This is a genomic window from Campylobacter sp. FU_497 (genome assembly GCF_025772425.1).
Classification (GTDB): Bacteria; Campylobacterota; Campylobacteria; order Campylobacterales; family Campylobacteraceae; genus Campylobacter_D; species Campylobacter_D lari_C.
Genome location: NZ_JAKMSC010000002.1, coordinates 1 through 57,671, shown reverse-complemented (window position 1 = coordinate 57,671; position 57,671 = coordinate 1). Strand labels below are relative to the sequence as shown.

The 57,671-nt window shown below is 29.8% G+C and carries 55 protein-coding genes (1 of these 55 running past the window's edge); 9 read left to right on the top strand and 46 right to left on the bottom strand.

From position 1 onward, the window contains the following. The 10 genes from L8W68_RS01675 to nspC all read right to left on the bottom strand — a co-directional run. Positions 1-622, bottom strand: partial view of a bifunctional proline dehydrogenase/L-glutamate gamma-semialdehyde dehydrogenase gene (locus L8W68_RS01675; RefSeq protein WP_263674772.1) — the start only. Its footprint begins 2,876 nt before the window's first position; 622 of the gene's 3,498 nt are visible here — the first part of the coding sequence; its start codon is at positions 620-622; the stop codon falls past the left edge of the window. Between the two features lie 139 nt (positions 623-761). Then, on the bottom strand, positions 762-1,793 hold the full coding sequence (gene selD / locus L8W68_RS01670; protein ID WP_263674771.1) for a selenide, water dikinase SelD: 1,032 nt from the start codon (positions 1,791-1,793) through the stop codon (positions 762-764). After that, positions 1,790-2,368: a sulfurtransferase-like selenium metabolism protein YedF gene (yedF, locus tag L8W68_RS01665; RefSeq protein WP_263674770.1), complete on the bottom strand. Its 579-nt coding sequence runs from the start codon at positions 2,366-2,368 to the stop codon at positions 1,790-1,792. The genes selD and yedF overlap by 4 nt, the downstream gene beginning before the upstream one ends. A 48-nt stretch (positions 2,369-2,416) precedes the next feature. Beyond that, positions 2,417-3,145, bottom strand: a complete 729-nt coding sequence (locus L8W68_RS01660) for a winged helix-turn-helix domain-containing protein (protein ID WP_263674769.1) — start codon at positions 3,143-3,145, stop codon at positions 2,417-2,419. Positions 3,146-3,199: 54 nt separating this feature from the next. Then, positions 3,200-3,769 (bottom strand): formate dehydrogenase FDH3 subunit beta, encoded by a 570-nt coding sequence (fdh3B, locus tag L8W68_RS01655; RefSeq protein ID WP_039662920.1) that lies wholly within the window; start codon positions 3,767-3,769, stop codon positions 3,200-3,202. Positions 3,770-3,779: 10 nt separating this feature from the next. After that, positions 3,780-6,602: a formate dehydrogenase subunit alpha gene (locus tag L8W68_RS01650; RefSeq protein WP_263674768.1), complete on the bottom strand. Its 2,823-nt coding sequence runs from the start codon at positions 6,600-6,602 to the stop codon at positions 3,780-3,782. Positions 6,603-6,618: 16 nt separating this feature from the next. After that, complete coding sequence (locus L8W68_RS01645; RefSeq protein ID WP_263674767.1) at positions 6,619-6,822, bottom strand: twin-arginine translocation signal domain-containing protein; 204 nt, start codon at positions 6,820-6,822, stop codon at positions 6,619-6,621. A 175-nt stretch (positions 6,823-6,997) separates the two neighbouring features. Further along, a complete protein-coding gene (locus L8W68_RS01640; RefSeq protein WP_263674766.1) occupies positions 6,998-7,678 on the bottom strand; it encodes a molecular chaperone in 681 nt (226 codons plus the stop codon). 63 nt (positions 7,679-7,741) lie between these two features. Then, a complete protein-coding gene (locus L8W68_RS01635; RefSeq protein ID WP_263674765.1) occupies positions 7,742-8,671 on the bottom strand; it encodes a formate dehydrogenase subunit gamma in 930 nt (309 codons plus the stop codon). A 136-nt stretch (positions 8,672-8,807) separates the two neighbouring features. Then, on the bottom strand, positions 8,808-9,971 hold the full coding sequence (gene nspC, locus L8W68_RS01630) for a carboxynorspermidine decarboxylase (protein WP_263674764.1): 1,164 nt from the start codon (positions 9,969-9,971) through the stop codon (positions 8,808-8,810). A gap of 144 nt (positions 9,972-10,115) precedes the next feature. Here nspC and L8W68_RS01625 point away from each other — a divergent pair, with 144 nt between their 5' ends. The 4 genes from L8W68_RS01625 to L8W68_RS01610 are packed head-to-tail and all read left to right on the top strand — an operon-like array spanning position 10,116 to position 13,524. Next, positions 10,116-11,660, top strand: a complete 1,545-nt coding sequence (locus L8W68_RS01625) for a multicopper oxidase family protein (RefSeq protein ID WP_263674763.1) — start codon at positions 10,116-10,118, stop codon at positions 11,658-11,660. A 9-nt stretch (positions 11,661-11,669) separates the two neighbouring features. Then, positions 11,670-11,891 carry a molybdopterin synthase, small subunit gene (locus L8W68_RS01620; RefSeq protein WP_039617593.1) on the top strand — a complete coding sequence of 74 codons (222 nt, stop codon included), beginning with the start codon at positions 11,670-11,672 and terminating at the stop codon, positions 11,889-11,891. A gap of 3 nt (positions 11,892-11,894) precedes the next feature. Further along, complete coding sequence (locus L8W68_RS01615; RefSeq protein ID WP_263674762.1) at positions 11,895-12,341, top strand: molybdopterin synthase catalytic subunit; 447 nt, start codon at positions 11,895-11,897, stop codon at positions 12,339-12,341. 1 nt (position 12,342) lies between these two features. After that, positions 12,343-13,524, top strand: a complete 1,182-nt coding sequence (locus tag L8W68_RS01610; protein WP_263674761.1) for a molybdopterin molybdotransferase MoeA — start codon at positions 12,343-12,345, stop codon at positions 13,522-13,524. 53 nt (positions 13,525-13,577) lie between these two features. Here the strand turns inward: L8W68_RS01610 and L8W68_RS01605 are convergent, their stop codons facing one another. From L8W68_RS01605 to L8W68_RS01585, 5 genes are all read right to left on the bottom strand, one after another. Beyond that, positions 13,578-14,042 (bottom strand): WG repeat-containing protein, encoded by a 465-nt coding sequence (locus L8W68_RS01605; RefSeq protein WP_115645104.1) that lies wholly within the window; start codon positions 14,040-14,042, stop codon positions 13,578-13,580. Positions 14,043-14,056: 14 nt separating this feature from the next. Continuing rightward, entirely contained in the window at positions 14,057-14,872 is an 816-nt protein-coding gene (locus tag L8W68_RS01600) for an HNH endonuclease (RefSeq protein WP_115645102.1), read from the bottom strand. Positions 14,873-14,874: 2 nt separating this feature from the next. Then, a complete protein-coding gene (locus L8W68_RS01595) occupies positions 14,875-15,582 on the bottom strand; it encodes a flagellar motor protein MotB (protein ID WP_115645100.1) in 708 nt (235 codons plus the stop codon). After that, complete coding sequence (locus L8W68_RS01590) at positions 15,579-16,877, bottom strand: hypothetical protein (protein ID WP_115645098.1); 1,299 nt, start codon at positions 16,875-16,877, stop codon at positions 15,579-15,581. Before L8W68_RS01590 ends, L8W68_RS01595 begins: the two co-directional genes overlap by 4 nt. Before the next feature lie 72 nt (positions 16,878-16,949). After that, a complete protein-coding gene (locus L8W68_RS01585; protein WP_263674760.1) occupies positions 16,950-18,020 on the bottom strand; it encodes a Fic family protein in 1,071 nt (356 codons plus the stop codon). 180 nt (positions 18,021-18,200) lie between these two features. Between L8W68_RS01585 and L8W68_RS01580 the strand changes: the two genes are divergently transcribed. Then, positions 18,201-19,283, top strand: coding sequence for an NAD(P)-dependent alcohol dehydrogenase (locus tag L8W68_RS01580; protein WP_263674759.1), 1,083 nt, complete (start codon positions 18,201-18,203; stop codon positions 19,281-19,283). On the opposite strand, the gene L8W68_RS01575 is transcribed toward L8W68_RS01580, so the two are convergent. The 4 genes from L8W68_RS01575 to L8W68_RS01560 form a co-directional block, all read right to left on the bottom strand. Continuing rightward, the gene (locus tag L8W68_RS01575; RefSeq protein WP_263661085.1) at positions 19,280-19,732 is read right to left on the bottom strand and encodes a lipocalin family protein; all 453 of its coding nucleotides are present in this window, start codon (positions 19,730-19,732) and stop codon (positions 19,280-19,282) included. The two genes, L8W68_RS01580 and L8W68_RS01575, sit on opposite strands and share 4 nt — an antisense overlap. After that, a complete protein-coding gene (gene rrpA, locus L8W68_RS01570; RefSeq protein ID WP_263674758.1) occupies positions 19,729-20,058 on the bottom strand; it encodes a MarR family transcription factor RrpA in 330 nt (109 codons plus the stop codon). The genes L8W68_RS01575 and rrpA overlap by 4 nt, the downstream gene beginning before the upstream one ends. A 227-nt stretch (positions 20,059-20,285) precedes the next feature. After that, the gene (locus tag L8W68_RS01565) at positions 20,286-22,007 is read right to left on the bottom strand and encodes a GMC family oxidoreductase (RefSeq protein ID WP_263660546.1); all 1,722 of its coding nucleotides are present in this window, start codon (positions 22,005-22,007) and stop codon (positions 20,286-20,288) included. Positions 22,008-22,010: 3 nt separating this feature from the next. Continuing rightward, the gene (locus L8W68_RS01560) at positions 22,011-22,739 is read right to left on the bottom strand and encodes a gluconate 2-dehydrogenase subunit 3 family protein (RefSeq protein ID WP_133319432.1); all 729 of its coding nucleotides are present in this window, start codon (positions 22,737-22,739) and stop codon (positions 22,011-22,013) included. Between the two features lie 234 nt (positions 22,740-22,973). Between L8W68_RS01560 and L8W68_RS01555 the strand changes: the two genes are divergently transcribed. Then, positions 22,974-23,558 carry an NAD(P)H-dependent oxidoreductase gene (locus L8W68_RS01555; RefSeq protein ID WP_133319433.1) on the top strand — a complete coding sequence of 195 codons (585 nt, stop codon included), beginning with the start codon at positions 22,974-22,976 and terminating at the stop codon, positions 23,556-23,558. On the opposite strand, the gene L8W68_RS01550 is transcribed toward L8W68_RS01555, so the two are convergent. From L8W68_RS01550 to lgt, 6 genes are all read right to left on the bottom strand, one after another. Further along, entirely contained in the window at positions 23,548-25,365 is a 1,818-nt protein-coding gene (locus L8W68_RS01550; RefSeq protein ID WP_263674757.1) for a dynamin family protein, read from the bottom strand. The genes L8W68_RS01555 and L8W68_RS01550 overlap by 11 nt on opposite strands. After that, the gene (locus L8W68_RS01545) at positions 25,355-27,580 is read right to left on the bottom strand and encodes a dynamin family protein (protein WP_263674756.1); all 2,226 of its coding nucleotides are present in this window, start codon (positions 27,578-27,580) and stop codon (positions 25,355-25,357) included. The genes L8W68_RS01550 and L8W68_RS01545 overlap by 11 nt, the downstream gene beginning before the upstream one ends. Continuing rightward, positions 27,558-28,283, bottom strand: a complete 726-nt coding sequence (locus tag L8W68_RS01540) for a fumarate reductase iron-sulfur subunit (protein WP_012661078.1) — start codon at positions 28,281-28,283, stop codon at positions 27,558-27,560. Before L8W68_RS01540 ends, L8W68_RS01545 begins: the two co-directional genes overlap by 23 nt. Then, positions 28,276-30,267, bottom strand: coding sequence for a fumarate reductase flavoprotein subunit (locus L8W68_RS01535; protein WP_263674755.1), 1,992 nt, complete (start codon positions 30,265-30,267; stop codon positions 28,276-28,278). Before L8W68_RS01535 ends, L8W68_RS01540 begins: the two co-directional genes overlap by 8 nt. Continuing rightward, positions 30,251-31,030, bottom strand: a complete 780-nt coding sequence (locus L8W68_RS01530) for a fumarate reductase cytochrome b subunit (protein ID WP_039617578.1) — start codon at positions 31,028-31,030, stop codon at positions 30,251-30,253. The genes L8W68_RS01535 and L8W68_RS01530 overlap by 17 nt, the downstream gene beginning before the upstream one ends. A gap of 77 nt (positions 31,031-31,107) precedes the next feature. Continuing rightward, positions 31,108-31,923, bottom strand: a complete 816-nt coding sequence (gene lgt, locus L8W68_RS01525) for a prolipoprotein diacylglyceryl transferase (protein ID WP_263674754.1) — start codon at positions 31,921-31,923, stop codon at positions 31,108-31,110. A 72-nt stretch (positions 31,924-31,995) separates the two neighbouring features. On the opposite strand from lgt, the gene L8W68_RS01520 reads away from it, so the two are divergent. Beyond that, positions 31,996-32,793: a membrane lipoprotein lipid attachment site-containing protein gene (locus tag L8W68_RS01520; RefSeq protein WP_263674753.1), complete on the top strand. Its 798-nt coding sequence runs from the start codon at positions 31,996-31,998 to the stop codon at positions 32,791-32,793. Here the strand turns inward: L8W68_RS01520 and L8W68_RS01515 are convergent. From L8W68_RS01515 to L8W68_RS01490, 6 genes are read right to left on the bottom strand one after another with little or no spacing between them, the layout of a single operon-like run. Beyond that, positions 32,780-33,319, bottom strand: coding sequence for a hypothetical protein (locus L8W68_RS01515; RefSeq protein ID WP_263674752.1), 540 nt, complete (start codon positions 33,317-33,319; stop codon positions 32,780-32,782). The genes L8W68_RS01520 and L8W68_RS01515 overlap by 14 nt on opposite strands. Beyond that, the gene (locus tag L8W68_RS01510; protein ID WP_039627963.1) at positions 33,303-33,857 is read right to left on the bottom strand and encodes a hypothetical protein; all 555 of its coding nucleotides are present in this window, start codon (positions 33,855-33,857) and stop codon (positions 33,303-33,305) included. The genes L8W68_RS01515 and L8W68_RS01510 overlap by 17 nt, the downstream gene beginning before the upstream one ends. Further along, positions 33,854-34,819, bottom strand: a complete 966-nt coding sequence (locus L8W68_RS01505) for a hypothetical protein (protein ID WP_263674751.1) — start codon at positions 34,817-34,819, stop codon at positions 33,854-33,856. The genes L8W68_RS01510 and L8W68_RS01505 overlap by 4 nt, the downstream gene beginning before the upstream one ends. Before the next feature lie 5 nt (positions 34,820-34,824). Further along, positions 34,825-35,448, bottom strand: coding sequence for a lysophospholipid acyltransferase family protein (locus L8W68_RS01500; RefSeq protein ID WP_039617569.1), 624 nt, complete (start codon positions 35,446-35,448; stop codon positions 34,825-34,827). Beyond that, positions 35,432-36,730, bottom strand: a complete 1,299-nt coding sequence (miaB, locus tag L8W68_RS01495) for a tRNA (N6-isopentenyl adenosine(37)-C2)-methylthiotransferase MiaB (RefSeq protein ID WP_263674750.1) — start codon at positions 36,728-36,730, stop codon at positions 35,432-35,434. Before miaB ends, L8W68_RS01500 begins: the two co-directional genes overlap by 17 nt. Beyond that, positions 36,727-36,969, bottom strand: coding sequence for an HP0268 family nuclease (locus tag L8W68_RS01490; protein WP_039617566.1), 243 nt, complete (start codon positions 36,967-36,969; stop codon positions 36,727-36,729). The genes miaB and L8W68_RS01490 overlap by 4 nt, the downstream gene beginning before the upstream one ends. A 123-nt stretch (positions 36,970-37,092) precedes the next feature. On the opposite strand from L8W68_RS01490, the gene nusA reads away from it, so the two are divergent. Continuing rightward, entirely contained in the window at positions 37,093-38,184 is a 1,092-nt protein-coding gene (gene nusA, locus L8W68_RS01485; RefSeq protein WP_039617565.1) for a transcription termination factor NusA, read from the top strand. On the opposite strand, the gene L8W68_RS01480 is transcribed toward nusA, so the two are convergent. From L8W68_RS01480 to L8W68_RS01470, 3 genes are read right to left on the bottom strand one after another with little or no spacing between them, the layout of a single operon-like run. After that, positions 38,181-38,534 carry a membrane protein gene (locus L8W68_RS01480; RefSeq protein ID WP_039627957.1) on the bottom strand — a complete coding sequence of 118 codons (354 nt, stop codon included), beginning with the start codon at positions 38,532-38,534 and terminating at the stop codon, positions 38,181-38,183. The two genes, nusA and L8W68_RS01480, sit on opposite strands and share 4 nt — an antisense overlap. Beyond that, positions 38,531-39,904: a cytochrome P450 gene (locus L8W68_RS01475; RefSeq protein ID WP_263674749.1), complete on the bottom strand. Its 1,374-nt coding sequence runs from the start codon at positions 39,902-39,904 to the stop codon at positions 38,531-38,533. The genes L8W68_RS01480 and L8W68_RS01475 overlap by 4 nt, the downstream gene beginning before the upstream one ends. Before the next feature lie 9 nt (positions 39,905-39,913). Further along, the gene (locus L8W68_RS01470; RefSeq protein WP_263674748.1) at positions 39,914-41,044 is read right to left on the bottom strand and encodes a DUF829 domain-containing protein; all 1,131 of its coding nucleotides are present in this window, start codon (positions 41,042-41,044) and stop codon (positions 39,914-39,916) included. A 162-nt stretch (positions 41,045-41,206) separates the two neighbouring features. On the opposite strand from L8W68_RS01470, the gene L8W68_RS01465 reads away from it, so the two are divergent. Beyond that, the gene (locus L8W68_RS01465) at positions 41,207-42,715 is read left to right on the top strand and encodes a hypothetical protein (protein WP_263674747.1); all 1,509 of its coding nucleotides are present in this window, start codon (positions 41,207-41,209) and stop codon (positions 42,713-42,715) included. Here L8W68_RS01465 and L8W68_RS01460 read toward each other — a convergent pair. The 12 genes from L8W68_RS01460 to L8W68_RS01405 form a co-directional block, all read right to left on the bottom strand. Further along, a complete protein-coding gene (locus tag L8W68_RS01460; RefSeq protein WP_263674746.1) occupies positions 42,712-43,890 on the bottom strand; it encodes a capsule biosynthesis protein in 1,179 nt (392 codons plus the stop codon). The genes L8W68_RS01465 and L8W68_RS01460 overlap by 4 nt on opposite strands. Then, entirely contained in the window at positions 43,887-45,914 is a 2,028-nt protein-coding gene (locus tag L8W68_RS01455) for a capsular polysaccharide biosynthesis protein (protein WP_263674745.1), read from the bottom strand. The genes L8W68_RS01460 and L8W68_RS01455 overlap by 4 nt, the downstream gene beginning before the upstream one ends. Positions 45,915-45,923: 9 nt before the next feature. Continuing rightward, complete coding sequence (locus tag L8W68_RS01450; RefSeq protein ID WP_263674744.1) at positions 45,924-47,303, bottom strand: sulfotransferase family 2 domain-containing protein; 1,380 nt, start codon at positions 47,301-47,303, stop codon at positions 45,924-45,926. Continuing rightward, on the bottom strand, positions 47,303-47,884 hold the full coding sequence (gene cysC / locus L8W68_RS01445; RefSeq protein WP_263674743.1) for an adenylyl-sulfate kinase: 582 nt from the start codon (positions 47,882-47,884) through the stop codon (positions 47,303-47,305). The genes L8W68_RS01450 and cysC overlap by 1 nt, the downstream gene beginning before the upstream one ends. An 8-nt stretch (positions 47,885-47,892) precedes the next feature. Next, positions 47,893-49,608, bottom strand: a complete 1,716-nt coding sequence (locus L8W68_RS01440; RefSeq protein ID WP_263674742.1) for an SLC13 family permease — start codon at positions 49,606-49,608, stop codon at positions 47,893-47,895. Beyond that, positions 49,605-51,029, bottom strand: a complete 1,425-nt coding sequence (gene cysN / locus L8W68_RS01435) for a sulfate adenylyltransferase subunit CysN (protein WP_263674741.1) — start codon at positions 51,027-51,029, stop codon at positions 49,605-49,607. The genes L8W68_RS01440 and cysN overlap by 4 nt, the downstream gene beginning before the upstream one ends. After that, positions 51,029-51,931 (bottom strand): sulfate adenylyltransferase subunit CysD, encoded by a 903-nt coding sequence (gene cysD / locus L8W68_RS01430; protein WP_412175549.1) that lies wholly within the window; start codon positions 51,929-51,931, stop codon positions 51,029-51,031. The genes cysN and cysD overlap by 1 nt, the downstream gene beginning before the upstream one ends. 34 nt (positions 51,932-51,965) lie before the next feature. After that, positions 51,966-52,883: a class I SAM-dependent methyltransferase gene (locus tag L8W68_RS01425; RefSeq protein ID WP_263674740.1), complete on the bottom strand. Its 918-nt coding sequence runs from the start codon at positions 52,881-52,883 to the stop codon at positions 51,966-51,968. Positions 52,884-52,989: 106 nt separating this feature from the next. Then, entirely contained in the window at positions 52,990-53,613 is a 624-nt protein-coding gene (locus L8W68_RS01420; RefSeq protein WP_263674739.1) for an HAD family hydrolase, read from the bottom strand. Then, positions 53,597-55,225: an aldolase catalytic domain-containing protein gene (locus L8W68_RS01415; RefSeq protein ID WP_263674738.1), complete on the bottom strand. Its 1,629-nt coding sequence runs from the start codon at positions 55,223-55,225 to the stop codon at positions 53,597-53,599. Before L8W68_RS01415 ends, L8W68_RS01420 begins: the two co-directional genes overlap by 17 nt. Beyond that, complete coding sequence (locus L8W68_RS01410; protein WP_263674737.1) at positions 55,225-55,884, bottom strand: cytidylyltransferase domain-containing protein; 660 nt, start codon at positions 55,882-55,884, stop codon at positions 55,225-55,227. Before L8W68_RS01410 ends, L8W68_RS01415 begins: the two co-directional genes overlap by 1 nt. After that, positions 55,881-57,611, bottom strand: coding sequence for a hypothetical protein (locus L8W68_RS01405; RefSeq protein ID WP_412175550.1), 1,731 nt, complete (start codon positions 57,609-57,611; stop codon positions 55,881-55,883). Before L8W68_RS01405 ends, L8W68_RS01410 begins: the two co-directional genes overlap by 4 nt. Positions 57,612-57,671: the final 60 nt, after the last annotated feature.

The window sequence follows — 57,671 nt, the reverse complement described above, 5'->3', positions numbered from 1 at the left end:
CTAAGGCAAGTGCATATAATTTATCTAATCTTTTTACCACCTCATCTTTAGAGTATTCAAAATCAATAATATTGATTTGGGAAAAAATGGTAGTAATTTTAATAGAAATATAAGTAATATAGCTTGTTTTTAATGCTTCTTCGTATTTTTTCATCCTATAAGCACTTTCAGCCTCGCCCAAGACCTCTTCGCCGATTAAATTTACATTTAAAGTGATTTTATCTTCATCTTTTCTTTTACGCATATGAGGCTCTAAAACACTAGGATTTGCATCTAAAACCATAGCTTTAGTATCTTCTCTTAAATGCTTAATGAAAAATGGCACACTAAGAGTTGGCGCAAATTTTCCAAAATTTAAAAATGAAAAAAGTAAAAATTTTTCAAAAGCACTAAAAAAATCAGCTATACCATATTTGTTTAAAGTATGTTCTATAAGCTCAAAACTTGCACTTTTATCTTTGCATCTAAAAGAGCGATCTAAAAGCTCAATTAACATTACTTTATTTTTAGGATTGTTTAAAAGTTTTTGCATTTTGGCATGAAATTCTTTTTCGCTTTGAGAGATATTACTTTCTATCTTTCTTTGTAATTCTTCAGCTAATTGCAAAGCTTTTTGTATCATTTTTTCCTCCATTTTATAGTTAATATCTTTCTATGATACAAAAATAGCCACAAAAATCAACATATATTTATTTGTAATTTATTTTTTTATGTAAAAAAGTAACAAATATAAACATATATTTTTGATTGTAAATAAAATATTAGCGTAATAATAAATAATTATGAGTATTTCTTACACATCTAGCAATAATCTTTGCCTCTATATTGTAATCTTTCAAAATTTTTAAAGCTTCAACTGCTTCATTTTCACTCATACTAGCTAAAAGTCCACCTGAAGTTTGAGGATCAAAATACACTATATCCTCATCTTTTTCATTTAAATTTTCAACCCAAATTTTTAAACTATCTTTATTTTTATAAGCTCCTGCAGGGATAATCCCCATATTAGCCATTGATAAAACTCCATCCATTAAAGGAATTTCATTTTTATACACTTCTATCATAAGCTCTTTATTTAACATTTCTTTTAAATGTCCCAAAAGACCAAAACCGGTAACATCACTTAAAGCACTAAGACTTTTAAACCTCTTTAAAATACGACTTGCATAAAGATTTAAAAAACCCATTTGTTCTACTGCTTTTAAAATCTTTGCTTTTTCTAGCAAACCAGCCTTGATAGCAGTACTAATAATACCACTACCTATAGGCTTAGTAAGTAAAATCACATCGCCATCTTTTGCGTTATTATTAGCTATAAATTTCTTAGGATGAACTACACCTGTTACACTAAGACCAAAAATAAATTCATCATTTTCTATAGTATGTCCACCTACTAGCACAGCACCAGCTTCTTCAACCTTAACTCTAGCACCTTCTAAAACTTCAAGTAAAATTTCATTATTAAAATGACAAGTATCAAAACCTACAATATTTAAAGCATTAATCGCCTCAGCACCCATAGCAAATACATCACTTAAAGCATTTGCAGCAGCTATAGCGCCAAAATGATACGCACTATCAACCACGGGTGTAATAAAATCAAGAGTTTGCACCAAAGCTAAATCTTCATTTAGCTTATAAACACTTGCATCTTCATTATTATTAATACCACTTAAAATGTTTTCATGCGGTTTTAAAATGCCAAGAATTTTGTCAAGACCCACCGAGTCTAATTTGGCAGCTCAACCCGCAGCTTTTACGTATTGAGTTAGTTTTTGATCTTTATATATCATAAAGAAATAATCTTTGCCTTTCCAAAAAGTTCATTTAAAATTTCATAAGCATTGCCTATTTTACCTATTTTAAGCTCTTTGCTTTTGCCAAAAAATTCCAAACATGCCCCACAACTATAAATTTCAACTCCTAAATTTTCAAGTTCTTTCATGGCTTCAAATGCCATATGAGAGCAATCAGTATTCATCAAAACACTATCATTAACACAAAGGATTTTTACAGGTTTATTAGGTAAATCTTTTAGGGTTTTTAAAAAACCTAGCATTAAATTTTTTCCAAGTTCTCCCTCGCCTACTTTATCACTTTTTAAAAATAACACATTGTATTCTTGTAAATTTTTTTCTTGAGTTTGAGCTATATTGCCATCTTTTACAATGCTAATAATACTTTCATCATCTAAATCTTTAACACTAAATTCCAAATTTAAAGATTTTAAAAATCTCATTACATTTTCTTTAGAAGCTTGAGAATTTAAAAGAATTTCTAAATTTTCATTTTCTTTTAACTCTTCTAAAGCTTTTTTTGTTTCTATAACTGGACGCGGGCAAGCTAAATCTCTACAATCAATTTTCATTTTTTACCTTTTTTACTTAATAATATATTGTTATAACTTGTATTCAAATTAAGTTTTGTCTTTTTCTTGATTTTTCTTGAAAAATAATTCTTTAAAGCGTTTATTAGTGTATTCTTCTACATCTTGTTGTAAAATTTTAAAATTTTGAATTAACTCATAAGCTCTTGGAGTAAGCTTACTACCAGCTTCACTTCCTCTTCCTTTTTTAGCAATGAGTAATTCTTCTTTCATATTTTTTTCTAAATCTTGTATATAAAGCCATGCTTTTTTATAATTAATTCCTAGTTGTTTAGCCGCTTGGGAAATACTTCCACATTCTCCTACTAATTCTAAAATATCTGTTTTACCTTTACCAAAAAGCAATTCTCCTTCAGGATTTTCTACCCAAATTTTGCTTTTGATATGAAATTTTTTACCCTTTTTTTCTTCAAAACAACCAAGTTCACAGTATTTAACATCAATTTTATAAGTTTTAAGTGTAGCTCTCATATCAGCCATATTGAAATCTTTAGCATATTCTAAAGTATCTTTGCATGATATGCGACGCTTAGAATCTAATTTTGTTTCTAATTTTTCCAAAATTTCACTTTTTGCTATATTTTTATTTAACTTGCCAAATTGACCTAGCTCACAATCTGAAATTTTTACACCTAATTCTTTTATAGCAGTTTGAAAGTCTTCTTTAGAATATTGTTTTAAAAGTTCTAATGCTTTTTTACAAGTAAGTTTATTATTTTCATCAAGATTTTCTTGAATTTGTAAAATTAGCTCTTCCATGAATTAACCTTGGATTATAAGTAGTAAAAAGGGTGCTTGTAAACACCCTTTGAATTATTTTGCATCAAGTCCTAAATTTTGACCCTTAAGCAAAACTCTTTTTCTATACATTGCACTAACTTCAGCTGCATCACCAACCAAAAGTGCATTTGTAGAACAAACCGCAGCACACATAGGTACTTTACCTTCTGCGATACGATTTTGCCCATAAAGTTCTCTTTCTTCATGAGAGTTAGTAGGCTCAGGACCACCTGCACACATAGTACATTTATCCATTTCACCCTTAATGCCAAAAGCACCATCTCTTGGAAATTGTGGAGCACCAAAAGGACATGCATAAAGACAATATCCACAACCTATACAAGTTTTTTTATCATGTAAAACAATACCATCAGCTCTAATATAAAAGCATTTTACAGGACAAACTTGCTCACATGGAGCGTCTGTACAGTGTTGGCAAGCAAGAGTTGTTGAAAACTCTTTGCCTTCTATACCTTCATTTAGAGTGATTACTTTTCTTCTATTAATTCCCACTGGTACTTCATGCGCACTTGAACAAGCTACTTGACAAGCAAAGCAAGAAATACAGCGATTATTATCTACATAAAATTTCATTCTAGCCATAACTTACCCCTTAAGCCTTTTCAAGTCTGCAAAGTCCTGCATTAAACTCAGAAATTTGCGTATTTATATCAAAACCATAGTTAGTAACCGTGTTAGAACTCTCCCCTATAGTATAAGGCTTAGTACCTTCAGGATAATTATAACTTAAATCCACTCCTTGCATAATACCTGCAAAGTTATAAGGCAAGCAAATTCTATCTGGTGTAACTGAATGATTATGCACACATTTTACTTTAATCTTAGTGCCTTGTGGTGAATGAATCCACATCATATCACCATCATTTATGCCATATTTTAAAGCAAGTTCAGGGTGCACATTAGCAAACATCTCAGGTGTGATTGCAGCAAGATATTTACTAGTTCTCTCAAGCATACCCGCGCCACTTAAATTTACTAAGCGCATACTTGAAATGATAGTTGGAAACTCTTTACTCCAATCTGTTTTTTGTTGTTCGCTAATAAATTTACTCTCAACTCTGAAGTTTTTCTCTTGATCACCCCAAGTAGGATACTTTTTAACCAAATCCCAACGTGGTGAATGCAAAGGCTCTCTATGTAGTGGAATAGGATCAGCAAATTCCCAAACTTTCATTCTAGCTCTTGCATTACCTAAACAACAAGCACTTTTTTCCCTACATTTTTCTAAGATAATACCTGAAATATCTGTGCTCCAGCTAGCACCCATTAATTCTTTTTCACTATCGCTTAGTTTAATATTAAACACTTTTTCGATATTTGCTTTAGTAATTTGTGGGTAACCACCTTTAACTTTACATCCTTTTGGGGTAAAAGCTTCATCTGCTAATTGAGAATGCCCTTCATGCTCTAAACCAAAACGGTTTCTAAAGCCCATACCACCTTCTTCATAAGGCACATCAGTATTCCATAATATAGAAGTACCAGGGTGCTGTTTATCCCAACAAGGCCAAGGTAGACCATAGTATTCACCTTTAACTTCACCACCAATACCTCTTTGAGTATCAGGATCAAAATGCTCCCAATTTTGTTGGTGTTTTCTTAGACGCTCAGCTGAAATACCTCTTAAACCTATACTTAAAAGACCATTACTCATTTCTCTTGTAGCATCATCAGGCCATACGAAATTATCATCACTATCATCTCTTGTTTGCACAAGTTTATGATCTTTTAATTCCATTTTCATACCGCGAGTGTATTCTTTGTAAAAACCAAATTTTTTAGCAAAAGCAAACATAATTTCATGGTCTTCTTTGCTTTCATAAATTGGTTTTACTACTTGAGAACGCCATTGCATAGCACGGTTAGTCGCAGTTACATAACCTTCTGTTTCAAATTGAGTACAAGCTGGGATGATATAAATACCATCAGGACGATCTGCTAAAACTGCTACTTCATTTACAAAAGGCTCAGCGATTACAATCATATCAAGTTTTTTAAGCGCTTCTTGAATTTTTACCGTATGTGCCATAGAAGTAATACCCGTTCCTTGTACCCAAAGTACGCGGATAGGTGAGTTCGAATAAGTTTTTTCTTCATGTAAAACACCTTGCCACCATTTTGCTAGCGAAAAGCCTTTTTCATGCATCCACTCTTTAGAATAAAATCTTGAATTTAAATATTCTCTATCTACATTCCAAAAATTAGCAAAATGATTCCATGCATCATCACCTAAACCATAATAAGCCGGTAAAGTATCAGCTAAACAACCCATATCAGTAGCACCTTGAACATTATCATGTCCTCTAATGATGTTTGTTCCTGCACCTGGCTTGCCTATATTACCAAGAACGAGTTGTAAGATAGCTAGAATTCTTGTGTTAGAGCTACCTACTGAGTGTTGAGTAATACCTAAAGCCCAAAATAGCGTAGCAGGTTTGATTGTAGCTAGCATTCTTGTGATTTTTTCAAGTTGAGCAGCTGGAACGCCTGTTACATCTTCTACAACTTCAGGAGTCCATTTAGCAGCTTCTGCTTTTATTTCTTCAACCCCATAAGTTCTAGTTTTGATTAACTCTTTATCTTCCCAACCATTTTTGAAGATTAAATGAAGCATACCATAAACTAAAGCTATATCTGTACCTGGACGAATTCTTACGTATTCATCAGCATGTACTGCAGTTTTTGTAAATACAGGATCTACAACTACTAATTTAGCATTATTACGATCTTTTGCTTGCAATAAGTGTTTAAATCCAATAGGATTTGCCACAGCAGTATTTGCACCAAAAATAATCATCATTTTTGAGTGTTTAGTCACATCACCAAAATGATTTGTCATAGCGCCATAACCCCATGTATTCGCCACACCGGCGACTGTTGCGCTGTGTCAAATTCTAGCAACGTGGTCTATATTATTAGTACCCCAAAATGCTGCAAATTTTCTAAAATAATAAGCTTGTTGGTTATTAAATTTAGCTGAACCTAAGAACATAACACTATCAGGTCCATTTTCCTTGCGGATTTCAAGCATTTTATCACCAATTTCGTTGATAGCTTGTTCCCAAGTTAAACGTACCCATTTACCGTTTTCTTTTTTCATAGGATATTTAATACGCTGTTTTGATTTGGTAAGATCGATTTGATCTATCCCTTTACAGCAGTGTGATCCTTGAGAAATAGGATGTTCTATAGCGTTTTCTTGACGCACCCAAACTCCATCTTGTACTTCTGCTTTAATTCCACAGCCTGCACTACAGATACTACAGATTGTTCTAACAATCTTAGAATCTGGATAAGGATTTGCTACTTCTTGTTCACTTGCAGCTCTAATAGCTTTGTTTTCACTACCAAAAGCCGCGCTTCCAAGACCAGCAATACCAGCAAGCTTAAGAAAATTTCTTCTTGCTAATGCCATCTTCTTCCTTTCTTAATTAATAAGCTATTTTGTAGTATTTTTCCCAATGCATAGTTTTTTTATAAAGCACTTCTTTTTTAGTACTTTTTCCTAAAACTACGGTATTTTGCTCTTGGTAGTCATCTTTAGCTAAAGCATTTGCACTTGCTCCAGCTACCACCCCTAAAGCACCAATTTTCAAAGATTTTTTTAAAAAATCCCTTCTTTGATTGGCCTCCATGTTCTCTCCTTTGAAATAAAAGTAAAGAATAACTATAAATACTTATTTTCAAAGTATTTACGCACTTAACAGAGTAAATTTTGCATATTTTCACTTAAGATTTTATTTAATTTCTATTTTCATAAAAAGATGATTTTGATAATATGTATTTTGGTAACAAAATACATATTAATTTTTATAATTTGCTAAGTTCTTCTATATTTGTTTTACTAAATTTAGTAGGAAGTCTTGGTTCGTAAGGAAGTCTTTGTAAAGCCTCATCTGCTACGCTTTTGCCTTCTTTTTTTATAGGTGCTTGCACTTCTAAATAAGCTCTTTCATTTACAAAAAAGACTTTCATAATATTAGCAATAGCAATGTAAAAATTTGAGTTTTTGTGAATTTGCAATTTTTCTATAAACTCATCTATTACAGGGTTTATCACAAAACGAAATAATTGCTGTGCAACTTTTAAATCATGCTCAATAATACTTGCCATAAAAGCAAATAAAAAGCCAAATTCATCTTCACTTTGTCTACAATCTTCTTTTTTTCTAAATTTGGTTTTTCTAATGATTTCACAGGCTTGAAGCTTCATTTTGCCATCATCTCTACCCTCATCATAAAAAGAAGCACTAATAGGCACATTCACATAAGAAAAATCAAAAAACACCGCATTTTGTTCTTCTTTAAAACTTGCAAAATCACATGCGCTAAGTTTTTCAAAATCAGACTTTAAACTATCATCTAAAGGACTTTGAGCTAAAACTAAAACTTGCTCATGCCAAATTTTAAATTCATTTTCATCGATAAAATTAAAAGCTTTTGAAAAAAATTCATAAAAATATTTACGCGAAAGATCAATATCTTGTATCATTAATTTTCCTTGTTATTTTTATTTGATTATAACAAGGAAAATTTAAAAAAATCAAGTGAGATTTTAAAATTTTGTTTTAGAATCGTAAGTAAATGATGGATTGATTTGTTTTTTATCGCTTAATTCTTTATACCAATAAGAATGTAAAATATAAACTTCCTCTTCTTCCTTATAACCACTAATCATAGAGTGGATACTTCCTTTAATAGCAAATACAGCCATATAAATATGAATAGCAAAAAATACTGCACATAAAATACCAAAAATATTATGGATGATAGCCGAAGCTCTTAAAATATCTATGTGAGAAATTCCAAAAATAGATTGTAAAGAAGTAGAATTAAAATCAAGGAAAAACATAAATGCACCGGTGATTATCATCAAAAAGCCACCAAAAACAGCTATATAATACCAAGATTTTTGACCAAAATTAAACTTACCCGCAGGCACAGGTTTTTTCTCTTTACTTAAATATCCACCTACTATCATCATCCATCTTAAATCATAACTTGCAGGAAGCATTCTTTTAATCCAACACAAAAGCATAGGAATGATAGAAATGATAAATAAAATAGTAGCAATACCATGTAAGTTTTTACACATTCTTACAAAGAATCCACCACCAAAATACGATCCAAAAATCATAATAAGTCCGGTTGGCACAAGGATAATCCAAGAGATTGCTGCTACAAAATGAAACAATCTTTCAAACACCGAAAAAGCATAAATTTTCTTACCATCATGAGAAAATTTCTTTGGACCTATGACCATATAATGCAATGCAAAAGCTGAAATTACCACTATAAGTATAATCAAAACAGCACTTGCAATATATTCACCTTGTAGTTTAGTCCACAAAGCACCAAAATTTTGATAACTTTCTATATTCATCACTCTTTGCACATCCCAAATTTGAGTATTTTTAACTTCAAAATTTTCTTGAGCAAATAGAAAGTTAAAACAGGCTAAAAGAGCTAGTATAACCCTATGCATAAATTACTCCTAAACATTACACGCTAGCCAAAGCTTAGCGTTGTAGTTTTGTTAATTTTCAGTTTCCATTTTTATTTTAAAAAAAGTTTTATTTAAAAAACATAAATTTGCAAAAAACTACAAAAAAACTCAATTTTTAGTTTCTTTTTGAATAATTTTCATAGCCAAATTCTCTTACCATAGATAAATTTTCATTTTTATCTAAGAACATTAAATTTGGAAGTCTTACTCCATTAAAAGTGGTGTTTTTAACTATAGAATAATGAATTTGATCTAAAAATACTATTTTTTGCCCTATTTTTAACTCTTGATTAAAAGCATACTCACCCATGATATCCCCTGCTAAGCAAGTATTACCACCAAGTAAATAAGCAAATTCATTTTCTTTTAACTCGCTATATTTTTCCCCATCACGACTTGATAAAATTCTAGCATTTAAAACCTCGCTTGTATAAGGCATGATAATAGTATCTGGCATATGAGCTTCGCTTGAAGTATCTAAAATAGCTATTTTTTTCTCATTTTCTACTATATCTATCACACTTGCAACTAAAGCTCCACACTGCCAACCCACAGCCTCACCTGGCTCAAGATATACTTGCACTCCGTATTTATCGCTAAATTTTTTACAAAGATCAATTAATTTTTGCGTGTCATAACCTTCTTTTGTGATATGATGACCCCCACCAAAATTAACCCATTTTATATTTTTAATAAATTTTGAAAATTTAGCTTCAAAAGCATTTAACACAAGCTCTAAAGAATGCGCACTTTCTTCACATAAAGCATGAAAATGAAGCCCGCTTAAAGCACTTAAATCTTCATTTTCAAAATCAATCGCACGAATTCCTAGTCTTGAAAATCTACCACAAGGATTATAAAGTTCTTTTGGAGCCACTGAAAGCTCTGGATTGCAACGCAAACCAAGAGACTTTTTACTTGCTTTGTCTTTAAATTTTTTAAACTGATTAAAAGAATTAAATACTATATGATGCGAAAGATCTATGATTTCATCTATTTCATCCTCTTTAAAAGCAGGTGAAAAAGTATGAATTTCTTTGTTCATATATTCTTTTGCAAATTTAGCTTCCCAAAGCCCACTGCAAGTACAACCTGATAGATACTCACCGACTATATCCATAGCACCTGAAAAAGCAAAACCCTTTAGCGCAAGCAAAACTTTTGCTCCACTTTGCTCACTTACTTTAGCCAAAAGTTCACAATTTTTTCTAAGTTTATCTTCTTCTAAAATATAAGCAGGGGTTTGAAAGTCTTTATCTAAATGATTTTTAATTAGCATTATTTATCCTTAATTTTTGATTTAAAACCACTTGTATAACAAATCATATTAAAATTATATCTTGTTTTTATAATTTACCATCATTAATCAAATAATAGTTATAATCAAAATCCAAATCAAAATTAATTTAGGAGTAAAAATTTAATGGACAGAAGGTTATTTTTAAAATTTAATGCTTTAGGTTTAGCAAGTATTAGCAGTGCTTATGCAATGGGAGATCATTCTCATCATAATATGCACTCAAAACATACACAAAAAGATACAAAAGAAATCGATACTTCTTTTATCAAACTAGAAAATCCAAACATTAAATTACTAGATGAAAAAAACTTTCCTAGCGGAGGAGCATTAGCAAATTTAAAACTTCTAAAAAATACAAGTGCAAAGAAAAATTTCTTTAGATCAAGTATAGAAATCAAAGAAAGTCAAATAGAGCTTGTTAAAGGTAAAAAAACAAAATGCTTTACTTACAATGGCTCTATACCTGGACCTAAAATAGAAGTTTATGAAGGTGATACTGTAGAAATTTTGGTAAAAAATAGCTTAAAAGAACCAACTACTATCCACTGGCATGGACTTGACATACCACCTGAGCAAGATGGCAACCCGCACGATCCTATCATGCCTGGTAGAGAAAGAATTTATCGCTTTAAACTTGGAGAAAATTCAGCAGGAACTTACTGGTATCATCCGCACCCACACTACACCACAGCAAAGCAAGTTTATAAAGGCTTAGCAGGGGTATTTGTAGTAAAAGCCAAAAAAGATGCGTTGTCACATTTAAAAGAGCAAGATTGGGTGATTAGCGATTTGCGTTTAGATGAAAATGCACAAATTCCTGATAATAATTTATTTGATTGGCTCAATGGTAGAGAAGGAAATTTAGTTCTTATCAATGGACAATTAAAGCCAAAAATAACACTTGACAAAGCTCAAAGAATTCGTATTTATAATTTTTGTGTGGCAAGATATTTAAATTTACGCATTAAAGGTGCTAAATTTATTTTAGTAGGAACCGATGGAGGGCTTATAGAAAAAGGTGTTGAATTAGATGAGTTATTTTTAAGTCCTGCTTCAAGAGTAGAAGTGCTAATCAAAGCAAATAAAGGTGATTTTAAACTTGAAAGTACTTATTATGACCGCGATAAAATGCTTGTTAAAGAAGAACCTTACACTCTTATGTTAGCTGATCTTAAAGTAGAAAAAACTGTAGAAAACATACCTGAAAAATTACGCGAATTTCCACCTTTAAAAGAAGCTACAAGCTTTAAAGAAGTGATTATGAGTGAAGATCACATGCAAATGCATGGTATTAGTAAAAAAAGTGAAGAAGAAATCAAAAAAAGCCTTGCTTCTATGTTTTTAATCAATGGTAAAACATTTGATATGAATAGAACGGATTTAACCTCAAAATTAAATGAAGTAGAAGAATGGGTAGTAAAAAACAAATCACATATGGATCATCCTTTCCATATACACGGAACACAATTTGAACTCATATCTTCTAAATTTAAGGGTAAAATAACAAAAGCAAAATTCAGAGCATTGCAAGATACGATTAATGTAAGACCTGGGGAAGAATTGAGACTTAGAATGAGTCAAAAATTTACCGGTATTAGAATGTTTCACTGCCATATTTTAGAGCATGAAGATCTTGGAATGATGGGAATTTTAGAAATAAAAGAATAAGGGTAAAAAATGGTAAAAGTCGAATTTCTAGGGCCAATTAACAAAGAAAGCTTGGAACTAAACGTAAGCAATCTTAAAGAATTAAAAGCAATTTTAGGGCAAGATGAAAGCTTAAAAGAATGGCTTGAGCTTTGTGCAGTTGCTTTAAATGATGAAATGGTTTTTGATGATGAAACCACCTTAAAAGATGGGGATAAAATATGCTTATTACCACCGGTTTGTGGAGGATGAGTTATGTTTGAATTACATCAAGGAGCCTTAGAAATTCCTAGCATTTATGCTAGATGGTATGAATATGCTAAAGATAAAAACTGCGGAGCTTTGATCACATTTTGCGGTATAGTAAGGGCTGAAGATGAGATTGAGGCTTTAAGTTTTGATATATATGAGCCTTTATTAAAAACTTGGTTTGAAAAGTGGTGCCAAAAACTTGCGAATGAAAATGTAAGCTTGATGTTTGCTCACTCTATCGGCGAGGTTAAGGTGCATGAGAGTTCTTATTTTGCTGGGGTTTTAAGCAAGCAAAGAAAATTAGGATTAAAACTAATTAATGATTTTGTAGAAGATTTTAAAGCAAGTGCACCTATATGGAAATATGATATCATTAATGGTGAAAAAATTTACGCCAAAAAACGCTCTTTGAAACTTCAAGGAGCAGGAATTTTAAGCACTAAGGACTAAAATGCTAACTTCTTATAGTCAAAGTTTAGACATACTTCATTCACACATACAAACATATGAAAAGATAGAAAACATCGCTTTAACACAGTGCTTAGATAGAATTTTAGCCATAGACATCAAAGCTTCTACTAATAACCCTCAATTTCCCACTGCTTCTATGGATGGCTATGCGATTAAATTTAGCGAGCAAGATGAGCCTTTGTCTATCATAGGCGAAGTACCTGCGGGAGTTTTTCCAAGCTTTAAAATACAAAATAAAGAATGCGTTAAAACCTTTACAGGTTCTTTAATGAGTGAGGGTTGTGATACCTTAGTACCTGTGGAAAAAGTAGAAGTTAAAAATGGTGTAGTTTATATAAAAGAAAAAGTTCCTCAAGGCTTTGCTGTAAGAAAGGTGGGAGAGAGCTACACCAAAGGTGAAATTTTACTCACTAAAGGTACAAAGCTAGGCTATAGCGAGATAGCACTTTTAGCTGAGCTTGGATATTTTCACATTAGTGTTTTTACTAAACCTATCATAGGCGTGCTAAGTAGCGGAAGTGAGATCAAAGACTTAGGCGAAAGCTTAGAACACCCTGCACAAATTCGCTCATCAAACCATGTAGCCATAGCTAATATGGCAAAAAAACTTGGTGCTGAAGCTAGAATTTTCCCACTTTTAAAAGATGATATGCAAAAAACTCCAAGTGTTTTAAAACAAGCACTTAATGCGTGTGATATTTTAGTTACCACTGGTGGAGTTTCCATGGGGGATTTTGACTTTTTAAAACAAGCTGTTAAAGAGTATGAAGTCATCTTAGACAAAGTCAATGTAAAACCTGGCAAACACATCAAAATAGCCAAATTTGAAGATAAATTCATCTTTGCATTACCGGGTTTTCCATACTCGGCTATGGTGATGTTTAATTTATATGTAAGAGAACTTTTAAATGCTTGGCTTTTACAAGAAAAAGACTATGTATTTAAGGTATTTGCAGATACTGACTATAAGAAAAAAAGTTCACATTTAGAATTTGTGGCTTGCAATATAGAATTTAAAGATGGAAAAATTTATTCCAATTTAAAAGGCAAAAAACAAGGCTCAAGTGCTATCATAAATAATTTAAACAACAAAGCTGCACTTATGATAGCACATGATGATATAAAAGAAAATGATTTAGTGGATATTGTTTTAATGCCTTAATGTGAAAATGTAAAAGATATAATTTGCTAAGATTTCATGTATAAAATTATATTTTAATATAATTCAGTAAAATTTCCATTTTTGTCAATGAAGCCTGTCGCACCTTTAAATGTAACAAAAAATGCCTTACCACTTTTATCAAGCCCTAGAACACTATCAAATACTGGCTGTAAAACTATATCACCATCTTTATTAATAACTCCCCATTTTTTCTTAATTTTTACCTTTGCATATCCCTTATGAAAAGGATACGCTAATTCAAACTTAAGATCTATAACAATTTCACCATTTTTATTGATATAACCATATTTATTATTTAACTCAACTAACGCCAATCCTTCGCTAAAATCATAAACTGCATCAAAACAAGGACTAATAATTACCTTGCCTTTATCATCCATAAATCCATATTTACCATTAGTTCTAGTTTTACAAATTCCATCCCTAGAGTCCCAAATCTTATCTGAATTAATATCTTTAATCACATCTGATAAAAATTGAAATATTGCTTTAAACATTATTTTAGTTCCTGTTATAGATAGTGCTCATGCATAGGTTCCTTAGAATGACAATCTTTACATAACACCATTAAATTATTTAATCTATTGTCATTTTTCTGTCCATTAATATGATGCACATCTAACCCTATTCGATTTTTTGAAAAATCTCTATGACATTTTTGACATTTCCATTGAGCTTTACTTCTTATATCATAAGAAATATTATTCCAATCATCAGAATAGATATTTAACGGGGCTATTTTATCACTAAAATGATTTTTAGAGTTAATAATATTTTTTGGATATTTTTCAAAAAAATCTTTTAAACTAAAATTATTTCTTATCATTAAACGCTTATCATTTGAAACCTGATTGACATTACACCAATTTAATTTTCTTAAGCAATACATACAAACTTGTAATTTTCTTTCTTCACTCTTGGTTTTTATCATAGTATTATTACTAAAACCAAAAAAATTAAGCCAAAAAATACCATCATCTCTACTACTAACTACATATCTATGTTTTCTATTATTAGACAACATCTTTTGATATGCATCGCAATAACACAAATGATATCTTGGTAAAGAGCTATTAATATCATTTTCTTTATATAAAGGAGATACATCTCTTATATAAATCAGCACTCTACGATTCTTATATGAAAAAGTACCATCACTAATAACTTTAACATCATTTATATCAACATCTATACCTTGAGTTTCTAATAATTTGATTTCTTCTGCACTAATAGAATTTTTAATATAAGAAATATCTATATGTTGTAATGTTGCTCCAATTTTAATTCTTAAATCTGTTATAGGTTTTAATATAAGTTCTATATTCATTATTATTTATCAACAACTTCTACTATTTTGTTTTCTATATTTGTTCTAACTCTAAATTCAACTCTTTGAGATTTTATAAAATTTTCTTTTTCTCCATATTGCAAAGTTTGGCTTTTATCGTTTAATGGTTTTGCTGAAGAAAAACCTATAGCCCTAAAATGTTTTTTTAACCATTCTTTCTCTTTTTCATCTAAGTTTAAATTTAATAAATATTTTATCACTTCCCTTGTTCTAGCTTGAGAAAGTTCCATATTATTCAAATAAGCTATATCACCTTTAATATTACCCCAAAATGAACTCGTATGCCCCTCTATTCTAATCTCTTCTATGTTATTAATAAATTGTTTATCCATCATAATTTTTAAATACCTTGGAAAAAAATCGTTAAGTATATTTTTAAATTTAGGACTTAAAACATCAGATCCTGTCTTAAATAAAATATCTGGTTGATAAAATCTTATAGTTAAATCCTTATCAAGCACAGCACCCCAAGCTTTTAAATCTTTTTCAAACTCTTTGTTTAAATGTTCACTTAACCCTTGAGTTGTCTCTTTAAAGATCTTAGGTATTTTAACACTATCTTCCACTTTAATCATATAAACAACACTAATCAATAAAAAAAGTAGCATTAAAGCGGTCATTATATCACTTAATGCTATAAAAAAATCATCGTCTTCGCTGATTTTTTTATTTTTTCTAAAAAATTTCATCTTAAATTACCCAACTTTTGATTTAAAGAAGAAAGATTTGAAATAATACTATTATAATCATCTACAAATTTAGAAGAAATTGAAGCTAAATTAGATCCGAGATTTTTTAATACATTCTCCAATTCTTGATCTAAAGTTTTAACTTGAGAATTAATAGAAGTTGAAGCATTGTTTAATCCTTCAATAAGTTGGGTATTAATTTTTTCATTATAATTTGATAATTCTGTACTAAATTTCCCAACATACTCACTCATATCAGCTATTAATTTTTCACCAGCTTTCACATAACTTTCTTCTAAATTTAAACTTAATTTAGAAATATTTTCCATAATATTTAAGCTTTGCTCCTTATAATCATTGATTTCTTTTATCAAAGAAGAAGTAGAATTTTGTATATTCTCTAAAAATTTATCTAAACTTTCTATACTATTTTGCATTTGAATTTTTTGATTCAAAATGTCCTTTAAGATATTTTCAAAAGATTGAGTGTAATTAAAAAATCTTTCAGAATTATCTACCACAATAGAATAATCTTTTATAGCTTTATCTAAAGATGAAAATAAATTCTCCATATTAGATTCACTCTTTTCTATATAACTCTTATAATTTTCTTGCCAACTTAATAGAGCGCCTACTGCCAAATTTAATTGTTTAAAGTTATCTCCAAACTGTTCTGTTATTTTATTATTAAAATCTTTTATGACTTCTTCTAAAGCTTGTATAAAAGCTTTAGAATTATTTTCCGCCATTGTTTTAGAAAAATTTTCAAAACTATTTTTCATATCCACAAAACCTTGCTTATTATCCATTCTTAATAATTTTATATTATCATTAGTTTCTTTTACAGCATTCAAAAGTTGACTAAAAGAGCTTAAATTTTCTTGATTTATTTTAAGGTTTTCTTTTTGCAATGCAACTACATCTTCTATTCCTATGTCATCTTCGATATTTTCTTTATCTGAGAAAGGTTTTTCCAGAAAAAGCGCAATAATCTTAAGTAAAATAGCGAAAAACACGGCTTCTACAGAAACTAAAAAAGCTGTTTTGATACCATCTATAAGTTGTGGTAAATTTTCTTCAATATTATTAGCATCAAAATTTGCAAGTCCTTTAGAAATACCATAAAAAGTAAAACAAATTCCTATAGTAATAAGAAGACTAGTGGCAGATTTATGAAGACTTTTCCTTTTATACAAGAGAATTAAAAATAATACAAAGAAAAATACAATTATTATTGTTCCCTCTAAAATATGTCCTGATAAATTTTGAATAACAAGTATTGGCAAATCATACATAATTTTATACCTTTTATTTTTTTAGAAATGCAATTATATCAATAATATATAATTTTATATTTTATTTTACATTTAAAAAATTCCTTTTCTAAAAAGTCCTAAAAGTTTTGTGTTAATGTAATAATTATTTCTACTCATTTTAACACATTCTAAAACCCCTAATTTTTCACAAATTTTAAGATATTTTGAAGCACTCTGTCTTGAAATATCTAGTTTTTTTATTAAAAAATCTATTTTTGTATAAGGGTGAGAAAACAAAAGTTCCACAAAATCTTTACTATAAAAATTTGTTTTATTTTGCAAAATATCGCTTACATCGTTCATCATTTTTTCTATTATAATGATGGTTTCAATTGTCTTTATAGCAGTTTGCTCTATACCTTTTAGTATATATTCTATCCATTCTAAAATAGCATCTTCATCGCGTACTTTTTGCAAAAGAGTATAATATTCATCTTTATTTTTAACTATATAAGCACTTAAATATAAAATAGGCAAATCCAAAAGCCCTTTATACACTAAATAAAGTATATTTATAATCCTACCTGTTCTACCATTTCCATCATAAAAAGGATGTATGCTTTCAAATTGATAATGGATGATTGCCATTTTTACTAAAAAATCAAGTTCATCTAGAGTATCATCATTAATATATTGCTCTAAATTTTTCATAAGCTCTTGTATATCATCAAAATTTTGTGGTGGTATATGCTTGATTTCACCTGTAATAGGATTTTTGAGCATGGTTCCACTTTGTTTTCTAAAACCTGCATTATTCCCTTCTAACCTTTTTTGAATTTCTAAAATATGAGCATTTCTTAATAGTTGTTCTTTTTTTAAAAGCTCATATCCTTTTTTTAAAGCATTTTCATAGTCTTTTACTTCTTTTGTCGCCCTTGTGAGTTTCTTTTCATCAATTTTAGACAAAAAAAGCTCATCGTGAGTAGTAATAATATTTTCTATCTCACTTGAATCTTTAGCTTCTTGCAAAATTAAAGCATTGATTAAAATATTTGGGTTTGGAATGCTTTTACTAAGTCCATTTAATTCGGCTAATTTTCTTGAAGCTTTGATGATAAGGTTATAAATATTTGCGTTTAATTTTATATCTAAAGGTAGTTTTGGCGGTATAAACTCTTTCATGTTTTTTCCATATGTTAAAATTTATAAAATTTTTTAACATTATAAAAAAATATGTTAAAAAAATCAAAAATTTTTAACATATTAATTCTACACACCTTGAGTATAGTATCTTACTTTCTTTTCCCTATTGCAATAAAAACCTAGCTTTATTATAATTTCAAAAATCATAAAGGAGAGAAAATGGACTCAAAAATCTTTTTAGAAAATGGTCGTGTTAAAAGTAAAGGTTATGCTATGCTTAGCAAGGATTCTAAATTTACACCTTTTGAATTTACACGCCATAAAGTAGGCAAAAACGACATCTTAATCGCTATCAAATACGCAGGAATTTGTCATAGTGACATACACACCGCAAGAAGCGAATGGGGTGAGGCAACTTACCCTTGCGTACCTGGTCATGAAATAGCAGGAGAAGTTATCGCAGTGGGTGAAAATGTAAGCAAATTTAAAGTAGGTGATTTTGCTGGAGTTGGGTGCATGGTAAACTCATGCGGAGAGTGCGAAGCATGCAAAAAATCTCAAGAGCAATTTTGTGAAAATGGTAAAACCATCTACACTTATAACTGCAAAGATGTATTTCATGATAATGAAAACACCTATGGAGGCTACTCAAACAACATCGTAGTAAGTGAAAAATTTGCTATCAATGTACCAAAAAATGCTCCACTTGACAAAGTAGCGCCTTTACTTTGTGCGGGTATTACTACCTACTCACCGCTTAAATTTTCAAACATCAAAGAAGGCTCAAGTGTAGCCGTAGCAGGTTTTGGTGGGCTTGGTATGATGGCAGTTAAATATGCTGTAAAAATGGGGGCAAAAGTAAGTGTTTTTGCAAGAAATGAAAACAAAAAAGCAGAAGCTTTAGCTATGGGTGTGAGTAATTTTTATACTAGTACAGATAAAAGTGCGGTAAAAGAAAGATTTGACCTCATCATCTCTACTATACCGACCCCTTATGATCCGCTAGCTTATATGGATTTATTAAAATTTGGTGGTGAGATGGCTATAGTAGGATTACCTCCACATGAAGTAAGTCCTAGCATTAACATCATTCATTTTGTACATAAAGCCGGTAAAAAAGTATATGGCTCGCTTATTGGGGGCATTAAAGAAACTCAAGAAATGCTTGACTTTTCTTTAGAACATGGAATTTATCCTGAAATTGAACTCATCAAACCAAGCGAGATTGACAAAGCTTATGAAAACCTCACTTCAGGAAAAGCCAAATTCCGTTATGTAATCGATATGAGTGAGCAGGATTAATACTCATCAAAAATCACATCGCTAGTATCAAAACCTCTTTGCTTGGCTATTTCAAGCAAAGAGTTTATTTGCTCTTTTGCTAAAATCTCTCTTGACAAAATCCATAAATATTTTTTATCAGGACTACCTACGATAGAAACTTGATAGCTTGTGTCAATGTAAATAATCTCATAATTTGGCTTGTTAAAAACATTCATAAAAATACTAAATTTAACCGCTAAAGATCTTGGTGATTTTACCCTAGCTTTGCCATTTGCCTGAGAGATTTCTCCATTTTCTTTAGTGCATATATTTTTGACTTTGATTATAGGCGTAGAGCCTTCATACTCTAGCTCATATTCCGCCTTAGCACTTTTGCAAGTTTTTTGAAAAAACGCAGGTTTTCTAGCCATTTCTAACCATGTGCCCATGTATTTTTCTAAATTTATACCATCTAATAATTCTATCATTTTTCTTCCTTTTGATTTGCCTCGCCCCAATCACACATCGCTTGTAAAATAGGAATTAAACTTTGTCCTTTTTTAGCAAGGCGGTATTCTACTTTTGGAGGGATTTGTGGGTATTCTTTACGCGTGATTAAATCATCATTTTCAAGCTCTCTTAAAGTATGTGTTAAAGTCTTAAAAGAAATATTACCAAGATATCTTTTAAATTCATTATATCTTACAACTTCACAACGAAACAAACAATACAAAACGCTCATCTTATACTTTCCCGAAATCAAAGATAAAGTATAATTAAATCCGCATTCCGTAAAATCGCACTTTTCTTCCATATACTTTCCTTTTATATAGCATCATGCTTTTTTATATTATAATCCAAAATCATTTTTTATCAAAATGAAAACAAATTAAAAATGGTTTCGATGGATTTCATCACAAATCTTATCATTGCTGCTATTGTTGGTGGGGCATGCGGGGCTGCGCTTCATTTATGGAAAAAGAAAAAAAGAAAAAGATAGTAGCGAAAAATAATATGTGAAGCAAAATGCTTCACATATATCTATACTAATTGTCTATCATTTTTATGATATTTTAAAATACCCTCTGCACAACGATAAGCCAAAGCTCCAACTGTATCAGTAGGATTATATCCGCTATTGTGCTGAAAATTTCCTGCACCCACAACAAAAAGATTATCCATATCCCAATGTTGCAAATAAGTATTAACAACACTTGTTCGAGGATCAGCACCCATAGTAGTTCCACCCGTATTATGTGTAGATTGATAAGGCACAATACTATAATCTTTTAAATAAGTTCCTTTTTTAATTGATCTCACTCCTTGCATTTTTTTAGCTACTTCAGCTGTTTTATCTGTTATAAATTTATGCAAAGCACGATCTTGATCTGTAAAATTATAAGTAAGTCTTACAAGTGGCGTTCCAAAAGCATCTTTATAGGTTGGATCTAAACTCAAATAGTTACTTTTATGTGGTAAAGATGCGCCTTGCCCTCCCACTGTAATGGCTCTTGTAAAATTATAGTTTAAAGCTTTTTTAAATTCAGCTCCCCAACTTGGAGTTCCTTTTGGCAGCGGAGCTGATTGGATAGGGCGATTTCCAAGTTGTACACTATAAATCATAGCTCCGTGTAAAAACTTCTCTTTTGAGTGATCAAAATTATCCCCATTATAATCATCGCAAGTTGTACCCAAAGCACCTGAACCCATATATGTATTAAATTGCTCATCAAAAAACGCTGTTGTTCCCATATTGATTTGATAACAATAGTTTTTACCTAAAGTACCTTTGCCTGTATTTGGATCGTATTGCTCACCTATACCACTTACCATTAAAAGCTTAGCATTGTTAAACATATAGCTTGTAAGCACTACAATATCTGCTGGCTGAATATACTCTTTCATAGTTCTAGTATCTACAAACCTAACTCCTGTAGCTTTGCCATCTTTTTTTAGTATTTCTATAACATTACTATGAGTTCTTATAGTATATTTTCCTGTGCTCATGGCTTTAGGTATGACAGTATTAATAGGACTAGCCTTAGCACCATACTCACAACCAAAACGCTCACAATAAGCACAATATTGACATGGGGCTAGATCTTGACCATCTGGATTAGTATAACCACCTTTTGAATTAGCCGCAGGTAATCTAAATGGATGTAATTTCATTTCTTTTGCAGCTTTTTCGAAACGTTTAAGCATTTTAGTATTTTCTAAAGGTTCTTGCGGATAAGGACTTGATCTAAACAAACCCATTTTTTCAGCAAGTGGGTTTTCTTCTCCACAAATTCCACAAGTTTTTTCAAACTTATCATAATAAGGTTCCATATCTTTATAGGTTAAACCCCAATCTTGCAAGGTATAATCATCACCTAATTTATTACCATATCTTTCAAAACTTTTTGTTTTAATCTCAAAATCATAAGGTAAAAATCTAAAGGTCCAACCATTCCAATGTACCCCTGCACCACCAACATTACTTCCAAGTAAAAAAGATCCCATTTTTCTATATGGTAAAGCTAAACCATTGACGTTATGGCGAAAAGTTACTGTATCTTTTGAGCAATCTTGCATTAAACCATAGTTAATACCATATCTCCACTCATCGTGAATCATTGCAAAATTTTCCGTAGTTTGCATCATACCACGCTCTAAGCTCAAGACAGTCAATCCAGCTTTGGTAAGTTCTGCTGCAACTATACCACCTGTCCAACCAGCTCCTACTGTTACCACATCTACTTTTTTTAATACTTCTACCATAATTTATCCCTCCATATCAGCTAAACTCATAGGCTCTATGTCAAAAAACTCATCACTTGCAATTTTGTCAATATAACTCATTTGAGCACCAGGATATTGCATCATTCTCCATCCATTTTTATTGTCATTGCCACCATAAATTGGATCAGACAAAACTCCAGCTATTGTCATATCCCTTAAAAGAGTAAAAAATTCAGAAGATTTAAATCCTATGAAATCGATTTTATTTTTTTCCAAATCAACTAAAATTTTATCTTGCTCAACTCCTTTTAAAGATGAAAAAGTTTTTTTATAACGCTTTTGAGATATTATTTCCAAAGCTTTAACACCCTCTAAAAAAATCTCATTACGCTTCATTGGGGTTTGATAACCTTGCTCAGCAATTCCTTCTATAAATGGTCCTTGTAAGTATTCTCTATCATTATAACCATAAGCTGAAGCTAATTGATTATCAATAAAATAAGGTACGCCTAAACCTATAGCACCATCACCTTGCTCATCTTTTGGATAAATTCTCTCACATGCTGCACTTAGATTATCAAAATCAGTCTGCACTTGAAAAAACATTTTTCCTCTTATTTTATTTGAACCTCCTTGTGTTTTCTTGTGCGCATGAGTTAATTCTGCAGCATGCAATATAGCTCCACCACTCATAGTGCTAGCAGCAACCACGCCGCCACCTAAAAGACTTAATTTAAAAAAATTTCTACGATCAATGACATTATCTTGCATATCTTCCTCCTTTTTATTGACAATATCAAATCATATCAATTCTATTCCTTGATTTTTTAATATAGTCTTAAATAAAAAAAATAATACTATTTTTGTATTATTTTAAAAAAATCAATCATAAAAAGTAACATATTTGTTTTAAACTTTCTTATAATATAGTATCTTACATAAACTTCGGCATTGAAATATAGTTATAGTTAAATTATAATTTTAAAAAACATAAAAAGGAAAAATATGCAAAAAGTATTATTATTAAATGGTGCAAAAGAATTTGGACACTCCAAAGGAAGACTAAACACAAGCTTGCATGAGCTTGCACTTAAGACTTTACAAGAACTTGGTTTACAAACCCAACAAACACACATAGATCAAGGTTATAACACAAACGATGAGGTAGAAAAAATTCTAAATGCTGATGTTTTGATTTGGCAAATGCCTGGTTGGTGGATGGGAGAGCCTTGGATAGTGAAAAAATACATTGACGATGTTTTCACAGCAGGACATGGAGTGTTTTATAAAAACGATGGTAGAAGTCATAATGAACCTACTAAAAATTATGGCACAGGTGGGCTTTTAAAAAATAAAAAATACATGCTTTCGCTAACTTGGAATGCTCCAATGCAAGCTTTTGATGATGAGAATGAATTCTTTAATGGAGCCGGAGTTGATGGAGTGTATTTACACTTTCACAAAGCACATGAGTTTTTAGGAATGAGTGCTTTGCCTACTTTCATAGCAAATGATGTAATCAAAAATCCTCAAGTACAAGAATATTTTACAAACTACAAGGCGCACTTAGAAAAAATTTTTAAAGCTTAGAAATTTGGGATTTGATGCTAGAAATCATTGATTTTTTAGCCTCAAATTCACTTTTTAAATTCAAAATAATCTGTCTTTTAACTTCAATAAAATCAACAAAGCTTTGCATATAATTTTTATAAATTTTTAAAACCACAGGCTTATTTAAAAGTAAATCTTCAAATTCATATACATTAAGCTCAGTTAATACTCTTTGATGTACTTCACTTGCTTTTGGATGATACAAGCTAAACTCGGTACTATCAAGCTCGTAAAATTCTTTACTCGCATTCATTTTAGTGCTAAAAAATCCCAAAGTAAGTTTAGTAGCACTTTCATAATTTGCCAAAGCTTTTAGATTAAGCTTTTCTAAAAATAGATCAAGTTCAAGTTGGCTTTTAAACAATAATTGCTTAAAATCTTTTAAAAAAAGCTCCTCGCTGGCACTAGCAAAGCTTCTAAAACTAGCAAATTCTTTTTCACTTTCTAAGGCATTTTCTTTTTGTAAATTTGAAAATTGAGCCTTAAAAAGCAAAATTTGCTCTTCTAAATTAGTAAAAAATAAGGAAAAATCATCTTTGATTTGACTAAATTCTAAGGCGATTTCATTTTTTAATCTTTTAAATTCCTTATTCATTGCTTCAGAATTATAAAACATAGCCAAAAACGCATCATCACTTGAAAGACACGGTGCTTTATAAGCAACTTTTTCATAAAGATTTTTCTTAAATAAACCCTTAGCTTCTTTATAATAACTACTATCTTTTTCTTTGATAAATTTTAAGATTTCTTGAGCAATTTTTTCTCCAACAAGTTTTAATTTATCTAAACAATTATGATTTAAAATTTTGATTTTTTGCTCTAGCTTACTTGCTTTGAAAGTTTGCAAAATAACATTAAATTTAAGCTCTAATTGCTCTAGTGCATTTTGAAACAAATCATATTGATTTGACAAAAGTTCGCATAAATTACTAAGTTTTTCTTTGATAAAATCTTTTTTAATACACTCATAATCAAGTTCTTTTAAATACTCATAAAGTAAAGGTAAATTTGACTTTTGCAAATCAAATTTTGCTTCTTTACATGAAATTGCGATGATTTTTTCAAAATACTTATCAAAAACTAAATGAGCGTAATTTAAAACATTTTCTAGCTCATCTTGACTTAGCTTATCTTTTTGATTTAGCACGCAAATCCCGCCACGCTCTAAAAGCTTGGCATTTGCTTTTATAGCATCTTCTTCACTTTTTTTGCCTGCATTATCAATCAAACTAAGCCAAATAGCACTATGCATAAAAGAAAGTTCTTTAAAAGTAGTTAGCGTGTCGGTGGTGTTTGCATTTAAACCTGGGGTGTCTATAAGTGTGATATCTTTTAAAAGTTCAATAGGCGCAAAAAGGTGCAAACTTTTAGTTTCTTTTAGCTCATTTCTTTGATCGCTAAATTTAGAAAGCTCATCTATATCAACAATCTCATCACTACCATCTTCATATTCAACTCTTAAAAAATACTCCTTAGCATAGCGTAAAAAGGTAGGCTTAAAAGTCACCGGCACCACGCCTGTTGGCAGGCATTCTTTTTGCAAAATCAAATTTAAAAGCGTGGATTTACCGCTGGAAAATTGCCCTATGATAGCCACATTAATGGCTCTTTTATAGCTAGCTATAATCATTTCAAGATCTTTTAAAAACACATCATTTAAATGCAAACTTGGCTCTAAAAATGCATTTTTGATTGCTAAGATTTTTCCTTCAAAACTATCATCAAAGCTTTTACAATAAGCATTTTCATAAGCTTTTAAAAAATCATTAATCAAATCATTTTGCATTTAAAAGCTCCATTTTTAAAGTCTTTAAACTTTGTAATTTTGTATTGTTTTTTTCTAAAAGTTCTTTGGAGTTTTGTTCATTTTGTTCTATTTGTAAAATCAAGTCTTTTAAATCTTTGATTTGTTCTTCTTGCTCTTTTTCGTATAAATTTAAACTAAACTCTAAATTAGTAAAAAATTCTTGATTATTTTTTAAATCTAGGGCGATTTTTTCTATATTAAATATTTGTAATTTTTCTAAAATTTGATTTTCTAAAGAGCTTTCTAGTTTATAAATATCTTGAGCAAACTCTAAATTTTTTAAAAGTTCCGCTTTTAATGTCATAAAAAGATCATTGGTAAAAATGCTTTCTATTTTTGCTTCAACCTTACTTTTAAAATCATCACAATTTTGCTCTAAAATAGCTTTTAAAAAATCATATTTCACACTTAGAGTGTTTTTAAGCTCATTGATCTTATACTCACTTTGCTGTTTTAACTCTCTTAAAAGATCAAAAATTCCATCTTTTAAAGTCGTATCAATGATAGTATTTAATCTTTGAGTGTTGTTTTTGATTTTATTATTTTGATTATATTTTAGCTCATCTATAAGTTTTTCTTTTAATTTTTTAGCTAGTAAATGTAAAAGCGTTAAAATTTCTTGAGTATTTTCATCTTTTGTGCTAAAAATAGCACTTAGCTCTGCTTTTACTTGCATTAATTTTTCTTTTTTTGCTTTAAAATCATTAACAATAGCTTGATTTTGCCTATCAAGCTCAAAGCTTTCATAATTTAGCATTTTATTAGAAAATTTAATTTTTTCTTCTATTTTTTCTAAATGCAATAATAATTCTTTTTTATAAGCACTTAGAGCGATTTTGTTTTTATCATATAAGCTTTTAGCTATAAGTTCTTCTAGTGTTAAAATATTGCTTTGTTCTAAATTTCCACCTTTTTTTTGATAAAAATCATTAGCTAGTTTTGAAGAAATACACACAAAATCTACATTATCTAATAATTCTTGGCTAAGCTGCTTTTGTGCTAAATTTTCTTTGAGCTTATTTTTAGTATAGTTAATTACTTCTTGTAAATCTTTTTGACTAAGCAAGTCAGCCTTAGTAAGCACAATCAAAAGCTTACTTACCCTTGAAGTTAACAAACATTCTATAATAAAATCACAATCTTTTTGACTTAAACTTTGAGAAGCATTCATAAGATGGATTAAAAAGTCAGCCTTACTTATATACGCTTTTGTTAAAAGCTCTCTTTGTATAATCACATCATCAAGTCCTGGAGTATCAACTATACAAACATTATCTTTTAAAAAATCAAGCGATGAAAAAAGTTCTATTTTTTTAATAAGTGCTGAAATTTTATTTTTTGCACTAGTGTAATTTTTTAATTCTTCAATTTTTATTTCTATATTTTTATTTTCTTTTTCAATATATTCATTTAGATTAAAATTTTGCTCTAATTGCTTGATAAGTTCTTGCATATCTTGATTATCTTTAGAACTTTTTAAAATATCTTGCCATTCTTCTTCACTCCAAAAATACATCTTAGCTTTTTGATCTTTGCCGTATTTTAAAACACTCAAATTTGCAGTTTCAGGCACATTAGATACACCTAAAAAATCTTTTTTTAAAAGTGCATTTAGCATGCTTGATTTACCCGCATTTACCACACCCGTTACCGCAATAGAAAAATCAATATTGCTAAATTTAACTAAAGCTTCTTGTAAGAGTTTTTGAGCTTTTTCATCCTCGCAAAGCTCTTGTAAGTTTTGGTTAATGAGATCTAGTGTTTGATGTGAGTTTTTAACTTCTTGCTTGTAATCTTTTTGAATAACTTTTTGTTTAGATACAAAAGCATATATTAAAGTATTATCAGTGATTTTTTGAAGTTTTTCCAAGGCTTTTAAAAGCTCATTTTTGTCTAAAATTCCTAAATTTAAAGCGTTAATAAAACAAACTTGCGCATATTGAATACCATAAAGATCTAAGCGTAAATTTAAACTTTTCATCAAACTTTTAAATTCATTTAAAGCGCTAAATCTTTCATAATTATCAAGATTAGTACTTAAAAGAATTGCTGCTTTTTGAACATCAATCAAACTTTCATCAAAAAGTGTATTTGTGTCAAGATAAACGCTATGATTTTGCCAAATTTGTTTTAGTAAGGTTTTAAGAGCCCCCTTTTCTTGGGGGCTAGAATTATTTGTTTCTTTGAGCGACAAGCTGTCTTCTCATATAAGCGATTTTGCTTTGTAAAGGTAGTTCTTTTGGACAATTATCTTCACATGCAAGTAAAGACATACATCCAAACACACCATCATCATCACCCACTAATTCATAAAAATCTTCTATGGTTCTGTGATCATGTGGATCTTGTAAATATCTAGCTGTTCTTAAAAGCCCGGTAGCTGCGATAAAGTCAGGTCTCATTAGCTTAGTCGCACAAGAAGCAACACAAATTCCACACTCTATACAACGATCAAGTTCAAAAGTCTCATCAGCAACTTCTGGCTCAATACGTTCTTCAAGTTTAGAAATATCTGTTTCTTTTTCATTATGCACCCAGCTTTCAACGCGTTTACACATACCATCAAACCACTCACCTGTATTAACACTCAAATCTTTGATATGTCTAAATGCAGGTAAAGGCATAAGCTCTATAACGCCATCTGGATAGTCTTTTGTCAATGTTTTACAAGCAAGTTTTGGCTTACCATTGATCATCATAGCACAGCTTCCACAAATCCCTGCTCTACATACAAAGTCAAAACTCAAATCCGCATCCATTTTTTCTCTGATTTGAGTTAAGCACACAAAAATCGTCATAAATGGAGTTTCTTCAAGCTCATAAGTAACAAAATGAGGCTTAGAAATTTTACTTAATGGATTATATTTAAATGCTCTTATTGTTAATTTTCTACTCATAATCAACTCCTATTCTTTGATTTGGTGCTTTAAATTTAGCTTGTAATTCATAAGGCATTAAAGCATGTTGAATTTCATATCTACCTTTACCTTCTGCTTCCATTTTTTCACGGATCGCATCAACTTCAGCTTGACGTTTTTCGCTTAGTGGATTTTCAATGATATTTCCTTTAGCACCATAACCTCTAAATGCAGGTGGGATTTCCATTTTCATAATGTCAAGATCTTCATACTCAACTCTAGGCATACTTTCACCTTCTACCCAGTAAATATTTGTTCTTTTCATCCAATTTAAGTCATCTCTTTTTGGATAATCTTCTCTATAATGAGCCCCGCGGCTTTCTGTTCTTAAAAGCGCACCATAAGCAACACATAAAGCAATTTTTAGCATTCTTGGAACTCTATAAGCTTCTTCAAGCTCTGGATTTGCACATTTTAATTCTTTATCATGTACTTTTAGATCAAGTGATTTTTGGTATAACTCTTCAAGCTCTTTAACCGCTTCTTCAAGACCTTGGCCTGTTCTAAAGATAGCTACTTTTTCCCACATAATGTCTTTCATTCTATTTTTGATTTCAAATACATCATGTTTTCCTTCTTTGCTAACAAGAGATTTTAAGTAATCATACTCTTTAGAAAGGAAAGATTTAACGATATTTGTATCAATATCGTTACCATTTTCTTTACAATATTGTGCAAAATAATCTCCCACGATCATACCTGCAACAACAGTTTCTGAACATGAATTTCCACCTAAGCGGTTAAATCCGTGCATATCCCAGCAAGCTGCTTCACCGCATGCAAAAAGACCATTTAGCCATTGACTTTCGCCGGTTGGTTTAGTTCTAATACCACCCATTGAGTAATGTTGCATAGGTAAAACTGGTGCCCAACCTTTTGGACCCTCATCAGCAGGATCAATACCATTAAATGTCTTACAAATATCTTGAACATCACGAAGATTTTTTTCAACATGAGCACGACCAAGGATAGAAATATCAAGCCATAAATGATCTCCATAAGGGCTTTTTACACCTTTTCCTTTTCTAATATGCTCCATCATTCTACGACTTACAACGTCCCTACTTGCAAGTTCTTTTTTCTCAGGTTCATAATCAGGCATAAAGCGGTAACCATCAACATCTCTTAAGATACCACCATCACCTCTACAACCTTCAGTTAGTAAGATACCACTTGGCACGATTGGAGTTGGGTGAAATTGCACTGCTTCCATATTTGAAAGTCTGCAAAGTCCAGTTTCAAGTGCAATAGCAGCGCCTGTTCCTTCACAAATAACAGCATTTGTAGTTTGTTTATAAATTCTACCATAACCACCTGTTGCAATCATAGTTCCTCTAGCAACATAAGCGATTAATTCTCCATTAGTTAAATCTCTAGCAATAGCTCCTAGACATTTTTTACCATCATGGATAATTCTTACCGCTTCCATTCTGTCGATGATTTTAACTTGATGTTTAATTGCTTCATTTGCCACACCATAAAGCATACAGTGTCCTGTTGCATCAGCGATATAGCATGTTCTCCATTTTTTAGTACCACCAAAGTCTCTTGCGTTTATAAGACCATGTGCTTCTTCTTTTTCTTCAATGGTAGTTTTTTGAGCATTGATAACTACAGTTCTAGGTCCTTTTGTAACCCTAGTCCAAGGCACACCCCAAGCAGCAAGCTCACGCACGGCTTTTGGAGCAGTTTGTGCAAACATTCTTGCAACTTCTTGATCACAGCCCCAGTCAGACCCTTTTACTGTATCAGCAAAATGCACATCTTCATTATCTCCCTCACCTTTAACGCTATTTCCTAAACTAGCTTGCATACCACCTTGTACAGCAGCTGAGTGAGATCTTTTAACCGGACAAATACTTAATAAAGTTACACTTTGACCACTTTTTGCAACTTCAATAGCAGCTCTTAAACCTGCAAGACCACCACCGATAACTAAAGCATCACTATATTGTATGTTCATATTTAGCTCCATCATAAGTTTTTACTATTTGCGCTACAGAGTTGTTTTGGTAATTATTAAAGCCTATTTTTGCAAAAGCAGCTAAGCTTAATACACCTAAAACTAAGAAGAAAATACTAATAAACCATTTTGCTTTTTTAAGTTTTTTACGACTTTCTTTTGCATCTTTACCTTCAAACCAACCCCATTTTACACATAATCTATAAAGACCAATACTACCATGCAACTCAACACAGATTAATAAGGCAATGTAAAATAACCACATAAAATGGCTCACTACTCTATCGCCTGACATATCAGCACTGATTTTATCTGCATTAGTAATGATAAAAATTAAGTGCGCAGAACCCAAGAAAAACATTACAAAACCAGTTGCAGCTTGAACCCACCATAAAGAAGAATCACCATGATTCATATATTTTAAGTGTGTTCTACAAAGTTGGTATTGTCTGAAATTAATAGGGAATTTTCTCATTGCAAGACCCGCATGCACAAAGAAAATAACCAAAACACAGGCAGCTAAGAAAGAAGTGATGTAGCTCATCATAGGGCTATTAATGATAAATTTTAGTTCTAAAAAGTGAACCACTGAATCAAAAAAATCATCACTAACCAAAATGGTAGAAACGAAAAACATATGTGCCCACATAAACAAGCCTAAAATCAAGCCTGTTGCACTTTGAATATAGTCAAGTTTTGCTGGCATTTTGCTTTTTTTGCCATCAATACTCTTGCCTAAAAAACCTTCAATGAGTTGGCTCATATTTACTCCTTTTAAAAGTTGATAAGTTTTAATATCGGAGCAATTATAGAACTTTTATTCTTAAAATAAATAAAAATTTATAAATTTTTTTTAATATTTCTTAAATAAAAAGATAAAAATAGTCCTAATAAAAACATTAATAAGCTCAATATCTGACCCATACTCATACCAAAAGCAACAAAGCCTATACCAAAATCAGGCTCTCTAAAAAACTCGCATGCAAAGCGCGCTAGGGCATATAAAATCGTATAGTAAGCAATCAGTTCTCCATTGTATTTTTTATATTTTTTTATTAGTAATAAAATAGCAAAAACCACAAAACCTTCTAAAAATGCTTCATAAAGTTGTGAAGGATGACGCAATATCCCCTCTACATAAATACCCCAAGGTACTTCCGTAGCTCTACCAAATAACTCTTGATTTAAAAAATTTCCAATACGACCAAAAATATATCCACATGGTACACTAATAGCAACTAAATCTAGATATTTCCATAAATTTTGCTTATTTTTTTTACAAAAAGCATAAGTTGCTATTAAAAATCCAACAACAGCTCCATGGTAACTCATACCCCTAATCCCTACAAATTCTCCATTATAAAAGGGATTAAAAATTTGCCAAGGATGTGTAAGATACCATAAAGTATGCGCATCATAAATTAAAATATAGCCTATTCTTGCACCTAAAATCACCCCTATTTCTACCCATATAAAATAGCTATCAAGCATAGCTTTAGAAATTCCCATATTGTCTTTAATCGCATAGTATTTTGCAACCATTAAAGCAACAAGCAAGGCTAGCACATACATAATGCCATACCAATGCACTTTTAAACCAAAAATTTCAAAAGCCACTACATCAAAATTTGCATAAATATTTTGCCAAAATTCCATAAAAAGCCCTTATTATAAAACAGATAATATAGCAAAAAATTGTTATAATTATAAAAATCACAAGGAGAGAAAATGAAAAAAATATTATTATTTTTTAGCATAATTTTATTTTTAAGTGCTTGCACTGGTAATCAAAAAACTTATTATATTTCTATGCCAAATTTTAAAAGCACTTTTGAAGAACACAACCACACAAATGCTAATAGCCCTAAAGTCAAAATCAATGATGTAGAAATTATAAAAAGTACTTTTTATAGTTCATATTTTGAGCAATCTACTCTAAATCAAAGAATTAATAAAAGCTTAGAATTACTCAAAAAACAACTTTTAGAAGATAGCAAAGCATTGCTTCAAAGTAAAGGATATACTATAGATAATGAAAATCCTGATTATGCTTTTAATATAATTATTAATGCTAATTTATATGAAGATAAGGTTACAAGAAATTCAAGTCTTGGAGGCGATAGCGTAGAGTCTTCTTTTATGATTATTTTAGAAGCTCAAAGTCATTTAAATAATTTACATCAAGAAGATACTTTTCAAAGCACAACAAGCTCGGCAAAACTAAATGATCCTATTATTTTAAATTATCCTATAAAAGGACAAGCAAGCATAGAAAGCTTTAGAGAGGTATACAGTGCTGTTCCTACTCAGCTTAATGAAAGTCTTGCAGCAAGTGCTTTAGAAATTGATAAAGTTTTTGTTGCTTTTTATAAAGAAATCACATCTAGTTTAAAAACTAGTGTAAAAGAAATCAAAGAAGAACCAAAAACACAAGAAAGCTCAGAAGTTCAAGATGCAAAACAAGATGATAAAAAAGAAGAAAAAACTACTCCTTATCAAAATAATGAAGTAATCATCTTTGAATAGCTTGTGCGTAAAACACTTTGATCTTAAATTTAAGATTAATGTGTTTTTCTTCGGATTTAAACTCTACAGGAGTGCTAATTTCTATTAAATTTTTATATCTTTGCAAATCATTTAAAAAAGAATAAAAAGCTTGAGGATTTTTCATCTTTACATTAGCTCCAAATTGGTATTTTAAATACTCTTGCTCTTTTTTAATGGGAATGAGATTGATTTTAACATCATCAAAGTAATTTTTCATAAATTCCAATAATTCTTTTTGTGAAAATTCTGCATTGATTTGAGCTAAATTTTGCGCATTTACCTTTTGAAACTCATCAATAACTTTTTCTAAAGCTTGCAGCTCATTTATTGCTTTAGTGTTTTGAATTTGCTGGGTTGCTAATCTTGAATGTTCGATTTTATAATCTTTCAAAAAAGGCACGATTAAGAATAAAATCAAAATCGCACAAAGTGCTACAAATGAAAAAGAATAAATTAATATCTTTAATACATCAGCTTCTTCTAAGCTCTTATCGTTTTTGCTCATACATTTCCTCTGGTATAGTGATATTTACACTTACAAAGCGATACCACCCATTTTCTAATTGATAATAACTTGTTTGAGAATTAGAAAAAATACTTCTTAATGGAGCCTCTAATAATAATGCAAACATTTCTTTAGTAGGTGTAATACCTCTTAAAATAAGTGATCTATCTTCCATTAAAACCTCATCTAAAGATATGTTTTTAGGCACTAGAGTAAAAAGATTTTGAATACTTTTTAATAAAACTTTATTTTTACCATTTTCTTGCTCTTGCTCTAAATCTCCCAAAATCAACTCTGCTTTATCATTTTGTCTTACTAATTCTTGATATTTAAGCTTATTAGCATTAATTTGAGCTATGATTTGAGCTAATTCTTCTTTTTTATTATCAAGTTGTACAGACGCATAATAGCTTTTAAAAACAACCACAATAAATACTACAAAAATCAAAGCAACACTAATGCTAGTAAAATAAATCCAAATTCTAGTAAAAAGATTAAAAACGGGTTTTATCTTAGGTTTGATTAGACTATATCTCATAATTTTAAGTCCTTCACCATAAGTTCATTCATCAAATTTAAAGTATCTACAAGTTCTACTTTAGGTTTTATAAAAAGTTCATTTTCTAAATAATCAAGCGAGGTCGGACTAAAACTTTCCTCATCAAAAATCACAATTTCTTCCAAAAAGCTATTATCATACAAAGGATTTTGATAAAATTCTTTTACACTTGAAATGATGTATTCTATCATTTTCATATCTGAGCTAAAATTTTCTAAAGACTCGATAGGAAGCTCTTCTTTTTCTTCATCTAATTCCTCAAGTTTATCAAGCTCTTGACTCATTTCTTCTAAACTTTTTAAGTCATAATTTTGCTCATTTTCTTCTTCTTGATTTTCATCATCAATTTGTAAATCAAATTCTTCTTTAATATCATCAAAAAAATCATCTTCATCATAATTTTGACTAGCTATATTAAAATAACTTCCAAACAATATAGCTTCATTTTTACAAATTAACATCGCAACAAAATCATGGTATCTATACACATAAAGGCCTATTTTTTCTTCAAAACCTCTATTTGCCATACAATGATAAAGCAAAGAAAAAGGCGAATAAAGTAAATCCAAACCGCCAAAAGCCTCATAATCTTGTTCATATGAGCTTAAAGAATGATTAGATGCATACAATAAACCATTATTAAAAGAAATACACTTAACACTACTTGCATCGACACCAAAATTGGAAAGATCTTTAAAATTTGAGCTTGGTACAACGCCTTGGGCAATAGGAGTAAAAAAAGTGCATATATAATAAATTTGAAAATCTTTAGTTAAATTTTTTACATATTCTATGGCTTTTTCTTTGTCTTCAAAGCTTTTTTCAAAAGTATCAACAGCTTGGGATTTTTTCCAAGTATGACATCTTATAATGTATTGTTTTTCATCATAGCAAATACAAACTAAAAGTTGTAAAATATACTTTCTAAAAAAAGATAACATAGTGTTTATCCTTTGTCTATTTGACTTATCATATCAAATTTTTCTTTTATCAATACTTTAGCTTCTTCTAAATTTAAATTTTGTATTTTGATTTCTTCACTTAGTCTATAGGTAATCTTAGAAAAAGGTTTAGGTAAGATCATTTTATCCCAACTTTTAAATTCCCAAAAAGAACTCGCTTCATAATTTAGCAAAAAAAGCGGAGCATTTTTTTTCAAAGCTATCATCACAGAACCATCTGAAACACTATGATAAGGTCCTCTTGGTCCATCTGGAGTGATAATCACATCATCGCCTTGATCTAAAATTTTAAAAGATTGTTTTAATAAAGCCAAAGCACCTTTGCTTGTACTACCTCTTAAAGTATCTAAACCAAAAAAGGCAATATTTCTAGCAATGATTTCTCCATCTTTATGGTGTGAAATCATCACATAAGCCTTTTTTCCTTTAATACCCATTTTACGATAGGCAAAAGGCATTAGAGCAAGACGCCCATGCCAAAAAAGTATCACACATGATCTTTTTGGAAGCTTTTGCCCTAAATAAACCTTTCTACAAGTTAAAAAAATCAGCCATTGTAATAAAAAAATTCCAAAAGCTAAAAGATTAATCTTAAAGGATTTCGCCATTTAACACCATACGCCTAGGATTGGTGATTTTTACTTTTTTTATTTGTCCTAATAACTCTTCACTACCTTTAACTTGAATCAAAAAGTTATTATCACTTCTACCTGCTACAAAACCTTCACTTCTTAATTCTTCAAATAAAACTTCAAATTCTTTATCTTTTTGTTTTGCAACAATTTCATCTAAAATTTCTGTATGTCTAGCTTGTAAAATACTCAAGCGTTTTGAAGCTATATCATCAGGAATTTGATTTGGCATAGTTGCAGCTTTAGTTAGTGGTCTTTTAGAGTATTTAAAAGAAAACATTTGTTCAAAACGCACTTTTTCAAGTACATCCATAGTATCTTCAAAGTCTTTATCACTCTCACCTGGAAAAGCTACAATCACATCAGTAGAAATACTCACATCTTTGCACATAGAACGAAGTTTCAAGGCTCTATCTAAATACCACTCTTTAGTATAACCGCGTTTCATAGCTTTTAAAATTTCACTTGAACCACTTTGTAAAGGCATATGCATAGACTTACAAACTTTAGGATTTTTAGAAAAAACCTCTAAAAATCTATCATCCATATGCAATGGATGTGGACTTGTAAAACGGATACGCTCTAGACCTTCAATTTCACTTAGTCTTTCTAAAAGATCTGAAAAATTAATCTTTTCATGAGCATTAGAAAATCTTTTGCCATAATTATTAACATTTTGTCCTAGTAAAAAAATCTCTTTAGCACCTTTAGAAACAGCTTTCAATGCTTCATTTTTAATAATCTCAAAAGGTATAGAAATTTCATCTCCTCTTGTATGAGGCACTATACAATAAGTACAATGTTTATCACAACCTATAGAGATATTAATATAGGTTTTATAAAGGCTATTTCTAAAATCTGCAAAAGCATAATTACTCTCATCAAAATCTATATCATTACCTAAAAATTTTGGCGTATTTACAGCCTTTGTGATTTTAGAAACATTTCTAGCACCCAAAACAAAATCCACATTAGGAGCACGCTTAAAAATCTCATCTCCTAAATGCGAAGCAGTGCAACCACAAACTCCTATTTTAGCTCCATTTTTTTTGATTTTTTCAAAACTCCCAACTTCTGAAAAAAGCTTATGTACAGGCTTTTCACGCACTGAGCAAGTATTGATTAAAATCAAATCTGCCTCTTTTGCGTCTTGAGTTAATTCGTAATTTTCTTTTTCTTTAAGTTCGGCTATCATATGCTCTGAATCACGCACATTCATAGCACAACCTAAAGTTTGTATAAAAAGTTTTTTACTCAAAGAATGTGTACCTCATACATAAAATCTGTATCATCTAAACCATATTTGATCGTTCTATGATAAACACATTTTCCCTTTTTTTCAAAATGCTCTACTAAAGCAATTAATTGCTTATGTGCATTGTCTTTATCAAAATAGAAAAATTTTTGACCTTCTTTATCTACAGCCTTTTCAATACTTTCTAAACTTATACTTTTTGGCTTTTCATCAACAGAGGTTCTTGCTATTTTTAAATCCATATCATCATCCTCAAGTTTTTTTAATCTGAAATTATAGCAAATTTTACTTTTAATTAAACTTATTAAAGATATAATTTTATTCTTCAAACTTTTAAAATCCAAAATTAAGGTTGTATTGTCATTATGGAAAAAATCACAGATATAATTGAATCCATTGCTAATGAGAAAAATTTACAAATAGAAGATGTAAGAGAAAGAGTTAAAAAAGCACTTATTAATACTGCTAAGAAAATTTATGGCGATAAGTATGAATTTTTTGTTGATTCAGGTAAAAATTTACAACTTTATCAAAAAATCATCGTAGTAGCTGATAATGATGAAAGATTAGAAAATGAAAATGAGCATTTTATCGCCTTAAGTAAAGCAAGGGCTGAAGCTAAAGACGTAGAAATTGGTGATGAGCTAACTTATGAATGTTCTTTAGAAAATTTAGGCCGCACTGCTGTAAATATCTTACATAAAGAATTAGAATACAATATACAAAAACTCTTAGAAGAAAAAATCTATGAAAAATACCAAAAAATGGTAGGACATATGGTTTTTGGTAGCGTGGTAAGAGTAGATAGTGAAGAAAATACTTATGTAGAAATTGATGAGTTTCGTGCATATTTACCTAGAAAAAATCGTATCAAAGGTGAAAAATTTAAAGTTGGCGATGTGATTAAAGCTGTTATTAGACATGTATATATTGATAAATCAGGTATGAGAATGGAGCTTAGTAGAACTAGCCCTAAATTTTTAGAAGCTTTATTAAAAGCTGAAGTTCCTGAAATCAAAGATGGTCTTATAAATATTTATGCAAGTGCAAGAATTCCGGGCGAGAGAGCAAAAATCATCTTACAAGCTAATAGTCCAAGTGTTGATGCAGTAGGAGCAACTGTAGGCATAAAAGGAGTTAGAATCAATGCTGTAAGCAAAGAATTAAAAAATGAAAATATCGACTGCATTGAGTATTCTAACGAAATGGCAATTTTAATCACAAGAAGCTTAGCTCCAGCCATTATAAACTCAGTTAGTATTGAAGATAAAAAGGCTATTGTAACACTAAATAGCGAGCAAAAAAGCAAAGCCATAGGAAAAAGTGGTATTAATATACGCTTAGCTAGCATGCTTCTTGGATATGAGATAGAGCTTAATGAAGTAAATAATGAAGATAAAACTAATAATCAAGAAGAAGCATTTAAAAATCTTAAAGCTTTATTTGGAGAAAATTAAAGCTGCTTACCGACAGTTTGTTCGGTAAGTTTTCTTTCTAAAACTAAATCTACTATAGGCTGTTCTCTTTTATTTGCCTTTTGGCAGTGATTTTTGTCAAAAAAATCTGTGATTTTAATAACTATTTTAGCCCATCTTTTATCACGTTCTCTCCAAGCATGAGATGATAAAGACTCCCAAGCATAACCATTAAACAAAGTAGCATTGACAAAATGATCAAGCGCTCTCACACCTTGTCTAACCCTAGCAGGATTACCAAAAGTACCTACTATAACAATAAAAAGATAACTAATCACCGCTAAAGGAACGATAGCACAAAGTAGTATGGTTCCTGCTAATTTTTCTTTCATTTTTGCCTTTTTATAAATCTTATATTCATACCATTTGCTGATCTTATAGTAAGTCTTCCTACTATATCAGGCACGAAATTTTCTTCTAATTCTAACTTATAAGTCCTTAAAATATTAGCTAAAATCAAAACAGCCTCTTGCATAGCAAAGCCCTGCCCTATACACACACGCTCTCCCATACCAAAAGGCATATAAGTGTCTTTTTTAATCTTGCTTTTATCTTCATGGCGACTTGGATCAAATTCATGTGGATTTTCCCAAAAACTATCGTGTCTATGGATGAGCCATGGAGCTACCACTACACCTGAACCTTTTTTGATAAGCTTATCTCTCATTTTACTTTCATTTCTTGCTTCTCTAGCAAAAAAGCCAACTGGTGGATAAAGCCTCAAGCTTTCTTTAAACACATTTGTAACATACTTCATCGCTCTAATATGCTCTATTTTAAACTCCTCATCACCTGCAACTTGTATGATTTCTTCATAAGCTTTTTGTTGTTCTTTTGGAGAAATACTTAAAATATATAGTGTCCAAGTTAGCGAACTTGCAGTAGTCTCATGGCCTGCTAAGAAAAGCATGGCAACTTGGTCTAAAATTTCATTAAAAGAAAATCTCTCATTGGTATCTGCATCGACTACCATGAGCAATGATGATAAAATATCTTCATATTTTCCTTGATCATTTAGGGCATTATCATATCTTGGTTTTATAATATCTGATAAAACCTTGCGTATAACTCCACCTGCTTTAAGTCTTTTTCTCTCGCCCAAAAGATTTGAAAGCCAAGTTGGAAAACGAAACATTCTTCGCATAGCTGTTTTAACTGTTTCTTCTTGCACAGTTACAAAAGCATCCAAAACAAGCTTGCCTTTTTGCTCATCAAGTTTTGATGACATGATAGTTCTAAAAATCACATCTGCAGTCACAAAAGTCATAGCTTCATCTACTTCTATAATCGCTTTATCTTCATACTTTGCAAATCTTGCCATCATATCAGAAGCTGCTTCACTCATTAAATTAAAAACCTTAGAAATCCTTGTCATTTCAAAAGAAGGTCTTAAAAGTTCTCTTTGCTTTTCCCATACTCTATCATTAGTTGTAAAAATGCTTATACCTAAAAGTGGCTCTAAAAGCTCATGTAAAAGTTGGCTTTTTGGGTATTCTCTAACCTCATCTACCATAATGCGTCTAACTTCTTTTGGATCATTTACTACATATAGATCAAATCCAGGCATTTTTACTCTACCCATCATCATCTTATAGCTTCGCTCATAAAGTCCATCAAGCCATGATCTTCTTTTTAGTAAAAAAGTAGTTAATGTAGAAGCTTTATTTTTATAAGGCTTTGGATGAAAAGGACACTGACCCATGTTTTTCTCCTACTTGATTTTTTCTTCTAGTTTATTTTTACCTATGATAAATTCAAAAAAATTATATACTCCTTGAATTTGTGTGGCAAATAAATATAAAAAATGTGCTTTATATTTGTCTTTTTTGATTTTTTTATAATCTTTACTTTTATATAAGGTATGAAATTTAGCCGAAAGATATTTTGGACTAAATTGCGCCTTTACTCCGCTTGTGCGTATGAAATCAACTTGTGCAAAACAAGCCCCATCAATAATAGAAGTAAAATCATACCATATTAAATTTTTACTTCCTAAATACTCTAAGTCTTTTCTAAACTCAAAAGATCTTTTTTGATAGCTTACTAAAGGTATACACTCACCTAAAGTTAAAACCTTTAAATTTTTAAAAGAAATATTTTCTTTTTCGCATTTTCTAAGCACTTTTGCTAAAACATTTATACAAAGTACTGTTCCTACACTATGTGCACTTAAGATGAGTTCGTAATTTTTATCATTTACATTTTCTTTTAGTTTTTCAAAAATAACTCTAGCAAAATCATCCATTCTTAACTCAAGCTCACCTTGAGAATTTTTCTCCCAGTTTGCACAAAAAGAACAAATTCTAGCTATCCAAAAAACAGCTAATTTTTTGCCTAATTTATAAAGCATTTTTGGTAAAAATACTAACAATAAAACAAAAACCAAAATTCCCAAAACAATATGAAAATTTTGCAAATACAACAAACTTCCAAAAGCACAAAATAAAGTAAAAAACAAACTCAAAAGTACATAAAAAAATGGATAATAACCTGTGATAAGTTGGTGTGGGGATTCTTTACCAAATTTTAAAAAAAGTCCTGTGATGGTATAAATTCTAAAAAAACTATAACAATCACTCAAAGCATCTTTTATACCTTCTGACCAGTTTTTTTTGACTATATCATTCCAGCTTAAAAAGGTGTAAGTAGTGCTTGTATGCGGGGTTTGAATTTGCCAAGAAGGATAAGCATTAATCTGAGCTTTTGATAAAGTATAATCATAATTTAAAAGTACATTTTGCTCGGTTAAATTTTTTTTAAACATAGCATAATAATGCCTATATCCTCTAGGATCATAACCAGCTATATAAAAAACATCTCTTTTTTGACACAATTTATCCATTAAAATCCCAAATAAACTCAAAATGAATTTAAAAATATAGCTAAAGTTGTTATCTTTGTCAAATGCTTATTTAAAGGCAAAATAAGGGGTTTTTGCTCTGAAATTATTCATTAAAAAATATTTTATAAAATAAATAAAAAATTTATAAACAAGAAAGAACTTATGGATGTAATCTTACTAGGTGGTAGCAATGGTGTAGTTAAAAATGGTCTTAGAATAGGTCTTGAAAATAAAGACATTGCGCTACATAATTACGCTTTGGGACTTAGCACTTCTTTACAAAATCTTTATGAGTTAATACGCCATAAAGATACTATAAATAAAAGTGATTTTCTCATTAGCGAATCAAATATCAATGATTATCTAAGTCCTATGAGTTTAAATATTATACTTAGAAATATTGATTATTTTTACGAAGAACTTTACAAAGCAAACAAAATTATCATAGTGCTTATACTCCCCATACCAGCTTGTAATGATAAATCAAAAGCCATCAATGAAGCTCATAGGAAAAATTGTGCGTATTATGGTTTCAATCTAATTGATGTAGATCTTTACTACCAAAAAAATAATCTTTATGATTTTGATCAAAACTATAAATTCCACCCTATGCCACTAGCCATGCAAGAGCTTGGTAAAAACATCATTAAAAATCTACATAACTTTAAAAAATCCAAAGAAAATATCATTTGCTCAAAAAGAAAATACCATATCTTTACACCTTCAGATTTAACTAAAATAGAGCATAAAAACTCATTTTTTTGTGAAAAAACTACAAAGATTAAAGCTAGTGAAAAAATCATTTTTCCAAAAGAGTTAAAAAACTATCAAATCTTAGGTATACACACTTGGAATCACACTAACTCATCAACTCATGCTATATCATCTATAAGCATTGAAAATTCATCTTTTAAATTAGTAAAAAATTTTGGACTTATCAATACTTTTCAAGATATACAAAATGAAAAAGCAATTTGCGATGAACAAACCTTTTTGTATGTTAATACGCAAATTATCAAGCAAAGTGAGGAAAGTTCTGGCTTAAGCATAGCAAATGAAAAAACACCAAGGCTTGATTATGCGGACTTAATAGGAATTTTACTTTTAGAAAATGATAATGATAAAAAAATTGAATCTAAGAATTATCTTACAAATACCCATGATTCTTTGATACCACCTATAGCATTTTATAAAGAATTAGCACTAGAATACCATGAACTAAAAAAACTTGATATGCAAACATTTTTACAAAGCCAAAATCATAGTCTTTTACGTTTTTTAAATCACAAAGGCTTAAAAAATGAATATGAGATATTTATCCACCAAAACAATAAACTTTATGGAGCCAGTTTAAGGATAAAAGAAAGATTAAGCTATAAGCTTGGAGAAGCTATCATGAAAAATAGCAAAAGTTATCTAGGGTATTTTAAAATACCTTTTGAATTAAGAAAAGTCAAAAAAGAGCATTTTAAAAATCAAAAAGATCAAAAAAATTTACCGCCACTAAAAGCTTATGCAGACTATAAACATGCTCAAATAGCCAAAACACATTTGCCCTATCTTTTAGGTAATGCACTTTTACAAGCTTCAAGAACTCCTTTTAAAATAGGGTATTTAAACTTACCTTTTAAACTAAAAAAGATTGCAAAAAACTATAAAAAGAAAATTTAATCTAAACTAGTATTTTTGAAAAAATTCCCATTAACTTGGGTTTTATATATCACATAATTTCTAAATTTAGCGTGCAAAACAACATCGGGTTTATATGCCCTGCATTCTTTCCAAAAAGTATGCAAACTTTTTTGATAAGTCAAACCTTCTACATCATAAAAGGCTTTTCCCATAACTTTTAAAGGACTATTGTGATATAAAGCAGAAAGTCCTACTGTACTATTTATAACTATAGTACCTCTTGTATTGATTAAAAGTGTAGGTAAGTGTAAGTCATGTATATATAAAATTCTGCCCTCGACATTATATTTTAAGCTCAAATCTTCTATAAGTTTATTATAGTCCCTATAGCCACGATCCATAGGATGATGTTTAAAAACTAGATAAGACTTTGCTTTAGCATGATTAGCAAAAGAGATAATCACTTCTTCTATAAATTTTTCTGTAGTTTTTTTATAATGATGAGATAGTTGAGTGTCATTATGCACTTGCAAAATAGCTAAAAAATACTTTTGCTTTAGGGAAAGAATTTTTTCATTTAAACTTTTTTCTGTAATTTTGTATTTGTTTTTTCTATATACTGAGCAAAGCCAAGGTAAAAAATCAAATAATTTTAAACTTCTATGGTGTAAAGAATTATTAAAATACCAAGAAAATAAAAAAGCAAAAAGCCAGTATAAAAATGAAGCAAAGGCCATATTTCTAAAAGTGCTTGAGAAAGTTTTAAATTTAAAATCTTTATCAAATTTTTTCTGACTTAGATAAAATTCTTTTTCTCTTGGTAAAGTCGAGTTTGCATTCACTCCATCTTTTTCAAAAGTAATAAAATTTGGTCTAATATAACCTTCTTCAAAAATCCATACTTCAATACCCATTTGCTTGGCAACATTAATGGCGATTTCATGCACTTTTCTACAATCATTATACATTAAGATAACTTGAATTTGTTTTTCTTCAAAAAGCTTTTTATAAAAGTCTTCAAGCTCGGCTAAACTTTTAGTATAATTAATGCTTTTAAAAGGATAAAAGAAAAAATCTCCGCCATTAAAATTTACTTTACAAACCTTAGCTTGCGGAATTTTTGTAGCAATTTTACGAAAAAATCCTCCCACAGGTCCTTGGAGCAATAAAACATTTTTACCAGAAAATTTTTTTAACTTTTTACTTAAATTCATCTAATCAAAATAAATTCTATCAATCTTCTTATTTTTCTTAATATATAAATTCTTATATCCATAAACCAACGCAAATAAAATTTAGAAAAATAATCTTTTTGCATTTTTAACATTATATCTAATGCAAGCTCAACTTCACATAAATTTTTACTTTTTGGATGGATATATCTTGGATAAAAGATCAAAACCCCCGCAACTAACTCTTCTAAACTAAGCACCCTTGTGCGTCTTGGAATTTCATGTAAATCGCTTGTCAAACCCCAGCCTGCATAAAATGGCTTACCATAGACCACTACTTTTTTACCACGCAAAAGAGCGTCAAAACCGCTTGTAGAGGTTATAGTATGCACTTCATCACTCGCATTGATAGCACTATCTATGCTGACATTTTCTATAATCTCATCACAGTATTTTAAAATAATGTTTTTATCTTTTAAACCCTTACGGTTACCACTTAAAACATCAGGGTGAGGTTTAAAAACTATAAAGGCGTTTTCATTAGCTTTTCTTACACTTTGTAAAAGTTTTAAGGTATCAAAGCCTGCTCCACCTAAGATCATAGAAGCATCATCTTCTACTTGAGCAGGGATTAAAATGATTTTTTTATTTGTATTAAAATTTAGCTTTTCATGCTTTAAGCCATTATACTTTGAAAATTTATTTTGTGTGATGGTGATGATGAGTTTTTTAACTCTTTGTTTTAAACTTTCATCAAAAATATGATTTTGTAAAATATCTTCTAAATCACTTGGTTTACTTGGATCAACATACAAACCTTTACTATCTACTATTAAAGAAAAAGGACGTGTGAGATCTGAACCCAAAAAAACCGAGCGCAAAAAGCCATCTTCTACTAAGAAAATTTCATTACTAAAATATTTAGCTAGCAAAGTTTTATCATACTTTTTACCCCAAATGAAAATTTTATCTTCAGAGTTTAACTTAGCTTTATAAAGCTCATCAAGCGAGTTTAAAAAAATGATTTTATTATTCTTGGATTTAAAAAATGGCTTCATAAACCAACGCTTCCACAAAGTAAAACCTAAAAAATATAAAGTATTAGAATTAGCTTGTTCTATCTTTTTATACTTTGCTAAAGTATGAATAGTGTCAAAAATATCACTTTTTTGATTTAAGTAAGGATTAAAATACTCACTATATAAAATATAAGTAGCATAAAAAACCTCTTCCAGGGTTCTTTTTTTTAACCTTCTTTTGCACACTTGTCTATCTTGAGTTAAACCCCAACCTGCATAAAACGGCATACCATAACATACACATTCACATCCCAACATTAAAGCTTCAAAACCCATGCCAGAAGTCTTAGTATAAACTTTTTTAAAGTAACTTAGCAATTCTATGGGATTATAATTTTCTTTTATAACTACACATTTGCTTGGTAAATCTTGTGCGTTAAAATCGCTTTGTTTTTTACCACTTAATACATCAGGATGAATTTTAATATATACTTTAGCATTTGGATTTTCTTTGATAGCATCATTTATGATATCTTGAGTTGAGAAATTATCAGCTAGGCCAAATTTTAATGAAGCATCATTTGCCACCTGAGTGATGATTAATACACGTTCTTCGCTACCACTAAAAAACCCTTTTGGTATACAAAGATTATTATTATACTTACTAAGTTTTTCTTTTTTTATAAGCTCTATAGCTTTTTTTGCTTGTTCTAACTCTTTGGAATTAAACTCATAAGTATTTAAAATATTTTCGAGCTTAGATGGCGCGATCGCATCATAATAAATTCCTATATCGTCTTTGACGATAGAAAAACTTGGGCTTTTCTCTACTCCTAAATTCAATGAGCGCAAAAAGCCGTCTTCTAAAAGCAAAAATTTTGCATTATGTTTTTTAGCTAACTCTATAGCTTTTAAACCTGACTTTTTTCTACCCCAGCCTATAAGAACATCTTCTTTAGTGATGTTTTTATAGGCATGATATAGGGTTATTTTTAAAAAAATTTTAACAGCTTCTTTTAATCTTTTAGATGTAGTATAAAATTTCATATCTTTAAATCAAAGAGAGGTTATCAAATTTTTATTCTTATACTCTCTTTTCAACTTCCCAATTTCAAACCACATCTTAACATACCCCCCTTTATACCAAGTTTTATTAGCTTGTATAATAGCTTGTCCAAGTTTATAAGAAAGATAACTTTTAAGTTTTGAGACTTCTTTATAATCAGGATAATCTTCTAAAGGAGGTAGTTTTAAAGAAGGATCTTTTTTTATTTTTTCTTGGTAGATTTTTTGTTTTTGTTTGTGTGAAATTACTATGCTTAATAATACTACAGGCATTATTAAGCAACCTAGAAAAGATTTTGAATTTACTATCATAGCTTGACCTAGTTTATTGGAGAGTTGATTTTGAATTCTTGTTTTAACTGTACCATATTTAGCTTGAAAGGATAATTGATTATTTAATAACTGAATTTGAGTTAAATTATCTTGAATGGTTTGTTCTTTAAGTTTTATATTTTGATTTAAATTTTGAATTTGAGATAAATTATCTTGAATGGTTTGTTCTTTAAGTTTTATATTTTGATTTAAATTTTGAATTTGAGATAAATTATCTTGAATGGTTTGTTCTTTAAGTTTTATATTTTGACTTAAATTTTGAATTTGAGATAAATTATCTTGAATGGTTTGTTCTTTAAGTTTTATATTTTGATTTAAATTTTGAATTTGAGATAAATGCTTCGATCTTAAATTTTCTAACACATCATTCTTATATTCTATTTTATTTTGCAGTATATTTAAGATAGCATTATCAGAAATATTAAAATATTTTTTATCCTCTAAATCATAATCAAAAATCTCAAAATCATTCTTATAGATTTCTCTTATAATTTTATATGTTTCACAATTATAATAATCTTTATAGTCACAGTGCTTGCTCTTATTTACATGGACAAGGCTGTCTTTTCTATTAAGAATATTTAAAATTTTTTTAAAATCACTATTTAATTGTTCAAATCTTCCAATAAAATCTACTAAGACATTCATATTCTCATCACATAAATATTCATACTGAAAAGAAAAGTGGTTTTTAGCTAAAATTTTTTGCTTAAACTCCTCATCTTGTAATTTTAAAACAAACTCTTCAAATTCTAAATCTCTAATATTCAATTTACCCCATTCTATATCACAAGGATCTGGACTATCATTTTTTAAATAATGATACGCTGAAACTACTCTATCATAAGGATTTCTCACAAAACCAAAAGAAAAATAACTCTCAAATTTATCCCTATCAAGCTTTACATAATCACCTGCTTTTACATGTCCAACAAGCCATCTATCTGTTTGATATATCACTCTTTCTATACTGCTACCAGCAACCTTTGGCACATGAATAAAAATACATTTATACTTATCATGAAAATCTTTAAACATTATATTTTCCCATCTAAAAATCTTAAAATCATATCCACATTCTCATTAAGATCTTCTTTTATTATGTGTATATGCGGGTTTTTAGGTTTTTCATAAGGACTATCTATACCTGTGAAATTTTTTATTTCTCCATTTCTTGCTTTTTTATAAAGCCCTTTTGGATCTCTTTTTTCACAAATTTCCAAAGGTGTATCAACAAATATTTCTATATATTCATCCTCATCTAAAAGATCTTTTATAAGCTTTCTATCTTTTTCAAAAGGCGATATAAAAGCGCAAAGTACTATCATACCAGCATCTACAAAAAGCTTACATACTTCTCCTATACGTCTTATGTTTTCTACTCTTGAAACCTCATCAAAACCCAAATCTTTATTAAGTCCATGACGTACATTATCTCCATCTAAAAGATAAGTATGAAAACCTCGCTCAAAAAGTTTTTTTTCAACCGCATTTGCCAAAGTAGATTTACCACTACCACTAAGCCCACTAAACCACAACACACATGGTTTTTGATTTTTAAGTTTAGCTCTTTGAGTTTTTGTAATGCTACTTGCATGCCAAGTTAAATTTTTACTCATTTTTTTCCTTAAAAACTAAAAAATACCGGAGTTATAGTTAAAACAATAGCTGAATAAGTCAAAGAAACTATCCAGCCTATTTTTATAAAATCAGTAGTTTTATATCCACAAATTGAACCTACCATCAAGTGAGTTTGATAACCATGTGGCATTAAAAAAGCACAACTTGCCCCATAAGCAACTGCCAATATAAATGGAGTTGGATTAACTTCAAGTGCTAAAGCAGTACTATAAGCGATAGGAAAAGCCAAAGCTGCAGCAGCGTTATTAGTAATGATTTCAGTTAAAAGTAAAGTTAAAAGATAAATTCCCACAAAACTACCATATAATCCATATACCCCAAAAGTTCCTATAATAAACTCGGCCAAATCTTTAGCTAAACCACTATCAACTAAAACTTTAGTAATAGCTAAAGAAGATCCTACTATGATAAAAATTTCCAAAGGAAAGCGTCTTTTTACCTCATCGAAACTTATGATTTTAAATATAAACAAGCAAGCTAAAAATACTAGCAGCGCTTTAAGCAAAGACACTAGTTCTAAAGCAGATAAAGCGATAATAGTTAAAAATGCAAAAATCACTATAAAACTTTGGATATTACTTAACTTTTTATTTTGCATGATATTTGAGATAATGTAAAAGTTTTTATTGATATTATCTCTTGAGTGAAAATCCTTACCTATGCTTAAAATAAGCCTATCTCCAGCTTGTAATAAACTTTGGCCAATTTTTGAAATATTTTTTGAGCCTCTTTTTAAGGCTACAATCCCTGCATCAAATTTAGCTCTAAAGTTTGCTTCCTTAACGCTTTTTCCTATCAAGTTTGACTCAGAATTTATAACAACATCTACTAAATTTAATGTTTCTAGTTTTAAATCTTGTGAGCCAATTTGCAAGCCATTAATTTTTTTCAAAGTCTCTAAATGCGTAATATCTCCACTAAAAATTAACTCATCTCCTTCTTTAATAAGCTCATTGTGACTAACAGGGGTAATAAGCTCATCTTTTCTTTGAATTTCAAGTAAAAACAAAAACTCTAAATTTCTTAAGCCATTTTCTTGTATAGTTTTTCCCACTAATGAGCTATTTTTCAATACTTTAGCATTGATTAAATACTCATTGATGACATTTTCTCTTTCTTTATACTCAGGCAATAAAAAGCTAAAAATCAAAAGCACTATAAGCACACCAATACTTATACAAAAACCCACCGCAAAAAAATCAAAAATCTTTAAACTTTCCAAGCCATTTTGCACTACAAAAGAATTAACTATCAAATTAGTTGAAGTGCCTATCAAAGTCATAGTTCCACCAACTATGGAAAAATATGAAAGAGGGATGAGTAGTTTAGAAGGAGCTTGAAATTTGTTATTTTTTATAATACTCATAAAACTTGCCACCACTGCAGTATTATTTAAAAAAGCTGAAATACTAGCTGTGACTACTCCAAGCTTTAAAAGTGATAGATGATAATTTTTACCTATGATGAATTTAGAACACCAACTTATTACAACGCTTTTTTCTATAGCTAGTGAAACTAGCAAAAGCAAAATAAGCACTATCAAAGATTCACTCGTGTAAGAGCTAAGCCAAGTACTTAAATTTAAATACCCCAAAAGATAATAAAGCACAGCTACACTACCAAATAAAATAAAAGGTTTAATTTTATTGCTAATTAACAAAATAAGCAAGATTAAAATACTTAATGCGACAATAATTTTCATATTTTTTTACATTCCCATTCAGGATAGTTTTTTCTAATGTAAGCATTAAGTTCAATTTCTGCTTGAGTGTAAATTCTACTCTTTTCTTCGCCTGCTAAAATTTCTTCTATCATACCAGCTGCTAAGGTTTCATTAGAGTATTTATCTATGATAATAAAACTTCCTAAAGTTTTATTGTCCTTATAAGCTTTAAGGGCTGTTTTTTTATTAAGCTTTAAGGTGCATTTAGCAATATCATTAAGTTTTAATTCATCGCTTTGAAATTCTTTGAAAGTATTAATGTCTTTTTTAAAATCAATTTTTTCAAATACTACATTGGCAGTTAAATTTGCTATTTTGATAAGATAGTTTTCATTTAAATTAAACTTAACCTCACTCATCCATATTACCATAGCTTTAAAAGAATTTGAAATTTGCAGCTTGTGATTTTTAGAAGCTATTACATCGCCTCTTGAAATATCTATCTCATCTTCTAAAGTTAAAGTTATAGCACTTGGAAAGCTAGCATTTTTAGCACTTTGAACTTTTTCATTTTTACCAAGTGCATTTAGGTTTTTAATGTTAGGTGTGATGATTTGTTTTATTTTACTTGTTTTTAAAGAAGGTAAAATCACAACTTCATCTTTAGTATTTACACTACCACTAGCAATATTTCCACAAAAACCTCTAAAATTTAAATGTGGGCGATTGACATATTGCACACTCATGATAAACTCATCACTTAAACTAGTAACAATAGGCAAAGTATCTAAAAGCTCAGATAAGGTTTTTCCACTATACCAAGGCATATTAATGCTTTTAGAAGCTATGTTGTCTCCATCTAATGCACATATAGGAACAAAATGGGTTTTAATATGTTCATGATTTTTTAAGCATGGTAAAATTTCTTGATAATTTTTACAGATTGTATTAAAAATTTCTTGATTATAATCAATCAAATCCATTTTATTCACAGTAATAATAAATTGTTTTATACCAAGCAAACTCGCTATATAAGAATGCCTTTTGGTTTGAGTTAAAACCCCTTTTCTAGCATCTATAAGTATAATAGCAATATCAGCTGTGCTAGCACCTGTTGCCATGTTTCTGGTGTATTGTTCATGGCCTGGGGTATCTGCTATAATGAATTTTCTTTTTTCACTTGTGAAAAATCTATATGCTACGTCTATGGTTATACCTTGCTCTCGCTCGCTTGCAAGACCATCTACTAAAAGCGCAAAATCAAGCTTTTCCCCCGCATTACCAAGCTTTTTGCTGTCTTTTTCTAAAGATAAAACTTGATCTTCAAAAAGCATTTTTGCATCATAAAGCATTCTACCTATAAGGGTTGATTTGCCATCATCTACACTACCACAAGTGATAAATCTACAAAGCTCTTTACTTTCATGTTCTTTTAGGTATTTTTCTACATTTGTTTTCATTAAAAATACCCCTCTTTTTTCTTTTTTTCCATACTCGCTTCTTCATCAGTGTCTATAAGCCTACCTTGTCTTTCACTCGTTTTAGAAAGCAAAAGCTCTTCGATGATTTCTAAGACATTGCTAGCACTTGAGTTTATAGCTCCTGTTAGTGGGTAGCAACCTAGGGTTCTAAAACGAACTAATTCTTCTTTAGCATTTCTTGCAAGTTCTTTTGGCATACGCTCATCATCAACTAAAATTTTAGCCCCCATGTACTCCACAACCGGTCGCTTTTTAGCAAAATAAAGACTTGGTAAAGGAATATTTTCTTTGTAAATATACTGCCATATATCAAGCTCAGTCCAATTGCTCAGAGGGAAAACTCTTATAGATTCACCTTTTTTATGGCGACCATTGTAAATATCCCATAATTCTGGTCGTTGATTTTTCGGATCCCATGAGTGGTTTTCATCACGAAAAGAATAAATTCTTTCCTTTGCACGCGATTTTTCTTCATCTCTTCTTGCACCACCAAATACTGCATCAAACTGATATAAATCAAGCATTTGTTTTAAACCTTGTGTTTTAGCAATATCTGTATGCATGGATGAGCCATGTGTAAATGGGGAAAGGTTTAATTCTTTGATTTTAGGATTTTGATAGACTATAAGCTCCATGCCAAGCTCTTTAGCACGTTTGTCTCTAAATTCTATCATTTCTTTAAATTTCCATGTGGTATCTACATGCACCAAGGGGAGTGGAGGTAAGCTTGGGTAAAATGCTTTTTGTAAAAGATGTAGCATAACCGAGCTGTCTTTACCTATACTATAAAGCATAGCTGGTTTTTCAAACTCAGCTATCACCTCACGGATGATATGAATGGACTCTGATTCTAAATATTCCAAATAAGATATATTGAACATAATTTTCTCTTTCAAAATAAAAGAGAAAATTATATCAAATTTTACTAAATTGAGCTATCAAAGTATCTGTTGCACCCAATGATGCTAAAGTTTGCTCATAGGCATTTTGCAAGATAGGATTATCTATAAATTTTCCCCAATGCTTTTGTCCAGCAGGAAGTCCATTTGCCAACCAATATAAATTATTACTTATGGAATATCTTTGTATGCATTTTATAAAATCAACATGCAATCCAGCTTTTTTTGCAATCATAGATAAGGTATGTGTATTAAAGTAATATAAATGTGGGCTCCAATATATAAAATTTTGATATGATTTATTTTGAAATATAGTAAGAAGTGCATCATTTGCATTAGGAACTTCTATTATTATTTTGCCACTATCTTTTAATTTAAAAGATAGTTTTTTCAAAATACCGATAGGGTCATGTAAATGCTCTATAACGTGAAATGCTGTTATAACATCATAACCCTCTCCTTCTATTAAATTAATATCATCTAAATCTCTATATAATTTAATATTGTTATTTTCATAAATTTTTTCAATCTGCTGTTCAATTTCCACTCCAGATACTGTTTTGGCATACTCCTTAGCTAGAATTAAAAACTCAGCCCTTCCACTTCCAAAATCTAATATATTTTTAGCAATAATTTGTTCCTTAACAAATTTCAACCTGAATTTAATAGCTTCTTCTCTATCTTTAGATAATGTTTCAATATAATTATTTAATAGAGTTTGCTTTCCATTATTTTGAAAATCTATTCTTTTAGAATGTTGAAAAAAAGATAAATCATTCATCTTGTTATCTATATAAAATTTTTCATTTGTACAAAATTTACTCAAAAAAACTAATCCGCATTCTTCACATTCAAGTATATCAATTTCATTATTATCTCTAACCTTGCCATTTCTTTTAGAAATATTTTCATTTCCACATAAATAACATTTCATAAATCCATCTCCTTACTAATATTTAAAAATTTATTATAACAAAGCAATCTTCAATACAACTAAAATAATATCGTTTTTATTAATTTTAATATTTAAAAAGCAACCATTATATTATATTTTTATTATATAAAAAATCAATTAGCTCTGCTACACTATGTACTATAGCCTCATTTTTTTTGAATCCATATCCCCAAGAAACACTAATAAAATCAATACCTAAATCTTTAGCGGCTTTTTCATCATGTAAGGTATCACCTATCATTAGAGCATTTTTCATAGAAAAATACTCTAAACATAATTTTATGATATCTGCTTTACACCATCTTCCTTCAGCATCAGATCCTTGTATAAAATCAAAATAATTACTGAGACCAAAATATTTCAAAATAAGCTCTGCGTGCTCCTGTCTTTTATAAGTTGCAACTGCAATTTTATTTGTACTATTATGAATTTTTTCAAGCAGCAGAGGAATGCCTTCATAAACATTTGCGTTAAAAAGAAAATTTTGCTTATATATATTTCTAAAAAGTTCTGTCGCGATAGCAGCATCCTTATCACTGAGTTCAAGTGTATTTTTTAGTGAATTAAAAATGGGTGGTCCTATAAACGTTCTAATGACTTCTCGACTAATGTTAGGAAGTTTTAAGTAATTTGTAACATAATCAATACTTCTAATAACACCATCTATAGGATCAATTAAAGTTCCATCAAGATCAAAAAGTATCAGCATTAATCTTACCTTTTTTTAATTTGAGATTTGTCTTTGTAAGTATAATAATTTCATATTTACTTTTCCTTGTATTAATAAAACTATTAAACATATCTTCTAGCTCAATATTTATTTTATGAATTTCTTCTTTGCTTTTTTGAATTTCCATTTTATCTTTGAAGTAATTTTGTTGCCCAAATACAAATCCATCAAAACCCGCTATAGCCAAAGATTGCAATTTAAAATAATCTAAAAGTCTAAAAAATAAGATAATAGAATTATCCAAATTACTCCATCCTTTTTGAACAACTCTATTAATGTTTATTCTAAAAGAATTTGGAATGTTAGCCTGAATGTTTGACAAAAATATTTTTGGTTTTTGAGTAAAAGCTGAATTTAACTTCAAATATTCAAAACGTTTAATATTGCTTACATAAAAAAAATCATTTTGAAAACTTGAATCAATAAAGTTAATATTTACAACCAAACAATCTTTATCTCTTATATATTTTAAAATTTTATCTTTTTCATTTATTATAGAATTTCCAGGAGCTAGGACTAAAATATTTTTATTATTGAAAATTTCAGCTAATCTCTTGAATTCGTGACTATCGTCAATATCAACCCTTCCTACATGTTCAAGATAAAGCTCTTCAAGTCTATCATAATCATATCTTTTAATTTTATCTATCTCCAATTGCGATAAAATCAATGAAATATCCTTAGAAAGGATATTGTTTTTTTCCAGCAAATAGTTTATATTATTTGTATGTGCACTATACATACCAGCAATAAAATATGGCAAACTATATCCCCAATTAAATTTTGCTGCAATTGGTTTAATATACACATCAATACAATCTAGTAAAGCATGAATATTATAACTATAGTTCATTTTTTTATTTGCGTATAATGCAATAAGCTCTGTAGGCGTATTGCCAGCTCCTCTTCCCATACCATTCAAACTAGTATCAACTGTAACATTTCTTTCATTCTGGCTCAATCTAATAAACTCTTGAGATAATGCACTAGAAAGCTGCAAATTATTATGAGAATGAAATCCTATTTGAATATTCTTATTTAAATTATGATTTATAAAATAATACAATCTTCTTAAATCTTCAATATACATCGATCCAAAAGTATCAACTATTGAAAAACAAGCACTATTTGTTTTGTTAACTTCGTCTATTAAATCCAATAATTCTCTGTCGGAATAACCCAAAATATCAACAGGTTGCACATAAACATTATAACCCTTGGCAATAACCTTTCTTACCGCATCTATTGCTAAGAAACGCTCATGTTTAAAAAAACATATCCTGATTACATTGATTTTACAATTTACATTTATAGGTAATAAATCAAAATCATATCTTGAATAATCAGCCAATAAAGAAAAATTTGATTGTTTTGTATTTTCAGGTAAAAAATCAAAAGCGTCAGACGGTTTTTTAAATACTGTTTTTCCTTCTCCAAAACCTTCATTTTGCAAAAAACCTATCTCGATTAAATCAATATTAGCGTCTATGAGATTTTCAATAATACCTTGTATAACTGATTTTCCAAATTTTTTATCAACAATATAAGCTCCATCTCGCAATGTACAATCTAAAATTTTTAAATGCTTCATTATTTATCCTTTTTAATGAAATATTGGTATACTTTATCTGCAAATTCGAAATCTTCAGGATAATCTATATCAATAAATTCAATAAAATTACACTCACAAACAAAAACTTTTTTCCCACTTCGACTATTATAATTTGCAAAAACATTCCTTGTAAACACATATGGAGAAGATATTTCGCAAAATACAGGTTCTATATCTTGAGTTTTTTGAACTGAATCTAATAAAAAATTTAATGGTTCATTTTTAAACCAAATGAAATTTTTAAATTTCTTTGCAGCAATTGCTGAATCAAATTTTTTAGATACTACTGCATTAATGCATTGTTTATATGTATCAAGAAGCACAAAAGGAGAAGTAGCATGAGCCATAATATAAATATCAGCATCTATACTTTTAACAAAACTAGCTATTAAATCTCCAGCGAGTGTTTCCGATGAGTCTAAACTAGCATCTCTTTGTAAAAATTTAACTCCATCGAGCAAATACGATTTTATTTTTGCATCACTGCAAAATACATATATATCATCAATATATTCACATTTCAATAAAGTTTTTTGAACAAAATGTACCAATGGTGTACCATCGAAAAAGGTTTTAGTGTTTTTACCTGGTAGTCTTTCATTGTTTAATTTTATAGGTATAAATGCAACTATTTTCATTTTTTCTCACTTTTACATTTTATATTTCTTATCTCAAACCATAATTTAACATATCCTCCCTTATACCAAGTTTTATTAGCTTGTATAAGAGCTTGGCCTAGTTTATAAGAAAGATGATTTTTAAGTTTTAAGGCTTCTTGATAATCAGGATAGTTTTCTAATGGAGGTAGTTTTAAAGAAAGATCTTTTTTTATTTTTTCTTGGTAGATTTTTTGTTCCTGTTTGTGTTTATCTTTTATATAAGATAGCACAAAAGGCATTCTTATATAACCTAGTATAGATTTTGAATTTGCTATCATAGCTTGACCTAGTTTATAAGAGAGTTGATTTTGAATTCTTGTTTTAGCTGTACCGTATTTAGAATAAAAATACAACAAATCTGCTTGTTTTTTTAAAATCTCTTCCTGTTTTTTAATATTGCACTGTAAAGTCTTATTTTGTTCTTCCAAATTATAGATTGCATTTTCATTTGAATTATTGCTATATGATTTTATTTCTTCAAGCAATGCTACATTTTCTAGTGAAACATTTAGTTGATATTTTTTATAAATTTCATATTGCTGCTTTAACAAGGTGACAGATGGAACATCCAAACGGTGTATTTTTACCGCCTTGAGTTTTTCTAGCAACTCTGCAGATAAATTAAATAAATATTGCCAAGAAACATGATAGTCTTTATTATCACTAGAAGCTAAAATATATTTATCATCACTAGCAACAATTGTTCCTACTTTTCTTGATAAGGGAATCTGTGGGGGAATCAAATTTACTCCTAATTTATTACAAAAAGAAAACGGCACTAAAGCTGTAGTATTAGCTTCTGATATGCATATATCAACCGTTTCGCAAATAGCAATTTTATGCCTATAATCCATATTATCCAATGATACACTAGTACAATTAGCACCAACTCTTTGTATTTCTAAACAAATCTGTTTAAAAATAGCATTATTGCGGTCATAATAGCTTCCATAGCTTTGAGGTTGAGCTACATTCACAATACTATCATAATCAGTTAAGCCATTATAATACAATTTTATATTTTTGAAATATTTATTAAGCTCTAATATAAAATTTGCTATCCCTTTTTCTACTTCAATCCACTTACGATAATTTCCAGAAGAAAACCCCACCCAAACAACCAAATCATATTGATTTTTTTCTTCTTCTACTTCTATCGTCTCCACAGCTTCTCTATATACAGCTTTTTCAAATTCTCTAGTAGCATAATTACTTATACCCATTGGATATAAATATACATTATCCTTGTCTAAATTTAGAGTGTTTTTAACATATTTTTGAAAAAGAAAAAAACACTTTTCTGGATTTATTTGCGTATTTTTAATAATATTATTTTGATCCATTAGATAAAAAAATTGTCCCATATGAAAAACAAAATGTTGTGGTAATTCCATAGACATAGTTAGTCCTATTTTTTTTTCAGAGTATTTTAAAAACTCACATGGTACTTGTTTCCATCTAAATAAATTTATCACTGGCCATTTTCCATGTACCGTAAAAATTATATCATTAACTATTATATGATTCATAAAATCTGATGCTTGAGTAAAAACCCATGGATACTTATTTTCTGAATCAATCATAAAAATAGTATTAACAGAACCTAAAGTTAAGTTAAACACAGCTCTAGTTATGATATTATTATTTAACGGATGTTGTAATTGAATACAATTACTTGATAAAATTTTATCCCATAAAATAAGCATTTTTTCAACATTTCTAGTTTTTAACATATCTATAATATTAAGAATATCATCCGACAAGCA

Bases quoted from the DNA above. Each gene is read 5' to 3' on its own strand.
- yedF (WP_263674770.1), bottom strand. From the start codon at position 2,368: ATGAAAATTGATTGTAGAGATTTAGCTTGCCCGCGTCCAGTTATAGAA.
- L8W68_RS01660 (WP_263674769.1), bottom strand. From the start codon at position 3,145: ATGGAAGAGCTAATTTTACAAATTCAAGAAAATCTTGATGAAAATAAT.
- fdh3B (WP_039662920.1), bottom strand. From the start codon at position 3,769: ATGGCTAGAATGAAATTTTATGTAGATAATAATCGCTGTATTTCTTGC.
- L8W68_RS01645 (WP_263674767.1), bottom strand. From the start codon at position 6,822: ATGGAGGCCAATCAAAGAAGGGATTTTTTAAAAAAATCTTTGAAAATT.
- L8W68_RS01640 (WP_263674766.1), bottom strand. From the start codon at position 7,678: ATGATACAAGATATTGATCTTTCGCGTAAATATTTTTATGAATTTTTT.
- L8W68_RS01635 (WP_263674765.1), bottom strand. From the start codon at position 8,671: ATGCATAGGGTTATACTAGCTCTTTTAGCCTGTTTTAACTTTCTATTT.
- nspC (WP_263674764.1), bottom strand. From the start codon at position 9,971: ATGCTAATTAAAAATCATTTAGATAAAGACTTTCAAACCCCTGCTTAT.
- L8W68_RS01625 (WP_263674763.1), top strand. From the start codon at position 10,116: ATGGACAGAAGGTTATTTTTAAAATTTAATGCTTTAGGTTTAGCAAGT.
- L8W68_RS01620 (WP_039617593.1), top strand. From the start codon at position 11,670: ATGGTAAAAGTCGAATTTCTAGGGCCAATTAACAAAGAAAGCTTGGAA.
- L8W68_RS01615 (WP_263674762.1), top strand. From the start codon at position 11,895: ATGTTTGAATTACATCAAGGAGCCTTAGAAATTCCTAGCATTTATGCT.
- L8W68_RS01610 (WP_263674761.1), top strand. From the start codon at position 12,343: ATGCTAACTTCTTATAGTCAAAGTTTAGACATACTTCATTCACACATA.
- L8W68_RS01605 (WP_115645104.1), bottom strand. From the start codon at position 14,042: ATGTTTAAAGCAATATTTCAATTTTTATCAGATGTGATTAAAGATATT.
- L8W68_RS01600 (WP_115645102.1), bottom strand. From the start codon at position 14,872: ATGAATATAGAACTTATATTAAAACCTATAACAGATTTAAGAATTAAA.
- L8W68_RS01595 (WP_115645100.1), bottom strand. From the start codon at position 15,582: ATGAAATTTTTTAGAAAAAATAAAAAAATCAGCGAAGACGATGATTTT.
- L8W68_RS01590 (WP_115645098.1), bottom strand. From the start codon at position 16,877: ATGTATGATTTGCCAATACTTGTTATTCAAAATTTATCAGGACATATT.
- L8W68_RS01585 (WP_263674760.1), bottom strand. From the start codon at position 18,020: ATGAAAGAGTTTATACCGCCAAAACTACCTTTAGATATAAAATTAAAC.
- L8W68_RS01580 (WP_263674759.1), top strand. From the start codon at position 18,201: ATGGACTCAAAAATCTTTTTAGAAAATGGTCGTGTTAAAAGTAAAGGT.
- L8W68_RS01575 (WP_263661085.1), bottom strand. From the start codon at position 19,732: ATGATAGAATTATTAGATGGTATAAATTTAGAAAAATACATGGGCACA.
- rrpA (WP_263674758.1), bottom strand. From the start codon at position 20,058: ATGGAAGAAAAGTGCGATTTTACGGAATGCGGATTTAATTATACTTTA.
- L8W68_RS01565 (WP_263660546.1), bottom strand. From the start codon at position 22,007: ATGGTAGAAGTATTAAAAAAAGTAGATGTGGTAACAGTAGGAGCTGGT.
- L8W68_RS01560 (WP_133319432.1), bottom strand. From the start codon at position 22,739: ATGCAAGATAATGTCATTGATCGTAGAAATTTTTTTAAATTAAGTCTT.
- L8W68_RS01555 (WP_133319433.1), top strand. From the start codon at position 22,974: ATGCAAAAAGTATTATTATTAAATGGTGCAAAAGAATTTGGACACTCC.
- L8W68_RS01550 (WP_263674757.1), bottom strand. From the start codon at position 25,365: ATGCAAAATGATTTGATTAATGATTTTTTAAAAGCTTATGAAAATGCT.
- L8W68_RS01540 (WP_012661078.1), bottom strand. From the start codon at position 28,283: ATGAGTAGAAAATTAACAATAAGAGCATTTAAATATAATCCATTAAGT.
- L8W68_RS01535 (WP_263674755.1), bottom strand. From the start codon at position 30,267: ATGAACATACAATATAGTGATGCTTTAGTTATCGGTGGTGGTCTTGCA.
- L8W68_RS01530 (WP_039617578.1), bottom strand. From the start codon at position 31,030: ATGAGCCAACTCATTGAAGGTTTTTTAGGCAAGAGTATTGATGGCAAA.
- lgt (WP_263674754.1), bottom strand. From the start codon at position 31,923: ATGGAATTTTGGCAAAATATTTATGCAAATTTTGATGTAGTGGCTTTT.
- L8W68_RS01520 (WP_263674753.1), top strand. From the start codon at position 31,996: ATGAAAAAAATATTATTATTTTTTAGCATAATTTTATTTTTAAGTGCT.
- L8W68_RS01515 (WP_263674752.1), bottom strand. From the start codon at position 33,319: ATGAGCAAAAACGATAAGAGCTTAGAAGAAGCTGATGTATTAAAGATA.
- L8W68_RS01510 (WP_039627963.1), bottom strand. From the start codon at position 33,857: ATGAGATATAGTCTAATCAAACCTAAGATAAAACCCGTTTTTAATCTT.
- L8W68_RS01505 (WP_263674751.1), bottom strand. From the start codon at position 34,819: ATGTTATCTTTTTTTAGAAAGTATATTTTACAACTTTTAGTTTGTATT.
- L8W68_RS01500 (WP_039617569.1), bottom strand. From the start codon at position 35,448: ATGGCGAAATCCTTTAAGATTAATCTTTTAGCTTTTGGAATTTTTTTA.
- L8W68_RS01490 (WP_039617566.1), bottom strand. From the start codon at position 36,969: ATGGATTTAAAAATAGCAAGAACCTCTGTTGATGAAAAGCCAAAAAGT.
- nusA (WP_039617565.1), top strand. From the start codon at position 37,093: ATGGAAAAAATCACAGATATAATTGAATCCATTGCTAATGAGAAAAAT.
- L8W68_RS01480 (WP_039627957.1), bottom strand. From the start codon at position 38,534: ATGAAAGAAAAATTAGCAGGAACCATACTACTTTGTGCTATCGTTCCT.
- L8W68_RS01475 (WP_263674749.1), bottom strand. From the start codon at position 39,904: ATGGGTCAGTGTCCTTTTCATCCAAAGCCTTATAAAAATAAAGCTTCT.
- L8W68_RS01470 (WP_263674748.1), bottom strand. From the start codon at position 41,044: ATGGATAAATTGTGTCAAAAAAGAGATGTTTTTTATATAGCTGGTTAT.
- L8W68_RS01465 (WP_263674747.1), top strand. From the start codon at position 41,207: ATGGATGTAATCTTACTAGGTGGTAGCAATGGTGTAGTTAAAAATGGT.
- L8W68_RS01460 (WP_263674746.1), bottom strand. From the start codon at position 43,890: ATGAATTTAAGTAAAAAGTTAAAAAAATTTTCTGGTAAAAATGTTTTA.
- L8W68_RS01455 (WP_263674745.1), bottom strand. From the start codon at position 45,914: ATGAAATTTTATACTACATCTAAAAGATTAAAAGAAGCTGTTAAAATT.
- L8W68_RS01450 (WP_263674744.1), bottom strand. From the start codon at position 47,303: ATGTTTAAAGATTTTCATGATAAGTATAAATGTATTTTTATTCATGTG.
- cysC (WP_263674743.1), bottom strand. From the start codon at position 47,884: ATGAGTAAAAATTTAACTTGGCATGCAAGTAGCATTACAAAAACTCAA.
- L8W68_RS01440 (WP_263674742.1), bottom strand. From the start codon at position 49,608: ATGAAAATTATTGTCGCATTAAGTATTTTAATCTTGCTTATTTTGTTA.
- cysN (WP_263674741.1), bottom strand. From the start codon at position 51,029: ATGAAAACAAATGTAGAAAAATACCTAAAAGAACATGAAAGTAAAGAG.
- cysD (WP_412175549.1), bottom strand. From the start codon at position 51,931: ATGTTCAATATATCTTATTTGGAATATTTAGAATCAGAGTCCATTCAT.
- L8W68_RS01425 (WP_263674740.1), bottom strand. From the start codon at position 52,883: ATGAAATGTTATTTATGTGGAAATGAAAATATTTCTAAAAGAAATGGC.
- L8W68_RS01420 (WP_263674739.1), bottom strand. From the start codon at position 53,613: ATGCTGATACTTTTTGATCTTGATGGAACTTTAATTGATCCTATAGAT.
- L8W68_RS01415 (WP_263674738.1), bottom strand. From the start codon at position 55,225: ATGAAGCATTTAAAAATTTTAGATTGTACATTGCGAGATGGAGCTTAT.
- L8W68_RS01410 (WP_263674737.1), bottom strand. From the start codon at position 55,884: ATGAAAATAGTTGCATTTATACCTATAAAATTAAACAATGAAAGACTA.
- L8W68_RS01405 (WP_412175550.1), bottom strand. From the start codon at position 57,611: ATGCTTATTTTATGGGATAAAATTTTATCAAGTAATTGTATTCAATTA.